At 71.0% G+C, this 56,305-nt stretch carries 54 protein-coding genes, 2 pseudogenes and 1 riboswitch (3 of these 57 cut by a window edge); of the genes and pseudogenes, 38 read left to right on the forward strand and 18 right to left on the reverse strand.

Annotated features, from left to right (window positions below; translation table 11 throughout):
• Positions 1-5: the final stretch of a proteasome assembly chaperone family protein gene (locus tag FCN22_RS03390; protein ID WP_137120122.1), read on the forward strand. The gene continues 934 nt to the left of window position 1, outside the view; only the last 5 of its 939 coding nucleotides appear in the window; the start codon falls outside the window, past its left edge; its stop codon occupies positions 3-5.
• Here FCN22_RS03390 and FCN22_RS03395 read toward each other — a convergent pair.
• The 6 genes and pseudogenes from FCN22_RS03395 to FCN22_RS03420 form a co-directional block, all read right to left on the reverse strand.
• Positions 1-372, reverse strand: a pseudogene (locus FCN22_RS03395) (maleylpyruvate isomerase N-terminal domain-containing protein) (its annotated part extends 99 nt beyond the left edge of the window); the annotation flags it as partial. The gene FCN22_RS03390 and the pseudogene FCN22_RS03395 sit on opposite strands and share 104 nt — an antisense overlap.
• A gap of 104 nt (positions 373-476) precedes the next feature.
• Positions 477-692 (reverse strand): hypothetical protein, encoded by a 216-nt coding sequence (locus FCN22_RS03400; protein WP_137120123.1) that lies wholly within the window; start codon positions 690-692, stop codon positions 477-479.
• A gap of 155 nt (positions 693-847) precedes the next feature.
• Positions 848-2,566, reverse strand: coding sequence for a DNA polymerase (locus tag FCN22_RS03405; RefSeq protein ID WP_238384487.1), 1,719 nt, complete (start codon positions 2,564-2,566; stop codon positions 848-850).
• 66 nt (positions 2,567-2,632) lie between these two features.
• Positions 2,633-3,613: a hypothetical protein gene (locus tag FCN22_RS22480; protein WP_202911374.1), complete on the reverse strand. Its 981-nt coding sequence runs from the start codon at positions 3,611-3,613 to the stop codon at positions 2,633-2,635.
• Positions 3,614-3,661: 48 nt separating this feature from the next.
• Positions 3,662-4,099 carry a SufE family protein gene (locus tag FCN22_RS03415; protein ID WP_137120274.1) on the reverse strand — a complete coding sequence of 146 codons (438 nt, stop codon included), beginning with the start codon at positions 4,097-4,099 and terminating at the stop codon, positions 3,662-3,664.
• 103 nt (positions 4,100-4,202) lie between these two features.
• The gene (locus tag FCN22_RS03420) at positions 4,203-5,081 is read right to left on the reverse strand and encodes a sulfurtransferase (RefSeq protein WP_137120124.1); all 879 of its coding nucleotides are present in this window, start codon (positions 5,079-5,081) and stop codon (positions 4,203-4,205) included.
• Between the two features lie 254 nt (positions 5,082-5,335).
• On the opposite strand from FCN22_RS03420, the gene FCN22_RS03425 reads away from it, so the two are divergent.
• The gene (locus FCN22_RS03425; protein WP_238384488.1) at positions 5,336-6,022 is read left to right on the forward strand and encodes an EcsC family protein; all 687 of its coding nucleotides are present in this window, start codon (positions 5,336-5,338) and stop codon (positions 6,020-6,022) included.
• An 84-nt stretch (positions 6,023-6,106) separates the two neighbouring features.
• Complete coding sequence (locus FCN22_RS03430) at positions 6,107-6,490, forward strand: YkvA family protein (RefSeq protein ID WP_137120125.1); 384 nt, start codon at positions 6,107-6,109, stop codon at positions 6,488-6,490.
• 59 nt (positions 6,491-6,549) lie between these two features.
• Here the strand turns inward: FCN22_RS03430 and FCN22_RS03435 are convergent, their stop codons facing one another.
• Positions 6,550-6,921, reverse strand: coding sequence for an antitoxin (locus tag FCN22_RS03435; protein WP_162308120.1), 372 nt, complete (start codon positions 6,919-6,921; stop codon positions 6,550-6,552).
• Between the two features lie 139 nt (positions 6,922-7,060).
• On the opposite strand from FCN22_RS03435, the gene FCN22_RS03440 reads away from it, so the two are divergent.
• The 4 genes from FCN22_RS03440 to FCN22_RS03455 all read left to right on the forward strand — a co-directional run bounded on the left by FCN22_RS03440 (position 7,061) and on the right by FCN22_RS03455 (position 11,860).
• The gene (locus tag FCN22_RS03440; RefSeq protein WP_162308121.1) at positions 7,061-8,131 is read left to right on the forward strand and encodes a DUF4192 domain-containing protein; all 1,071 of its coding nucleotides are present in this window, start codon (positions 7,061-7,063) and stop codon (positions 8,129-8,131) included.
• Positions 8,132-8,222: 91 nt separating this feature from the next.
• Positions 8,223-8,334, forward strand: a riboswitch (SAM riboswitch).
• 34 nt (positions 8,335-8,368) lie between these two features.
• Positions 8,369-9,514, forward strand: coding sequence for a homoserine O-acetyltransferase MetX (gene metX, locus FCN22_RS03445; RefSeq protein ID WP_202911375.1), 1,146 nt, complete (start codon positions 8,369-8,371; stop codon positions 9,512-9,514).
• Positions 9,515-9,613: 99 nt separating this feature from the next.
• A complete protein-coding gene (locus tag FCN22_RS03450; RefSeq protein WP_137120128.1) occupies positions 9,614-10,015 on the forward strand; it encodes a universal stress protein in 402 nt (133 codons plus the stop codon).
• Positions 10,016-10,231: 216 nt separating this feature from the next.
• Positions 10,232-11,860 (forward strand): RNA polymerase sigma factor, encoded by a 1,629-nt coding sequence (locus FCN22_RS03455; protein WP_137120129.1) that lies wholly within the window; start codon positions 10,232-10,234, stop codon positions 11,858-11,860.
• An 87-nt stretch (positions 11,861-11,947) separates the two neighbouring features.
• Here FCN22_RS03455 and FCN22_RS03460 read toward each other — a convergent pair whose 3' ends face one another.
• From FCN22_RS03460 to FCN22_RS03470, 3 genes are read right to left on the reverse strand one after another with little or no spacing between them, the layout of a single operon-like run.
• Positions 11,948-14,350, reverse strand: coding sequence for a transglutaminase TgpA family protein (locus tag FCN22_RS03460; RefSeq protein ID WP_137120130.1), 2,403 nt, complete (start codon positions 14,348-14,350; stop codon positions 11,948-11,950).
• The gene (locus FCN22_RS03465; RefSeq protein ID WP_137120131.1) at positions 14,347-15,621 is read right to left on the reverse strand and encodes a DUF58 domain-containing protein; all 1,275 of its coding nucleotides are present in this window, start codon (positions 15,619-15,621) and stop codon (positions 14,347-14,349) included. The genes FCN22_RS03460 and FCN22_RS03465 overlap by 4 nt, the downstream gene beginning before the upstream one ends.
• A 6-nt stretch (positions 15,622-15,627) precedes the next feature.
• A complete protein-coding gene (locus FCN22_RS03470; protein ID WP_137120277.1) occupies positions 15,628-16,647 on the reverse strand; it encodes an AAA family ATPase in 1,020 nt (339 codons plus the stop codon).
• Positions 16,648-17,065: 418 nt separating this feature from the next.
• Here FCN22_RS03470 and mraZ point away from each other — a divergent pair, with 418 nt between their 5' ends.
• The 22 genes from mraZ (at position 17,066) to FCN22_RS03580 (ending at position 42,686) form a co-directional block, all read left to right on the forward strand.
• The gene (gene mraZ, locus FCN22_RS03475) at positions 17,066-17,497 is read left to right on the forward strand and encodes a division/cell wall cluster transcriptional repressor MraZ (protein WP_137120132.1); all 432 of its coding nucleotides are present in this window, start codon (positions 17,066-17,068) and stop codon (positions 17,495-17,497) included.
• Positions 17,498-17,722: 225 nt separating this feature from the next.
• Complete coding sequence (gene rsmH / locus FCN22_RS03480; protein WP_137120133.1) at positions 17,723-18,703, forward strand: 16S rRNA (cytosine(1402)-N(4))-methyltransferase RsmH; 981 nt, start codon at positions 17,723-17,725, stop codon at positions 18,701-18,703.
• A complete protein-coding gene (gene ftsL, locus FCN22_RS03485; protein WP_137120134.1) occupies positions 18,700-19,359 on the forward strand; it encodes a cell division protein FtsL in 660 nt (219 codons plus the stop codon). The genes rsmH and ftsL overlap by 4 nt, the downstream gene beginning before the upstream one ends.
• Positions 19,360-19,714: 355 nt before the next feature.
• Complete coding sequence (locus tag FCN22_RS03490; protein ID WP_137120278.1) at positions 19,715-21,469, forward strand: peptidoglycan D,D-transpeptidase FtsI family protein; 1,755 nt, start codon at positions 19,715-19,717, stop codon at positions 21,467-21,469.
• Positions 21,466-22,890, forward strand: a complete 1,425-nt coding sequence (locus FCN22_RS03495) for a UDP-N-acetylmuramoyl-tripeptide--D-alanyl-D-alanine ligase (protein ID WP_137120135.1) — start codon at positions 21,466-21,468, stop codon at positions 22,888-22,890. Before FCN22_RS03490 ends, FCN22_RS03495 begins: the two co-directional genes overlap by 4 nt.
• Positions 22,887-23,969 carry a phospho-N-acetylmuramoyl-pentapeptide-transferase gene (mraY, locus tag FCN22_RS03500; protein ID WP_137120136.1) on the forward strand — a complete coding sequence of 361 codons (1,083 nt, stop codon included), beginning with the start codon at positions 22,887-22,889 and terminating at the stop codon, positions 23,967-23,969. Before FCN22_RS03495 ends, mraY begins: the two co-directional genes overlap by 4 nt.
• Entirely contained in the window at positions 23,966-25,480 is a 1,515-nt protein-coding gene (gene murD, locus FCN22_RS03505) for a UDP-N-acetylmuramoyl-L-alanine--D-glutamate ligase (RefSeq protein ID WP_137120137.1), read from the forward strand. Before mraY ends, murD begins: the two co-directional genes overlap by 4 nt.
• On the forward strand, positions 25,477-26,742 hold the full coding sequence (gene ftsW, locus FCN22_RS03510; RefSeq protein WP_238384490.1) for a putative lipid II flippase FtsW: 1,266 nt from the start codon (positions 25,477-25,479) through the stop codon (positions 26,740-26,742). The genes murD and ftsW overlap by 4 nt, the downstream gene beginning before the upstream one ends.
• Entirely contained in the window at positions 26,739-27,860 is a 1,122-nt protein-coding gene (gene murG / locus FCN22_RS03515; protein ID WP_238384491.1) for an undecaprenyldiphospho-muramoylpentapeptide beta-N-acetylglucosaminyltransferase, read from the forward strand. Before ftsW ends, murG begins: the two co-directional genes overlap by 4 nt.
• Positions 27,857-29,368 carry a UDP-N-acetylmuramate--L-alanine ligase gene (murC, locus tag FCN22_RS03520; protein ID WP_137120138.1) on the forward strand — a complete coding sequence of 504 codons (1,512 nt, stop codon included), beginning with the start codon at positions 27,857-27,859 and terminating at the stop codon, positions 29,366-29,368. Before murG ends, murC begins: the two co-directional genes overlap by 4 nt.
• Entirely contained in the window at positions 29,359-30,153 is a 795-nt protein-coding gene (locus FCN22_RS03525) for a cell division protein FtsQ/DivIB (protein ID WP_137120139.1), read from the forward strand. The genes murC and FCN22_RS03525 overlap by 10 nt, the downstream gene beginning before the upstream one ends.
• Before the next feature lie 180 nt (positions 30,154-30,333).
• A complete protein-coding gene (gene ftsZ, locus FCN22_RS03530) occupies positions 30,334-31,632 on the forward strand; it encodes a cell division protein FtsZ (protein ID WP_137120140.1) in 1,299 nt (432 codons plus the stop codon).
• A gap of 103 nt (positions 31,633-31,735) precedes the next feature.
• The gene (gene pgeF / locus FCN22_RS03535; RefSeq protein WP_137120141.1) at positions 31,736-32,524 is read left to right on the forward strand and encodes a peptidoglycan editing factor PgeF; all 789 of its coding nucleotides are present in this window, start codon (positions 31,736-31,738) and stop codon (positions 32,522-32,524) included.
• A complete protein-coding gene (locus FCN22_RS03540) occupies positions 32,521-33,282 on the forward strand; it encodes a YggS family pyridoxal phosphate-dependent enzyme (protein WP_137120142.1) in 762 nt (253 codons plus the stop codon). Before pgeF ends, FCN22_RS03540 begins: the two co-directional genes overlap by 4 nt.
• Before the next feature lie 47 nt (positions 33,283-33,329).
• Positions 33,330-33,830 (forward strand): cell division protein SepF, encoded by a 501-nt coding sequence (locus FCN22_RS03545; RefSeq protein ID WP_137120143.1) that lies wholly within the window; start codon positions 33,330-33,332, stop codon positions 33,828-33,830.
• A 136-nt stretch (positions 33,831-33,966) separates the two neighbouring features.
• Entirely contained in the window at positions 33,967-34,245 is a 279-nt protein-coding gene (locus tag FCN22_RS03550; protein ID WP_137120144.1) for a YggT family protein, read from the forward strand.
• 101 nt (positions 34,246-34,346) lie between these two features.
• Complete coding sequence (locus tag FCN22_RS03555; protein ID WP_202911376.1) at positions 34,347-35,471, forward strand: DivIVA domain-containing protein; 1,125 nt, start codon at positions 34,347-34,349, stop codon at positions 35,469-35,471.
• 215 nt (positions 35,472-35,686) lie between these two features.
• Entirely contained in the window at positions 35,687-36,694 is a 1,008-nt protein-coding gene (locus FCN22_RS03560) for a TraR/DksA family transcriptional regulator (RefSeq protein ID WP_238384492.1), read from the forward strand.
• A 74-nt stretch (positions 36,695-36,768) separates the two neighbouring features.
• On the forward strand, positions 36,769-37,407 hold the full coding sequence (lspA, locus tag FCN22_RS03565; protein ID WP_202911385.1) for a signal peptidase II: 639 nt from the start codon (positions 36,769-36,771) through the stop codon (positions 37,405-37,407).
• Complete coding sequence (locus tag FCN22_RS03570) at positions 37,400-38,329, forward strand: RluA family pseudouridine synthase (RefSeq protein ID WP_137120146.1); 930 nt, start codon at positions 37,400-37,402, stop codon at positions 38,327-38,329. Before lspA ends, FCN22_RS03570 begins: the two co-directional genes overlap by 8 nt.
• A gap of 105 nt (positions 38,330-38,434) precedes the next feature.
• On the forward strand, positions 38,435-42,022 hold the full coding sequence (dnaE, locus tag FCN22_RS03575) for a DNA polymerase III subunit alpha (protein WP_137120147.1): 3,588 nt from the start codon (positions 38,435-38,437) through the stop codon (positions 42,020-42,022).
• Positions 42,023-42,086: 64 nt separating this feature from the next.
• Entirely contained in the window at positions 42,087-42,686 is a 600-nt protein-coding gene (locus FCN22_RS03580; RefSeq protein WP_162308122.1) for a maleylpyruvate isomerase family mycothiol-dependent enzyme, read from the forward strand.
• A gap of 31 nt (positions 42,687-42,717) precedes the next feature.
• Here the strand turns inward: FCN22_RS03580 and FCN22_RS21800 are convergent, their stop codons facing one another.
• The 4 genes and pseudogenes from FCN22_RS21800 to FCN22_RS22765 form a co-directional block, all read right to left on the reverse strand.
• Positions 42,718-43,347 (reverse strand): thiamine pyrophosphate-dependent enzyme, encoded by a 630-nt coding sequence (locus FCN22_RS21800; protein ID WP_202911377.1) that lies wholly within the window; start codon positions 43,345-43,347, stop codon positions 42,718-42,720.
• A complete protein-coding gene (locus FCN22_RS22485) occupies positions 43,344-43,466 on the reverse strand; it encodes a thiamine pyrophosphate-dependent enzyme (protein ID WP_274381535.1) in 123 nt (40 codons plus the stop codon). The genes FCN22_RS21800 and FCN22_RS22485 overlap by 4 nt, the downstream gene beginning before the upstream one ends.
• A 42-nt stretch (positions 43,467-43,508) precedes the next feature.
• Positions 43,509-44,156 (reverse strand): hypothetical protein, encoded by a 648-nt coding sequence (locus FCN22_RS22760; protein ID WP_373681276.1) that lies wholly within the window; start codon positions 44,154-44,156, stop codon positions 43,509-43,511.
• Positions 44,078-44,314, reverse strand: a pseudogene (locus FCN22_RS22765) (thiamine pyrophosphate-binding protein); the annotation flags it as partial. The pseudogene FCN22_RS22765 and the gene FCN22_RS22760, both read right to left, overlap by 79 nt.
• A 210-nt stretch (positions 44,315-44,524) precedes the next feature.
• Between FCN22_RS22765 and FCN22_RS03590 the strand changes: the two are divergent.
• Positions 44,525-46,645, forward strand: a complete 2,121-nt coding sequence (locus tag FCN22_RS03590; protein WP_137120149.1) for a S9 family peptidase — start codon at positions 44,525-44,527, stop codon at positions 46,643-46,645.
• 35 nt (positions 46,646-46,680) lie between these two features.
• Here the strand turns inward: FCN22_RS03590 and FCN22_RS03595 are convergent, their stop codons facing one another.
• A complete protein-coding gene (locus FCN22_RS03595; protein ID WP_137120150.1) occupies positions 46,681-47,568 on the reverse strand; it encodes a universal stress protein in 888 nt (295 codons plus the stop codon).
• Positions 47,569-47,736: 168 nt separating this feature from the next.
• Here FCN22_RS03595 and FCN22_RS03600 point away from each other — a divergent pair, with 168 nt between their 5' ends.
• The 5 genes from FCN22_RS03600 to FCN22_RS03620 all read left to right on the forward strand — a co-directional run bounded on the left by FCN22_RS03600 (position 47,737) and on the right by FCN22_RS03620 (position 51,488).
• Entirely contained in the window at positions 47,737-48,174 is a 438-nt protein-coding gene (locus FCN22_RS03600; RefSeq protein ID WP_137120151.1) for a mycothiol transferase, read from the forward strand.
• Between the two features lie 29 nt (positions 48,175-48,203).
• Positions 48,204-49,415, forward strand: a complete 1,212-nt coding sequence (locus FCN22_RS03605) for an ISAs1 family transposase (protein WP_137120152.1) — start codon at positions 48,204-48,206, stop codon at positions 49,413-49,415.
• Positions 49,416-49,433: 18 nt separating this feature from the next.
• Positions 49,434-49,625, forward strand: a complete 192-nt coding sequence (locus FCN22_RS03610; RefSeq protein WP_137120153.1) for a mycothiol transferase — start codon at positions 49,434-49,436, stop codon at positions 49,623-49,625.
• Between the two features lie 72 nt (positions 49,626-49,697).
• On the forward strand, positions 49,698-50,669 hold the full coding sequence (locus tag FCN22_RS03615) for a TIGR03557 family F420-dependent LLM class oxidoreductase (protein WP_137120154.1): 972 nt from the start codon (positions 49,698-49,700) through the stop codon (positions 50,667-50,669).
• 213 nt (positions 50,670-50,882) lie between these two features.
• Positions 50,883-51,488, forward strand: a complete 606-nt coding sequence (locus tag FCN22_RS03620; RefSeq protein WP_274381536.1) for a YoaK family protein — start codon at positions 50,883-50,885, stop codon at positions 51,486-51,488.
• A 37-nt stretch (positions 51,489-51,525) separates the two neighbouring features.
• Here FCN22_RS03620 and FCN22_RS03625 read toward each other — a convergent pair whose 3' ends face one another.
• Positions 51,526-52,245, reverse strand: coding sequence for a polysaccharide deacetylase family protein (locus tag FCN22_RS03625; RefSeq protein WP_137120156.1), 720 nt, complete (start codon positions 52,243-52,245; stop codon positions 51,526-51,528).
• A gap of 30 nt (positions 52,246-52,275) precedes the next feature.
• On the opposite strand from FCN22_RS03625, the gene FCN22_RS03630 reads away from it, so the two are divergent.
• Positions 52,276-53,397: an MGDG synthase family glycosyltransferase gene (locus FCN22_RS03630; RefSeq protein WP_137120157.1), complete on the forward strand. Its 1,122-nt coding sequence runs from the start codon at positions 52,276-52,278 to the stop codon at positions 53,395-53,397.
• Positions 53,398-53,566: 169 nt separating this feature from the next.
• A complete protein-coding gene (locus FCN22_RS03635; RefSeq protein ID WP_162308123.1) occupies positions 53,567-53,917 on the forward strand; it encodes an STAS domain-containing protein in 351 nt (116 codons plus the stop codon).
• A gap of 85 nt (positions 53,918-54,002) precedes the next feature.
• Here FCN22_RS03635 and FCN22_RS03640 read toward each other — a convergent pair whose 3' ends face one another.
• On the reverse strand, positions 54,003-55,004 hold the full coding sequence (locus tag FCN22_RS03640; protein ID WP_137120159.1) for an SDR family NAD(P)-dependent oxidoreductase: 1,002 nt from the start codon (positions 55,002-55,004) through the stop codon (positions 54,003-54,005).
• A 150-nt stretch (positions 55,005-55,154) separates the two neighbouring features.
• Positions 55,155-55,715 (reverse strand): TetR/AcrR family transcriptional regulator, encoded by a 561-nt coding sequence (locus FCN22_RS03645; protein ID WP_137120160.1) that lies wholly within the window; start codon positions 55,713-55,715, stop codon positions 55,155-55,157.
• A gap of 62 nt (positions 55,716-55,777) precedes the next feature.
• Here FCN22_RS03645 and FCN22_RS03650 point away from each other — a divergent pair, with 62 nt between their 5' ends.
• Positions 55,778-56,305 carry the 5' end (the start) of an FAD-dependent monooxygenase gene (locus tag FCN22_RS03650; RefSeq protein ID WP_137120161.1) on the forward strand. 621 nt of this gene lie beyond the right edge of the window, so the window shows 528 of its 1,149 coding nt (coding positions 1-528); it begins with the start codon at positions 55,778-55,780; its stop codon lies beyond the right edge, outside the window.

The following is a 56,305-nucleotide window of genomic DNA, read 5'->3' on the forward strand; positions in this document are numbered from 1 at the left end:
ACTGAGTCGGCCGCGACTTGGGCGCCTTCGGCGCTGCGGCACGGCCACGGGGCGCTCCTCGCCGGGGCGCGGCGCCATGACCACGATGCACTGCTCCGCCGGCTGCGGCTCGACGTCGTAGGCCTGTCCTGTGGCTCGGGCGATGTCCCAGCCGTGCACCAGTGTCTCGTTCAGCGCGACCAGGCCGGCGATCTCGCCGGGCAGCTCGACGCTGCCTGCGGCGGTGGTGCCCTCCCAGGCTGCTGGGTCACGCCAGGCCTGCGCCATGGCGAGCAGCTGCTGGGGAACCCGGGTGCGCCAGCCCTCCTCGAGCCGGTGGGCGTCCCCAGGGCGCGGCTTGCCTGCTCTCGGTTCCCCGCTGTCTGGCTTGGCTGTCTGGCTTGGGTCGCACCTTCTGCCACCTCTTTCCTCGAGTGTCGTCGGGAACGAGGAGCAGACCCGGAGAACCCAGGAAACTCATCGGGCCGGACGAGGGGTCACCCGGAAGGGTTGACGGCGTTCCTGAGTGCTGCACCCCCGCACGGCCAGGCGCACGCGCGCTCGCTGTAGGGCACGCGGCAACGGGAGCAGTAGACCTCGAGCACCTCGATCCGCGTCCCCACCGGCAGGACGTGACGGCCGGTCCTCGCGGCGTGCTCGGCGCGGCGGGTGTCGCCCTGTCCCATGCCGACCAGGGCCGCGCCGACCCACACGTGAGCGGCGTCGTCAGGGACTGCCGCAGACCTTTCGTCCGACGTGGTTCTCCTCAGATCTCCTTGTGACCGCAGCTTTTTCACGGCAATAATCTGTAAAATTCCATGGTCGGGCCAATAGTCCGTTCGGACGATCCGCCGTTTCGGTCCCTCGGTCAGGGCTTGGCGTCGGACCAGCGCTCGATGATGCTGGTGTCCGCCACGAACCGGACGTCACGGGACCCGGTCCAGCGGCGTGCCGCGTCGTCCAGGCAGGAGGTCACGAGGGCGGCGACCTCTGCCGAGTGCTCCAGCGGCACGTGGAGCAGGAGCTCGTCGTGCAGGCACAGGACGATCTGCGCTCCCAGCGGCGCCACGGCGAGCCGCACCGTCGCGGCCCAGGCCTTGAACAGCTCTGCCGCCGCACCCTGGACCACGGCATTGCGCGCGAACCTGCCGTGGGCGGCTCGTCCCGCAGGAGTGTCGCTGGTGGGCACGGGGACGCGGCGGCCGCCGTAGGTCTGCACGGCGCGGCCTGCCGCACCGGCATCGGCCGCCGACCGCAGGTAGGCCAACGCGACCGGGTAGGAGCGCTCCATCCCGCGCAGCGCCTCGCCGGCGGGTCCGCTGGTCTGGCCGTACATCGCGGCCAGCACCGCCACCTTGGCCACCGGCCGGTCCACGCCGAGATCGGCGGCCACGGGGGCGTAGAGATCGTCCGACTGGGCGGCGGCCGCGAACCGTCGATCACCCGAGACGGCCGCGAGCACCCGGGGTTCGATCTGGCCCAGATCGGCACGGACGAAGACGTGTCCGGGATGGGCGGCCACGGCGGGACGCAGCGGCGCGGGCAGGTTGTGCAGGCCGTTCTGAGCCGTCATCCGGCCCGCGGCCCCGTCGCACGCGGTCCACCCGCCACGCAACCGGTCGTCCGGCCCCACGTGCGCGGTCAGCCAGGAATATCCATAGGTGGTGGCGATGCGTTCGGCCTTTCGCCACTGCAGCAGGGCCTCCACCAAGGGATGCGTTGCGCGGAACGGCTCGAGTCGCCACGCCCGGGTGTCCGGCACGACCACGCCCACGGCGCGCAGCAGCTCACGCACGTGGACCGGGTTGCGCAGATCCGTCGACTCCCGCCCGGGGACGTGCCGCAGCACCTGCAGGTCGCGTTCGCGGCGGATCTCCATGGCGTGCCGCTCCGACTCCGGACGCGGACCCGCCGCCGCCGCGATCAGCGACTCGAGGGTCTGGCGGTGCACCGGGAGGCCGTCGCGGGACAGTTCCAGACACAAGAGCGCGGCCGCCGACTCCGAGTATGCCGTTGAGACGGCTCGGGTGTGTTGCTGCGCCAACAGGATTCGCTGGGCGACAGCAGCGCGTAGGGCCAGGTCGGCCACCGTCGACACCCCATCGGGCGTGCGCAGGAAGTCCGGGGAGAGGACCTCGCGGCGCAAGTGCCCGTCGGCCCTCGTCGGCCCCGCTGCGGCAGCCGACGACGTGAGGCCGGGTTCGGTCGGTGAGGTGAAGTCGAACAGGTCACCGGCCGTTGGTCGGGGAGCGGCCGCAGGATCGAGACCGTGCGCCCGTGCCCACACGTGACCGGGGTCGGCCTCCCACCCGCCGGCGAGGATGCGGTGGGCCTCCGCGAGGTCCCAGCATCGCCCGAGAACCAGGCCCGCCGAGACCAGCGGGACCGCGTGCGGGTCAGCGGCCCACCAGACCCACCGCGGCCGGTGGGAGGCCTCCAGCTCACCGACGAAGGAGACGATCTGCTCGACGCTGCCGGTCCGCGCACCGTCCGACCAGCGCACCGCCGCATGGTGCGGGCCGAACGCGACGGACGCGAGGTCGGCGCCGAGAGGCGCCTGCACTCCCTCGACGGCCATGTCATTCATCCAACCGCACCGGGGCGACACGACCGGCTCGAAGCGGCGTCGGCGGCCTCGGGGCTCCGTCGCGGTTCAGCGCGCGGGCGGGGCGGGAGGCTCCTCGCCGCTCTGCTCGTCGGCGTGGGTGCCGATGGTTTCGTCCCACTCGGCGGGCTCACCCCGGACGGGGGACCGCGTCGTGCGGTGGTCGAAGGGATCGGCCTGGTCTGGGGCATTGCCCGCCCGCTCGCTGCCGGGCCGACCGTAGCCCTGCTGCCCGTAGCCCTGCTGGCTCCCCTGACCGTACGGGGGCGGGCCGTAGCCTTGGTGCCCGTAGGTCGACTGCCCCTCACCGCGTTGGCCCTGCCCGCCATACGGTTGCTGCGGGGGCTGGCCGTACGGTTGCCCACCCTGCTGGCCATAGGGCTGCCCGCCATACGGCGACTGTCCGTACGGTTGCCCGACCTGGCCGTACCCATGCTGGCCGTACCCCTGCTGGCCGTAACCCTGCTGGGGGTAACCGCCGTACCCGGCCGGCGCCTGCGCCGGGGCCGCGGAGGCAGTGCGGCGCAGGAAGAACAGGACTGCGGCGGCCATGAGGCCGAGGAGGATGAGGATCGGCCCGACATAGGTGCCGAACGACAGCGGACCGCCCACGGCGTGGTTCGCGCGTGGGCCGATGAACAGGTCGCTGACCGCGCCCTGGTTGTCGGCGCAGATGACTGTGTAGGTCCCGGCGGCGAGGGCCTCGTTGCTGCGCGCCACCTCGTAGTAGGAGGTGCCGCCCGTCTCGACCTTGAACTCGCCGGTCGGACGCAGCAACACCTGGTCGATCCCGCCGTCACCCTTGGCGCGGCAGACACTCTCGGCGCGGACGCCCTGATCCTGGGAGTAGACCGAGAAGCCCTGGCTCCTGGAGTGCACCTGCGCACGGGGCTGGTAGGCCGACATGGTCGGCGACCCGGAGGTGACCAGCGCGAGGACGAGCCACACGATTCCCACCACCACGAGGACGGCCGGCAGCGTGAACCACGCACCACCGGACCGGGCGTCCTGCGTCGCTGAGTTCCCCATGCGATTCCCCATGCGCGAAACCTACTGCATGCCGAAACCGCCGAAGCCTCACAACATCGACTTGTGCCGCACCTGCCGTTTGATCCGGCTGAGCATGGCCGCCATGCCCCGCATCCGCAGCGGTGAGACGGCGTCGGCGAGGCCGAAACGCAGCGGCGCGTCGTCCGGCACCGCGAGCACCTCGGCCACGCTGCGACCGTCGAGACCCTCGTGGAGGATGCCGGCGAAGCCACGGGTCGTGGGCGCCTCCTTGGGTGCGTCGAAGAAGAGCCGGACGGTGCGGTCCTCGGCGTTTCCACCGTCAGTGGCGGGCTCGACCTCGACCAGGAGGAACAGTGGCGACTGGCACTCGTGCACCTGTTCCAGCTGGTCGAGGTGGCCGGCATACCGCTCGGGCAGGCTCGGGAGCTCGTCGCTCAGCTCGAGCAGCAGCTGCAGCCGGTCCTTGGGCTCCACCGCGTGGAAGTCCTCCACGAGCTGGGCCATCGGCTCGGGCAGGTCAGTGGTGTTGAGCTGGGTCACAGCCGATCAACCGCCTTCTCTTGCCATCGTTTCCGTCCTCAACTCGTGGGCAACGCGTAAGCCCTTCTCAGTTGACGTCCCGCTCCACCGGCACCCGCACCGCGTTGCCCCACTCGGTCCACGACCCGTCATAGTTGCGCACCGAGCCGAACCCCAGCAGGTGGGTCAGCACGAACCACGTGTGCGACGAGCGCTCACCGATGCGGCAGTAGGCAATGACGTCGTCGTCGGCCGACAGACCGATCTCGCCCTGGTAGATGGCCTCGAGCTCCTCGCGGTCCTTGAAGGTGCCGTCCTCGGCCGCGGCACGACTCCACGGCACCGACTTCGCACCCGGGATGTGCCCTCCGCGCATGGCACCCTCCTGCGGGTAGTCGGGCATGTGCAACAGCGCCCCGGAGAACTCGCCCGGGGAGCGCACGTCGACCATCGGCTTGCCGATGTGCTCGAGCACCTCGTCCTTGAACGCGCGGATCGGCGCGTCCTCGCGCTCGACGACCGGGTAGTCGACCGGCGTCGGGGTGGGGACCTCGCGGGTCAGCTCGCGTCCCTCCTCGATCCACTTGGCGCGACCTCCGTCGAGCAGCCGCACGTCCTCGTGCCCGAACAGGCTGAAGACCCACAGCGCGTAGGCCGCCCACCAGTTGCTCTTGTCCCCGTAGACGACGATGGTCGTGTCCCGACCGATGCCCCGCGATCCCATGACCTGCGCGAACCGCGTCGCGTCGACGTAGTCGCGGGCCACCGGGTCGTTGAGGTCGGTGTGCCAGTCCACCTTGACGGCGCCGGGGATGTGCCCGGAGTCGTAGAGCAGGACGTCCTCGTCGGACTCGACGACCACCAGGCCCTGTTCGCCCAGATGCTTGGCGAGCCAGTCGGTGGACACGAGACGCTCGGGGTGGGCGTATGCCGTGAACTTCGCGGAATCGTCGGCTACAACGGGCATGTCAGGCAACCTTCCATGAGGGATCAGTCGTGAGGACGCGACTGCTTGCATCGTCCCACGCAAGGAATACTCACCCATCACAACCCCCGAGCAGGCCGGGGTATGCCGTCCGGCCCGTTAGTGCCCATCAGCTCCCGTCAGTGCCCATACGCGCCCGCCGGCGAGGACGGCATACCGGTGCTCCCGCGTGTCGCCCTCCCGGCCCGGCGGCGGGTTGCTGGCAGGATGGGGCGACGGCGACAGGGAGGGCACACGTGGGAATCTTCGGCTCGGACCAGGACGAAGCAGACGCCGACGAGAGCAACGAGCGCATGGCTCCGGCGGCGACCGGACTGGTGGAGAAGCTGCTGCACGTCGGGATCGAGGGGGCCGGCCGCTTCGACTCGGCCGAGAAGATCGCGTCGGTGGCGACCGGGGAACACCCCGAGCCGGACCGCGCGATCGACGCGATCGTCAACTCGCACCTCAAGCTGGCCGCGGCGGGCGGATTCCTCACCGGCATCGGAGGACTGGTCACCATGCCGGTGGCGCTGCCCGCGAACGTGCTCGAGTTCTACCTCGTGGCCACCAGGATGGTCGCCGCCGTGGCGTCCGTCCGTGGCTACGACATCCGCCGACCGGAGGTGCGCTCGGCGATCCTGCTCGCCCTCGTCGGCGCGGACGCCGACGACCTGCTCCAGAAGGTGGGTGTCGTGCCCGCGGGCCGACTGTCCAGCCTGGCAGCCGAGCGGCTCCCCGGGCCGGTGATGCTCGCGATCAACAAGGGCGTCGGCTTCCGGCTGGTCAGCCAGGTGGGCAAGAAGGCCCTCACCCGGTTCGGCAAGGCCGTGCCGCTGGTCGGGGGTGTGGTGGGCGCCGGGCTCGACACCTACCTGTTGCACCGGATAGCCGATCACACCAAGCACGAGTTCCCGCCGAAGTCGCGGCCGCTCCACCGCTGAGCACAGGAATGGTCCGTTCCGCCCGGACGTTGGAGTGAGGCGACGGGCGCGGCACGTGCCCGACGAGAACCCTGGAGGGCCGCGATGGCTTCGAGCACCTGGCTGCGATGGGACGCCCTGCGCTCGCTGGTGACCGCCGTGCGTGCGAGCACCCGGGCCGGCTCACCGGGGTTGCTGACCCGCGTGGCCGCGCTGCCGAGACTCACCCTCGCGACCGTGCGCGGCGACTACCGCGGTGCCACGGTGCGAGAGCTGCTCATCCTGTTGGGGGCAGTGGCGTATGTCGTGTCACCGGTCGATCTGATGCCCGAGGCGGTGCTGGGCGTGTTCGGGCTCGGCGACGACGCGGTCGTGGTCGGCTGGGTCGCGGTCACCGTCGTCAACCTCACCGAGGACTTCCTCGCCTGGGAGGGCACGCGACCACATCGCCGGGCACCGGACGTGGTGCCCGGCGACGTGATCGGCTGACCCCGCGTCGCACGCTCCTGGGCGGCTGCCCCGAAGGCCCGGCAGGGGGCGGCCCGCCGCTACAGACCGGGCGTGCCCGGGTCCTTCGGCCGGATCGGCTCCGGCGGGTCGACCGGCTCCGGGGCGGGGATGGGACCAGCGGCCTGCGACGGGTCCGCCGCGGCGCGCGGCGCCTCGGGGTCGGGCCGCGCCTCGGGCGTCTCCCGGTCCGCGCCCGCCTCGCTCTGGGCCGCGAGCTTGTCGGCCGCGTTCTTGGCCGTCGACCCCGCCTTGGCGACCTTGTCGGCGTACTTGCCGTGGGTCTTCTGGTCGATGAAGCTGCCGCCCTTGTCGATGGCGGAATCGATCTTGTCTCCGTGTTCCGTGGCCAGCTCGCCGGCCTTGTCCTTCGCGGTCCCGAACGCCTGCTTGGCCTTGTCCAAGAAACTCATGGTCACTCCTGTCCATGTGCCGAGGTGCCCGATCGTCGGGCGGGGACGTGGTCGTCCCCTTCCCCCCGACTGTATGCGCACCATCCACAGATTCGTCACGGACCTTTCCGGTGAATCCGGCGCCGACCAGTGTCGGGGGATGACCACAACACTTCACGTCAAGGGGCCCGCCGACGTCATCGCGGTGCTGCCCTACGAACTCGGCTACCACCCGGTGAACAGCCTCGTCGTGGTGGCCCTGCACGGCAACCGGTTGGGGCTGCGGGCGCGGGTCGACCTGCCGCCGCCGGCGGAGGCGGGGCCGACGGTCGCGCAGCTGCTCGGGCCGCTGCTGGACTCGGGAGCGCAGGACGTCCTGCTGATCGGGTACGAGAAGATCGACGGAGCCTCGCGCCCGGCGCTCGACGCCATGAGCACCGCCTGCGTCGACGCGGGGCTCGGGGTCCGCGACCGGCTCGTGGTGAGGGACGGGCGGTGGTACGACCTGGACTGCACCAGCGCCGACTGCTGCCCGCCGCAGGGTCGTCCCGTCCCCGGTGCCGACGAGGTCGCCGCCGTGGCCGAGTTCGTGGCCCGCGAGAAGCAACCGGTGGCGGATCGCGCCGCGCTGGCCGCGTGGCTGCGCCCGGCGCGCCCGTTGCTTGCCGGGGCCGTGGATGCCGCGGCCAGCCGATGGCTGGACCGGCGCCTGGACTCGATCGACCGGCCGGCAGAGCAGCACGACGACGACCTCGCGGAGCTGCGCGCCTGGGGTCACCTGCTCGATCACTCCGACGAGGCTGTGCCGGTCGCCGAGCTGACACCGGAGGAGCTGGCGATGGCGGCCGTGTCCCTGGTCGACATCGACCTGCGCGACGGGTTGATCGCCTGGTTGTGTCCCGGCACCCTCGGCTTCGACCGGGCCGCTCCAGAGGTCGTCGCGCAGCTCCGGGCCGTACTGCCACCGGTCCCGACCGGAGACGACCTCACGCAGGCGGTCTCGCGGCAGCGGATCGAGGCCAGGCTGATCGAGCTGTGCCGCTGCCTGTCACCCGAGTGGGCGGTGGCACCGCTCACCGTGCTCGCCAGCTTCACCTGGTGGCGCGGCGACGGCGCCTTGACCAGGCTCGCCCTCGAGCAGGCCCTCGAGTCGGATCCGAGCTACCGACTGGCGCTGCTGCTGCTGCGCATGGTCGATCTGTCCATCCGTCCCGAGACGGCGACCGCCTGATCCGCAGCCGCGGCCCCAGCCGCGCGAGCGGGGCGTCCACGTTGCGGACACGGGGTCCCCGCGGGACCGGGTCGTCGTTAGAGTCGGGGGAGGTCATGAGCGCCAGCGCGAAGCCCCGGCTCGCTGGCCGGCAACCCTCCTCCGCGGTGGGGTGCCCCGGGTGATGACCTGGCCGACTCGGACCGAGTCGGCAAGCGCGGGCCCGGACGGGCCCCTCGGACCCCGGGAGCTGCCGCCGTGACCGTCACCATTCGCCCACGAACGCGGGTCTCGCCGAGCGCACCGCCCCTGCCGGCCAGCGGTGCCAGGGAGCCGGCCGGCCGGCATACGGTGCACGTCGGGCGACTGGCCCTCGAGGCCGGAGGGGTGCTGCCCGACGTCCGGATCGCCTACGAGACGTGGGGCAGCCTGGACGCCGACGGCACCAACGCTGTGCTGGTGGAGCATGCCCTGACCGGTGACAGCCACGTCGTGGGTCCGGCCGGACCGGGCCAGCCGACGCCCGGGTGGTGGGAGGGCATCATCGGCCCCGGCCGCCCACTGGACACCGACCGCTTCTTCATCGTCGCGAGCAACGTCCTGGGCGGGTGCTCTGGCACCACCGGACCCGGGTCGGTGGGCCCGGACGGCCGGTCCTGGGGCGGGCGCTTCCCGTTCCTGACCATCCGTGACCAGGTCGGCGCCGAGGCGGCGCTGGCGCGCTCCCTCGGGGTCACCCGGTGGGCCGGGGTGGTCGGTGGCTCGATGGGTGGGATGCGCGCGCTGGAGTGGGCGGTGAGCCATCCCGAGATGGTGGCTCGAGCGATCGTGCTCGCCAGCACCGGCTACGCCACCGCCGAGCAGATCGCCTGGTGCCAGCCGCAGCTGCTGGCCATCCGGCAGGACCCGAACTTCCGGGGCGGCGACTACTACGGCCACGACGGCCCCGACAGCGGGCTCGCGCTCGCGCGGCGCATCGCCCACGTCACCTACCGCAGCGAGGTGGAGCTGGCCGATCGGTTCGGCCGCGAGGCGCAACGGGGAGAACAGCCGCTCGGTGGTGGGGGTCGCTACGCGGTCGAGAGCTACCTCGACCACCACGGCCGCAAGCTGGCGTCCCGGTTCGACGCCAACTCGTATCTCGTGCTCACCGAGGCGATGAACTCCCACGACGTCGGACGTGGTCGCGGCGGCCTGCGACGGGCCCTGCGCCGCTTCGACGGCGAGCTGACCGTCGCGGCCGTCGACTCCGACCGCCTCTACCCGGCGCGGCTCTCGCGCGAGATCGTCGAGGCCGGCGACCGGGGCACCTACCGACTGATCACGTCGCCGCACGGCCACGACGGCTTCCTCATCGAGACCGCACAGGTCGGGGCCGTCGTGCGGGAGGCCCTGACCGGCTGAGTCGGCCAGCCTTCGGCCAAGCCCGACGCGCCGACCCGTGCCATCCGGTAGCGTCTGCGGCGTGGCAGGAGCCGCGCGTCTCGACCAAGGAGGGTTCCAGTGGCTGTCGTCGTGGGATATGTGCCGACCAAGGAGGGACGTGCAGCGCTTCGCCGTGCCGCGGAGGAGTCCCAGTTGCGCCGCACCAAGCTGATCGTCATCAACTCCCATCGCGGCGGACGAGATTTCGACAGCCAGGAGGCCCAGCGGTTCGAGCAGGAGCTCGGCCAGGTGCAGGCCCAGCTGGATGAGGTCGGAGTCGAGCACGAGGTGCGTCAGCTGGTGCGCGGCAACGAGCCGGCCGAGGACCTCATCGCAGTGGCCGAGGAGGTGGATGCCGAGTTCATCGTCATCGGGCTGCGGCGGCGCACCCCGGTGGGCAAGCTGATCCTGGGTTCCAACGCTCAGCGGATCCTGCTCGATGCCCCGTGTCCCGTCCTGGCCGTCAAGGCCGACGCCTGACCGCAGGCGCGTCACCGTCTTCCATCGGGGTCCGTGGAGACAGCACACCCTCCAAGGTTTTATAATGGTAGGGAACCTGCGGCCGAACGGTCGGAACCGAAGGCCGCTGGGACCATCCACCCCCCATCATCTGATCGTGTCTGGCGCGTAGCCGGCACGGTGATGTCGCACGCGCTCCGCGCCGCGCAGTGCGACGAAAGGTAGTCGGTGTCGCCTGTGTCGAAGTCCCCCTCATCCTCCGCCGCTGCGGCTGAGTCCCTGCCCGCCGAGTTCGGCCACCCCGCACTGCAGGACCTGCTTCGTCTCGGCACGACCCGCGGATCGGTCGACAGTGAGCAGCTGCGTGAGGGGCTCGTGGCCGCGGAGGTGACGCCGAAGCGGATGAAGGTGGTGCTGCGCGCGCTCGAGCAGCAGGGGATCGCGGTGACCCTCGACCCCGCGACCGCCCACCGGGCCGTCGCCGCGACCAGCACGCGCAAGACCACGACGGCCTCCACCAAGACGGCCGCGACGACCAAGAAGGCCGCGGCCAAGGCCAGCGCGAGCCCCGCCAAGAAGGCATCGGGACCGAAGGCGGCCGAGACGGCGGTGGAGGACAAGGCGGACAAGAAGGAGACGGCCAGGAAGGGCCCGGCCAAGAAGACCCCGACCAAGAACGCCGCGACGACCAAGCAGGCGGCGGCTGCCGCGGCGGAGCCCGCGACGACCACGGGCAAGAAGCAAACGGCCAAGAAGACGACCAAGGCCGCCTCCAAGCGAGCGGCGAAGAAGGCCGCGGAGTCCGCCGACGACGTGCCCAACGAGGACCTCGAGGACGACGAGGACGAGGCCGACGCGCCTGCCAAGCCGGTCGAGGAGGAGTCCGAGACCGGCGGGTTCGTGCTGCGGCAGGACGACGAGGACGACGCCCCGGCCCAGCAGGTCGTCACGGCCGGCGCCACGGCCGACCCGGTCAAGGACTACCTGAAGCAGATCGGCAAGGTGGCGCTGCTCAACGCCGAGCAGGAGGTCGACCTGGCCAAGCGGATCGAGGCTGGCCTGTTCGCCGAGGAGCAGCTGAACTCCGGCGAGAAGATCGAGATGAAGCTCAAGCGTGAGCTGTGGTGGATCGCGCAGGACGGCAAGAAGGCCAAGAACCACCTGCTCGAGGCCAACCTGCGGCTCGTGGTCTCGCTGGCCAAGCGCTACACCGGCCGCGGGATGCTCTTCCTCGACCTGATCCAGGAGGGCAACCTCGGTCTGATCCGCGCGGTCGAGAAGTTCGACTACACCAAGGGTTACAAGTTCTCCACCTACGCGACGTGGTGGATCCGGCAGGCGATCACCCGGGCCATGGCCGACCAGGCCCGCACGATCCGCATCCCGGTGCACATGGTGGAGGTCATCAACAAGCTCGCCCGCGTGCAGCGGCAGATGCTGCAGGACCTCGGCCGGGAGCCCACGCCGGAGGAGCTGGCCAAGGAACTCGACATGACGCCCGAGAAGGTCGTCGAGGTCCAGAAGTACGGCCGTGAGCCAATCTCCCTGGCGACGCCGCTGGGTGAGGACGGCGACAGCGAGTTCGGTGACCTGATCGAGGACTCCGAAGCGGTCGTCCCGGCGGACGCTGTCTCCTTCACGCTGCTGCAGGAGCAGCTGCACTCGGTGCTCGACACGTTGTCCGAGCGCGAGGCGGGTGTGGTCTCGATGCGGTTCGGCCTCACCGACGGTCAGCCCAAGACGCTGGACGAGATCGGCAAGGTCTACGGCGTCACGCGTGAGCGGATCCGGCAGATCGAGTCCAAGACGATGAGCAAGCTGCGGCACCCGAGCCGTTCGCAGGTCCTGCGCGACTACCTCGACTGATCGCGCGGCCGGGTAAACCGGGGTTGGCGTGAGGAATCATCGCGAGGTTTGGTGCCCTCCTGGGGGGCGGAACCTCACGAAGATTCCTCACTGGGGTCGGGTGCGTGCGGAGCGACGGCGGCGCCGCGTCGTCCAGCTGTCCACCCGGTCGCCGAGCTCCTGGCCCGGTCGTGCGAGGAGCTCAGCGGCGGCCCTCGCCCAGATCCGCAACTGCTCGCGCCCGCTGCCGGGCCAGAGCATGACTTCCAGGCGCGTGCTCCACGATCGCGTCCTCGTGACGTCGCGCAGCACCTGCTTGGTGTCGCTCCCGATGGACAACGGCTGGGCGGTGGGCACGGCATACCGGGATTGCTCGAGGGTCTGCAGGACCCTGCCCATGGCTGCCGCGGACTCTTTGTCGAGCCCGGTGTGCTGTTGGTAGTGGCGCTGCAGCTGCCGCGGTGTGCGCCCTCGGGGCTCGGCGAAGCCGAAGTCGGACATCCTGCTGGAGAACGCGGCCCACTGCGCTTCGACCCCGTCGCGTCCGGGGAACCGGGCCAGGTGCCGGCGCCGGTAGCGGCCGGCGAGGGGCACGACCAGGCCGGCGAGGATCGCGAGCACCAGGACGCCCACGCCGTAGGGGAGCCGGTCCCACCATGGTGAGGCAGACGGAGCGGGGGCGGTAGTGGTGTCGGTGTCGTTCGGTAGCGAGGTGATGTCTCGTTTCGGGGCGCCGGGCTGCACGACCGGGGGCGCTGCCTCGCTCTGGTTCAACGGGCGGCCTCCGGGTGTCGCCTCGGCCGGTGCCTGTTCGGCGTAGACCGGGGGCTCACCGGACCGGACGGCTGGTGTCGGCTCGAACCGGGCCCAGCCCAGGTCCGGAACGTAGAGCTCGGGCCACGCGTGCGCGTTGGACTGGGTGACGGTGTAGAGGTCGTTGCCGTCCTCCACTCCGGGCAGGAATCCCACGGCCATCCGCGCCGGGATGCCTTCCGCGCGGGCCATCATGACCATCGCCGTGGCGAATTGGGTGCAGTAGCCCTGCTTGGTCACGAGGAAATGGCTGATCGGGTCGAGGCGGTTGCCGTCCGCGTCCCGTCGCGGCGGAGCCAACGTCAGTGAGTAGCTGAAGCGAGTCGGGTCGCGCAGCCAGTCCTGGATCCTGATCGCCTTGCCGAGCGGGGTCCTGGCGCTGCCGGAGACGCGGTTGGCGAGCGTGCGCACGAGGTCAGCGGAGTGAGGATCGAGGGCGAGGTCCTCGGGCGCCACACCGGCAAGCTTCGTTGGGCTCACCGCGAAGGTCCGCGCCTCGACGTCGCGCCCGATCTCCAGGAAGGTGGCCTGGTAGTGACCCGGCCGGCGGCTCACGATCACGGAGCGGTCGTCGGGGTCGATGCCCCAGTCCACCCCGTCGAGGTCTGCGCCGACGACGGGCGACGGCGCCGCGAGCCGCGGGGCGTTGAGCCGGTTGGTCTGCACCTTGATCCGGTACCTCTTGCGGCCGACGTCATGCTGCAGCCCGACCGGTGCCGTGATCTTCGGTGAGTTCGAGGTCGCGACCTGCTTGGGCGACACCTGCTCGGGCAGCCACCGGCCGTCGTCGTAGTGCGAGGTGGTGCTCACGCGCAGCGGGGGAGGCGTGGGGTCGTTGGTGCGGTAGGTGATCACCGGTGTGGTGTCACGGCTCGCCAGGTCTGCGGTGAGGTCGAGGGTCTGGGTGAAGCCGACCGTCCCCGTGCCACCGGAGCCGCTGACGCTGCGACCGAGTCCGTCTGCGAAGTAGTGGGGCGGCAGGTGTGGCAGGACGGTCGGGAGAGCGATCGCCAGCACCAGGGTGGACACACCGAGAGCACGGGCCACCGAGGCGTGGCCCGCGATGCCGCGGACGTCGTCGAGGTCCCGCGTCGGGGTGGCCGGCGTGGCGTCGGTGGACGACCACCTCCTCAGGACGGAGCTGCCCTGGCGAGCCAGGAGCAGCAGCCACATGCAGGCCAGGGCCAGGAAATAGACGGGATTGAGCGAGGACCCGCTGTTGGCGGCCGAGACCAGGAACACGGCGAGCAGCACCAGCCCGGCCACTGCGGGCGCCCTGCGGGTGACCGCCAGGTAGTCGACGACGGTGGCGATGAGCGCCAGCGAGGCGGCGACCACGAAGATGATCGCCGGTGAGGTCGGTGCCGGAGCAGCGAAGTTGGTGACCGTCGTGACGGTCTCCTCGACCAGGACGCGAGCATCATCGAGGGTCTGGTCGGTGGGCAGGCCGTACCAGAGGTGGCCGCCGAGGAACACCCAGATCACCGTGAAGCCGGTGAGGACCAGCTGGGCCACCAGCACCGCCACGCCGCGCAGTCCGGCGGCCCTGCCGAGCATCCCGAGGACCGCCACCAGCAGCACGAGCAGCAGCGCCGGCTGGATCCAGGTCGAGGGCTGCAGGAGGGTGGTGAGCGGCCAGCTGGCCACCGCGAGGGCCAGCGCCGCGAGGAGGCCGTCGGAGGCGCGGACGCGATTCATCGGGCCCCCACCTGCTGCAGCGAGCCGGTGACCGTGGCCCGTTCCCAGACGGCCCGGACCGAGTCGCCGGAGCCGACCACCTGGGTGGTCCAGCCGGCAGTTCCCGGGATGCTGGACATCGCCGTGGTGGACTCGGGACACTCGTACTCCTCGGCGCGGTTGTCGAAGGACCGGGTGTCGAGCAGCAGCAGCAGGCCGACGGTGCCCGGCTGCCGGACCGCGGTGAGCCGGCGCAGGGCGTCCTCGTCGTGGTCCGCCACGACGGCGACCACCACGCCCCCGGTGGCTGCCAGGGTCTGCCCCTCGCGGACGGCGGCGTCGAAGGCCTCCGCCGGTCCCGGCTGGGCCAGCGCGAGCGCCGAGAGGATGGCGTCGAGGTCCACGAGCTGGCCGCTGGCGCCGTCGGCCAGCGTTCCGTCGCTGACGAGGTGGACGGCATACCCCTCGGAGACGAGCCGGACCGCGATGGAGGCCAGCGCACTGACGGCCCACTCGAACGAGCTGGTGCTCCCCGAGCCCCGGTGGGCGGCCGAGCGCGAGTCGAGCAGCAGCACGGCACGACGACGGGCCGGCCGGTCCTCCTGGCGCACCATGATCTCGCCGCGGTGCGCGGTCGCCGGCCAGTGCACCCGCCGCAGCTCGTCGCCCTCGCGGTAGGTGCGGATGCTCACGTCGTCCTCGCCGTGGGAGGCGACCATGTGGGGGATCTCGCCCTCGCTGCCCAGGCCCTCGCCGCGCGGCCGGGCCGCCCCCAGGGGCTCGATCCGTGGCAGCACCAGCACCTCGGTGGTCGAGCGCAGGACCAGGCCGACGTGGGTGAGCCCGAACGGGTCACGCTGTCGCAGCGCGATGGGACCGAGCAGGTGCCGCCCCCGCACGTGGCTGCTCACGCGGTAGGTCAGCCGTCGGCGGGCGCCGGGGTCCATCCGCGGCAACACGAAGCGCGGCCGGTCGCCGAGGGCATAGTCGAGCCGTTCCTCCGCGAGGAAGAGCGGGCTGCGGCGGCCGCCTCGGTTCTGGAAGGTCACCCGCACCTCGGCACGTTGGTCCAGGCCCAGCCGGGCGGGCTGCACCTCGCGCGAGATGGCGATCGCGGGCGGTCGCCTCCGGGTCAGCAGCAGCGCGGCGAGCGGCAGGACGACCAGCAGCACACCGACCCGCGTCAGGTCCGAGAAGCCGAGCAGCATCCCGCCGAGGGTGAGGGTGGTTCCCGCCGCGACGAAGCAGCGCCCACGCGTGGTGAGGGTGTGTCGTCGTCTGCCGGAGGCCATGGCGGGCTAGGTCGTCGGGGCGGGCACCGGTACGCGGTGGACCAGATCACGCAGGACGTCCACCGCGGACCGGTGGGCCAGCTGGGTCTCACCGGTCAGGATCACCCGATGAGCCAGGACCGGTAGGACCAGGGCCTGCACGTCATCGGGCAGCACGTGGTCGCGACCGGCGAGGGCGGCATGTGCGCGGGCAGCGCGCAACAGCTGCAGGCTGGCTCGAGGGCTCGCACCCAGCCGCAGGGCACTGCTCTTGCGGGTCGCGACGGACAGGTCGACGACATACTGACGCACCGCGGGGCTGGCGTAGATGCCGTGGACCTGCTGGATCAGCGACTCCACCGTGGCGGCGTCGGTGACCGGCTCCAGCTTCTCGAGGGGTGACTCGGCGCCGTGGGTCTCGAGCATGGTGAGCTCGGACTCCGCGGCGGGATAGCCCATCGAGATCCGGGCCATGAACCGGTCCCGTTGCGCCTCGGGCAGCGGGTAGGTGCCCTCCATCTCGATCGGGTTCTGGGTGGCCATCACCATGAACGGCCTGGCCAGCAGGTAGGTCTCGCCGTCGACCGTGACCTGCCCCTCCTCCATGCACTCCAACAGCGCCGACTGCGTCTTGGGTGAGGCGCGGTTGATCTCGTCGCCGACCACGACATTGGCGAAGATCGCTCCGCGCCGGAACTCGAAGACCCGGGCGTCCTGGTTGAAGACGCTGACTCCCGTGATGTCGCTCGGCAGCAGGTCGGGGGTGAACTGGACCCGACGCACGGTGCAGTCGATCGAGCGCGCCAGCGCCTTGGCGAGCATCGTCTTCCCGACGCCTGGGACGTCCTCGATGAGCAGGTGCCCCTCCGCCAGCAGCACCGTGACGGCGGTGCTGATCACGTCGGACTTGCCCTCGATCACCGAGCTGATCGCCTCGTGGATGTCGCGGGCCACCCGGATGACCGAGGGGTGCGCCGCGTGGTCGTCGACGTGGTCGCCGACCGGGCCGATCGGCCCACCGGGCTGGTCCTGCGACGCGTTGTGCATCCGTTGATCCTGCCCGATGAGGTCGGTCTGGCTGTCAGCGGCACTCACCAATGAACTCCTTCGGCGGGCGGATCGCTCCCGGGCGAGCGGCCCCGCCCTGTGGTCCCATCATCACCCACTTCCCCCCACAACGTCACGAACATTGCTCCGGTTCAGCCCTCCTGCACCGCAAACCTTGCGGGGGAGCGCCGCCACGGTGCTCGCGACGACCCGAGGGCGCAGCTCGGGGCCTCCCTCTTGGGATCTCCTGCTCGCTTTCCCTCCACCCGCCGTGGATGTCTTTTGACCTGCGCAAACGCGGGGAACACGGCGTCGGAAACACGCACCGGAAGGTTGACCGTGGGGTGAAGTGGAGTAAGGTGGAGGACTACGGAGGCAGGTGGGTCGTCGGGACCCGCGCTGGAGGGAGGGTCGGCTCGTGTTTCTCGGCACCCACACCCCCCGGCTCGACGACAAGGGCCGCCTGTTCCTCCCCGCCAAGTTCCGCGACCGGATGGCCGGTGGCCTGGTGGTCACCCGCGGTCAGGAGCGGTGTCTCTACGTCTTCCCGATGGACGAGTTCACCCGGATGGCCGAGACGATGCGGACCACACCGGTCACGAGCAAGGCGGTCCGTGACTACCAGCGCGTCTTCCTCTCCGGCGCCTCCGACGAGATCCCCGACAAGCAGGGCCGGGTCACCATCCCGGCCGCCCTGCGCGCCTACGCCGGGCTGAGCCGCGAGTGCACCGTGATCGGCGCCGGGTCGCGCGTGGAGGTCTGGGACACCGCCGCGTGGGACGCCTACCTGAGCAGCACCGAGGACGCCTTCGCCGAGCAGGCGGAGGAGGTGATCCCCGGACTGCTCTGACCCGCCCTCCCGACCCTCCCGACCCAGGCCGAGCGCACCTCGACCGCCACGAACCACGAAACCCACCAGCACGGCGCCCCTGGCGCCAGGTCTCCACCCGCTTCCCCGTCCCGACGCACCTTCCCCGGTGTCGGGCCGAGGTCCTCCAGAAGCGGTTGGAGACCTGACGACAGGGCTCGCCACCCCAGACCACCAGTGACCACGCCACCCAGGAGGACAGCGCAGATGAACCCACACGGGGCCGCCGACCAGCGGCACGTCCCCGTGCTGCGCGACCGCATCGTGGAGCTGCTGGCGCCCGCCCTGACCGGCCCCGGCGCGGTGTTCGTGGACGGCACGCTCGGCATGGGCGGGCACACCGAGGCGGTGCTGCGGGCCTGCCCGGAGGCGCGCGCCGTCGGCATCGACCGCGATCGCGATGCCCTGGCGCTGGCGCGCGAGCGGCTCGCCCCCTTCAAGGGACGCTTCACCGCCGTCCACGCCGTGTATGACGAGCTGGACAGCGTGCTATCCGACATCGGCATCGCGTCGGTGCAGGGAGTCCTGTTCGACCTCGGCGTCTCCTCGCTGCAGCTCGACGAGGACCAGCGCGGCTTCGCCTACCGGCAGGACGCCCCGTTGGACATGCGGATGGACCAGGGGGAGGGGCCGACGGCGGCCGACGTCCTCAACACGTATGCCGAGCCGGACCTCGAGCGCATCCTGCGCAGCTACGGCGAGGAGCGGTTCGCGCGCCGGATCGCGGCGGCGGTGGTGCGCGAGCGGACAAAAGAGCCGTTCACCACCTCGGCCCGGCTCGTCGAGCTGTTGCGCTCCGCCGTCCCAGCAGCCTCGCAGCGCAGCGGTGGCCACCCCGCCAAGCGCACGTTCCAGGCGCTGCGCATCGAGGTCAACCACGAGCTGGACGCCTGGCAGGACGCACTACCGCGGGCCGTGGGCGCGCTGGCCGTCGGCGGGCGCATCGCGGTGCTGTCCTACCACTCGCTCGAGGACCGGCTGACCAAACAGACCCTCGCCGCCGGCGCCCGGGGCAGCACCCCGGAGGGGCTGCCGGTGGAGCTTCCGGAGCACGCCCCCTACCTCATGCTGCTGACCCGCGGCGCCGAGGAGCCGGAGCGGGACGAGATCGAGACCAACCCGCGGGCGGCCTCCGCCCGCCTGCGGGCCGCTGAGCGCATCCGTGCCACGAAGGGAAGCCACTCATGAGCCAGATGACTGCGACGGCGCGCGCCGCCCTGCGCGCCCCAGCCACCGGACGCGACCGCCAGGCGCCACGGCTGCGCGTGGTCACAGGACGGCAGGCGCGCCAGAGCAGCGCCGGATTCGTGCTGTTGTGCACGGCGCTGCTGGTCGCCACCATGCTCACCCTGCTGGTGCTCAACACCTCACGGGCCGAAGCCTCCTTCCGGATCAGCGACCTCCAGGCCACCTCCGGGCTGCTCGCCGACACCGAGGGCGGCCTGCGGGCCGACCTCGCGACGGAGCGCTCGCCGCAGCACCTGGCCACCCGCGCCAAGAGCCTGGGCATGGTGCCCTCGCAGACGGCGGCCTTCATCCGGACCTCGGATGGTGCCGTCCTCGGCGTGGCGAAGAAGGCAGAGCCGCAGCCGGACTTTACAGTGGTCCACGAAGCCGCACCCCAACCTGCGGCCCCGGCAGCAGCGTCTCCGTCCGCGGCCACCCCCGCAACGGTCGTCAGTGCTGCCACCAGGGCCGCGGACGCCGCCAGCCAGGAGGAGGCCACCACGGCGAGCACCTCCGGGACGAGCAAGGCGGCAACCCAGCAGCAGGACGCCGACCGGACGAGCGCGGAGCAGGACGCCCGGACGTCGACTAAGGACAGCACGACGACGAAGAGGTAGGAACGTGGCGGACCCGCGAGGCGGTGGCAAGGGCTCCGGGCGGAGCAGTGGACCCACCCCTACGGGGCGCAGGCCGCGCTCCGGTGACCTCCGGTCGAAGCCGTCGTCGAACCGCCGCCGTGCGAGCAGTGGGGCAGGCAGACCGACGGGGCCGTCGGCCAGGTCAACCGGCAAGCCGGCCAAGGGCTCGACCGGCAAGGCGGCTGCTCGAAACGGCGCGTCCGGTCGGGCCACGTCCGGCTCGAAGAGCCGTTCGGCGCCGAGGACCACCCACGCGCGGGCGACCCCGCCGCCGCGTCGGCCTGGGCGCAAGGCCCGCGTCGGGCTCGGCTATCCGCACCGCCGGATGCGGTTCATGCTGCTCGCCGTGCTGATCGTCTTCAGCCTGTTCGCTGCCCAGTTGCTGCGTCTGCAGGCGATCGACGCCAAGACGATGGCCGAGGCGGCGCTCGGGCAGCGGCTGCAGAAGGAGTCGATCCCCGCGCTGAGAGGAGACATCACCGACGCGGACGGCGTGGTGCTGGCCAGCAGCGAGGAGCGTCGGGACATCACCGCAGACCCGACCGCGGTCGCGCAGTACACCAAGGTCGTCGACGGGACGCGGACCGAGGTGGGCATCTCCGGGGCCGCGAAGGACCTTGCGCCGTTGCTCCACAAGTCGGCGAGGAACATCGCGATCCGCCTGCGGGCCAACCCGGGGACTCGCTTCACCTACCTGGTCAAGAACGTCTCGCCGCTGACCTGGCACAAGGTGGCCGCACTCGGCATACCAGGCATCTTCAGCGAACGGACCACCCAGCGCGACTACCCGACGAACGACGTGGCAGCCTCCCTCGTCGGGTGGGTGGGCAACGACGGCAAGGCTGGCGGTGGCGTCGAGCAGATGCTCGACAAGAAGCTCACCGGCACCCCCGGGGAGATGACCTACGAACGCTCGGGTGACGGTTCGGTCATCGCGACCGGCGAGCACACCGACGTGCCGGCCGTCCCTGGCCAGAACGTCCGGCTCACGATCAACAGTGACCTGCAGTTCATGGCCCAGAACACCCTGGCCCAGGAGGTCATCAAGAGCCGGTCCGAGTCCGGGACCGTCGTGGTGAGCAATCCCAAGGGCGACCTGCTCGCCGTGGCCTCCTACCCCTCGTTCGACCCCAACCACATCGGGCAGGCCCAGGGCTTCCTGGGCAACCGGGCCTTCTCCGAGGTCTTCGAACCGGGTTCCACGGCGAAGGTGATGACCGCCGCCGCAGCGATCGAGGAGGGGGTGGCCACTCCGCGCACGCACGTGACCGTGCCCAGCGTGCTCCAGCGGGCCGACCGCGAGTTCCGGGACGCCGAGAAGCACGGCAGGCTTCACCTCACCTTCGCCGGCGTGCTGGCCCACTCCAGCAACATGGGCGCCATCCTGGTCGGCGAGAAGCTGAGCAAGCAGACGATGTACGACTACCTGCGCAAGTTCGGGATCGGCAGCCACACCGGCGTTGGCTTCCCGGGGGAGTCGCGGGGCCTGCTCGCAAGACCGCAGGACTGGGACGACGCCCAGCGCTTCACCATCCTCTACGGTCAGGGCATGTCGGTGAACGCCATCCAGGACGCCGGGGTGTTCCAGACCATCGCCAACGGCGGGGTGCGGGTGCCGCCTCGTCTCATCGCCGGCACGGAGAGCAACGGGCAGTTCAACCAGAACCCCCGCGCGAAGGGCACTCGAGTGGTCTCCGAGGCGACTGCCCAGCAGGTCACCCACATGCTCGAGGGCGTCGTGGGCAAGCACGGCACGGCTCCGGCGGCCGAGGTGAAGGGCTACCGCGTGGCGGGCAAGACCGGCACCGCGAGCCGCTACGACGCGGCGACCGGCGGCTACAACGGCTACACCGCCTCGTTCATCGGTTTCGCTCCCGCCGACAACCCCCAGCTCATCGTCTCGGTCACGCTCCAGAACCCCAAGTCGAGCATCTACGGTGGCGTCGTCGCCGCGCCGGTGTTCTCCAAGGTGATGACCTACGCTCTGCAGGCCTACAAGATCCCGCCGACGGGCACCAATCCGTCCCACATCCCCCTCACCTTCAAGACCCCCGCCGAGCAGGCACGGGCGAAAGGGAAGAACGAGTGATCCCTCTGCAGCTGCGCGAGATCGCCGCGCTCACCGGTGGCGAGCTGCACGGTGACGACGTCCTCGTCGACGGGCCCGTGGTCACCGACTCCCGGGAGGCGCAGACGGGCAGTCTGTATGTCGCCCGGGTGGGTGAGCACGCCGACGGTCACCAGTTCACCGGCGCCGCACGCGCCGCCGGTGCCGTGGCCGCGCTGACCAGCAGGGTGGTGCCCGAGCTGCCCTGTGTCGTCGTGCCGGACGTCCAGGAGGCCTTCGCGCGACTGGCCCGCGGCGTGGCCGACCGCGTGCCGGACCTCACCATCGTGGGGATCACCGGCTCGTCCGGCAAGACCAGCACCAAGGACCTGCTGGCCGGCGTGCTGGCGCCCCACGGGGAGACCGTGGCGCCGGTCGGGTCGCTCAACTCCGAGGTCGGGGTGCCGCTGACGGTGTGCCGCCTCACCGCCTCGACCCGCTACCTGGTCGCGGAGATGGGCGCCTCGGGCATCGGGCACATCGCCTACCTGACCTGGATCGCGCCCCCGCGGCTCGGCATCGTGCTCAACGTGGGCTCCGCCCACGTCGGCGAGTTCGGCTCGCGGGAGAACATCGCGACGGCCAAGGCGGAGCTGGTGCAGGCCCTGCCCGCCGACGGCGTGGCGGTCCTCAACGCCGACGACCCCGTGGTCGCGGCGATGGCGGCGAAGACCTCGGCGAGGGTGGTGTTCGTGGGCACCTCGCCCGACGCGACCGTGCGCGCTGACGACATCGAGCTCGATGCGGCGGGTCGCGCGTCCTTCACCCTGAAGACCCCACAGGGCGAGGCTCGGGTCGGACTGCAGCTGCACGGTGAGCACCAGGTCAGCAACGCGCTCGCCGTGGCTGCCGTGGCGCTCGAGCTGGGCCTGGCACCGGACGACGTGGCCGCCGCGCTGTCCTCTGCCCGACCGGGCAGCCGCTGGCGGATGGAGGTCCACGAGCGGGCCGACGGCGTGACGGTGGTCAACGACGCCTACAACGCCAACCCCGACTCGATGCGCGCCGCGCTCAAGGCACTGGCGGCCATGGGTCACGGTCGCCGGACCTGGGCGGTGCTGGGCGAGATGCTCGAGCTGGGCGACGAGTCCATTGCCGAGCACGACGCGCTGGGTCGAGTCGCGGTCCGGCTCAACATCTCTCGGCTGGTCGCGGTGGGGGAGGGTGCCAAGCCGATCGACACCGCCGCCCGGCACGAGGGTTCGTGGGGCAACGAGTCGACCTGGGTGCCGGACGTCGAGGCTGCCGAGGCGCTGCTGCGGCAGGAGCTGACCGCCGGCGACGTCGTGCTGCTCAAGTCCAGCCGAGACGCGGGACTGCGCTGGCTCGGCGACCGGCTCGTCGACGACGACCCGGACGGCCAGGATGCCGGAAACGCGAAGGGGCAGGTGGCGGGGTCGTGAAGGCGGTCCTCATCGCGGCGTTGGTCTCCCTCGTCGTCTCGCTCTTCGGCACCCCGCTCTACATCAAGTTCCTCGTCCGCCGCGGCTACGGCCAGTTCATCCGCGACGACGGTCCCACGTCCCACCACACCAAGCGCGGCACACCGACGATGGGCGGCGCGGTGATCATCGGGGCGGCACTGCTCGCGTATGCCGTGGCGCACGCGGCGACGGTCACCGACGTCACCGTCAGTGGCCTGCTCGTGCTCTTCCTGATGGCCGGCCTGGGACTCGTCGGCTTCCTCGACGACTACATCAAGATCTCGCGTCAACGCAGCCTCGGCCTGCGCTCGGGACAGAAGCTGATCGGCCAGACCCTCGTCGCAGTGGTTTTCGCGGTCCTGGCCCTGCAGTTCCCCAACCAGAGCTACCGGACGCCGGCGAGCACCTACATCTCCACCGTGCGGGACACCAACATCAACCTGGCCTTCGCGGGGACGGCCGTCGGACTGGTGCTCTTCGTGATCTGGGCCAACGTGATGATCGCGGGTACGAGCAACGGGGTGAACCTCACCGACGGCCTCGACGGCCTGGCGACCGGTGCGAGCACGATGGTCTTCGCGTCATACGTGCTGATCGCCATCTGGCAGTTCAACCAGAACTGCCAGACCAACCCGAGCGTCAAGTGCTACGAGGTGCGTGACCCGCACGACCTCGCCCTGGTCGCCGGATGCCTCATGGGCGCCTGTTTCGGGTTCCTGTGGTGGAACGCGTCGCCGGCCAAGATCTTCATGGGTGACACCGGCTCCCTCGCCCTGGGCGGGGCCCTTGCCGGTCTGGCCATCCTCACCCGCACCGAGCTGCTCATGGTGATCCTGGGTGGCCTGTTCGTCCTGATCACGCTGTCGGTCATCATCCAGGTCGGGTCGTTCAAGATGACGGGCAAACGCGTGTTCCGGATGGCGCCGCTGCAGCACCATTTCGAGCTGGTCGGGTGGGCCGAGGTGACGATCGTGATCCGCTTCTGGATCATCGCCGGCCTCTTCGTCGCGCTGGGGCTGGGGCTGTTCTATGCGGAGTGGGTGGTGGGGATCGGATGACGAGGCTGACCCGGCTGACCCACCGGGGCGGCCCGTGGCAGGGGCTGCGGGTGCTGGTGACCGGCCTCGGGCGCAGCGGCTTCGCGGCCGCGGACGCCGCCAGCGAGCTGGGGTGTCGCGTGGTGGCCGTCGACTCCGGCGAGAGCGACCAGCTGCAGGAGTCGCGACGGCTCCTGCAGCTCCTGGACGTGGACGTGCGCCTCGGACCGACCGCCGCGGCCGAGCTCAGCGATGCTGCCTGCTCGGCCGATCCGCGGACTGCCGCCGCGTTCTGGTCCGAGGTGGACGTCGTGATCACCTCACCCGGCTGGCCACCGACGGCTCCGTTGCTGGCCGCGGCGGCGCAGCACGGCACACCGGTGTGGAGCGAGGTGGAGCTGGCGTGGCGGATGCGGCCCGAGCACGGTGCGGCGCCCTGGCTGACGGTCACGGGCACCAACGGCAAGACCACCACGGTCGGCATGCTGGAGGCGATCCTGCGTGCCGCCGGGCTCCGGGCGCGCGCCTGCGGCAACATCGGCACGCCCGTCGTCGAGGTGATGCTCGACACGCAGCCGCTGGACGTCCTCGTCGTCGAGCTGTCCACCTTCCAGCTGGTCCGGTCGCCGTCGCTGCGCCCGCGTGCCTCGGCCTGCCTCAACGTGGGGGTGGACCACCTCGACTGGCACGGTTCCCTCGAGGCCTACGTGCAGGCCAAGGGCATGGTCTACCAGAACACCGAGGTGGCCTGCGTCTACAACGTGCAGGACCCGACGACCGAGCGGCTGGTGATGGAGGCCGACGTCGTCGAGGGATGTCGGGCGATCGGGTTCACCCTCGGCACACCGGAGCCCTCGATGGTCGGGCTGGTCGACGACGTCCTCGCCGACCGGGCGTTCGTCGAGGAGCGGCGCACCTCGGCCGCCGAGCTGGCCACCCTGGCAGACCTGCAGGGAGAGTCGCCGACGGTGGCGCCGCACTACGTCGCCGATGCACTGGCCGCGGCAGCCCTGGCCCGCGCCCACGGGGTCCCGCCGGTCGCGGTGCGCGACGGGTTGCGCGCCTACCGCCCGGCCGCCCACCGTATCGCCGAGGTCGCGACCGTCGACGGCGTGCGCTACGTCGACGACTCCAAGGCCACTAATCCCCAGGCCGCGGCCGCGGCGATCGCGGCGTTCGAGCACGTGGTCTGGGTCGCCGGGGGCCAGCTCAAGGGCGCGACCGTCGACGACCTCGTCCGCGGGGCCGTGGAGCGGCTGCGCGGTGTCGTGCTCCTCGGTCAGGACCGGGCCGTGATCGCCGACGCTCTCGCCCGACACGCCCCCGAGGTCCCGGTGGCCGAGGTGGACAGCACCGACACTGGGGCCATGGATGTGGTGGTGGAGCAGGCGCGTCGGCTCGCGCAGCCCGGCGACGTGGTGCTCCTCGCCCCGGCCGGGGCCTCCTGGGACATGTTCAGCGACTACGGGGCCAGGGGAGACGCGTTCGCCCTGGCCGTCCGCCGCCGGGCGTCCGGAGAGGCGGGCTCGTGACGACCTCGACGCGGGGCCGGGTGCCCGTGGCCAGCGCGTCCGAGGAGCGGGAGACCGGCTGGCACCGCCCGAGCGCCATGCTGGAGCGGCTCGAGTCGCCGGTGGCGACCTACTACCTGCTGCTCGGCGCCTCCGCGCTGCTGGTGTCGATCGGGCTGGTGATGGTGCTCTCGGCGTCCAGCGTGCAGTCCTACCAGCAGAGCGGGTCGTCCTACACCACCTTCCTCGGCCAGCTGCGCTTCTGCCTGCTCGGGCTGGTCGCTGCGGCCGTCGTCAGCAGGGTCCCCCTCTCCTTCTGGCGGTGGGCTTCGCCCTGGCTGTTCTTGGGGACGATCGGCCTGCAGGCCCTCGTGTTCAGCCCGCTCGGGGTCAGCGTGCTCGGCAACCGCAACTGGATCGAGCTGGGTGGGCAACGGCTCCAGCCGTCGGAGTTCGGCAAGCTGGCCCTCGTCCTGTTCGGTGCCACCGTCCTGGTCAAGAAGCGACGCTCGCTGGGGCGCTTCTTCCACGCGTTGGTGCCCCTCGTGCTTCCCGCCGGCGTCGTCCTGATCGGCTTGGTCCTGCTCGGCCACGACCTGGGCACGGGGCTGGTGCTGCTCGCCATCCTCGGTGGCATGTTGTTCGCTGCGGGCGTGCCGGCGCGGTTGTTCGTCTTCTCCGGGGTCGCCGTCGGGGCCCTGGCGACCGCGCTCGTGGTGACCAGTGGCAACCGCATGTCCCGGGTGTCGGACTGGCTGGGTGGGTGCAACGACGTGACCCAGTGCTTCCAGACGGTGCACGGCAAGTACGCACTCGCCGACGGCGGCTGGTGGGGTGTCGGCCTTGGCGCGAGCCGGGAGAAGTGGCAGTGGCTCCCCGAGGCGCACAACGACTTCATCTTCGCGATCATCGGTGAGGAGCTCGGACTGCCCGGCACGCTCATCGTCATCGGCCTCTTCGCGGTGATCGCCTTCGCCTGCTACCGCCTCGTGCTTCGCACCGAGGACTTCTTCGTCCGGGTGGCCACCGGCGGCATCATGGTGTGGATCCTCGTCCAGGCGATCATCAACATCGGCTCCGTGATCGGGCTGCTGCCGGTGATCGGGGTGCCCTTGCCACTCGTCTCCAGCGGCGGGTCCGCTCTGGTGGCAACGATGATCGCGCTGGGACTGTTGATCTCCTTCGCGCGCAACGAACCCGGCGCCCGCGAGGCCCTCGCCGCCCGCCCCAGCCTGGTCCGCCGGTCGCTCGCCGTCCTGGCGCGCCGAGGTGACGACTCGTGAGCGCTGGGCCCCTGCGCTCGGTGGTGCTCGCCGGTGGCGGCTCGGCGGGACACGTGTCACCGTTGCTCGCCCTGGCCGACTGCCTCCGCCGCCGGCTGCCCGAGACTGCGGTGACGGTCCTCGGCACTGCCGACGGGCTGGAGCAGCGGCTCGTGCCTGCCCGCGGCTACGACCTGCGGGAGATCCCCAAGGTCGCCTTCCCACGGCGGCCGGGCGGCGCCCTGGTGCGGCTGCCGCAGTCCCTGCGTGGCGCCCACCGGGCCGCACGGGCCGTGCTCGACGAGGTCCACGCCGACGTGGTGGTGGGGTTCGGCGGCTACGTCTCGACCCCGGCCTACCTGGCCGCTCGCGGCCGGCGCACGCCCATCGTGGTCCACGAGCAGAACGCCCGGCCGGGTCTGGCCAACCGGCTCGGCGCTCGCATGACCCGGCACGTCGCCACCACCTTCCCCTCGACCGCGCTGCCGCACGCCACCACCGTCGGTATGCCGTTGCGCCGCGAGATCGCGACGCTGGACCGAGCGGCACTGCGCGGCGAGGCGCTCGAGCACTTCGGGCTTCAGGACCGCCACCCGACCCTGCTGGTCACCGGCGGATCGCTCGGCGCACAGCGGCTCAACACCTCGTTCGCGGAACGGGCCACCGGGTTGGGGCGGGCCGGGGTGCAGGTCCTGCACCTGTCCGGCCTGGGCAAGGGGTTCGAGCCGGTGACCGCGCCCGGCGGGCCCCGCTACGTGGTGCGGGAGTATGCCGACCGGATGGACCTGGCCTACGCCGTCGCGGACCTGGTGGTGGCCCGCTCGGGGGCGGGCACCGTGTGCGAGCTCACCGCGGTCGGCCTGCCTGCCGTCTACGTGCCGCTGCCGGTCGGCAACGGCGAGCAGCGGCTCAACGCCGCCGACGTCGTGGCAGCGGGCGGTGGGCTGCTGGTCGACGACTCGGCGTTCACCCCGGAGTGGATCACCGCCGAGCTGCGGCCCCTGCTGCAGGACCGCGTCCGGCTCGAGGCCATGGGCAAAGCGGCGGCCGGTCAGGGGCACCGCGACGCGGACGAGCGGCTGGCCGACCTGGTCCTGCTCGCCGCAGCGGACGGCGAGGTCGGCGGGGACCGGGCATGACCCGCTGGAACCGGCGGTTCGACTTCGCCGCCCCGGTGCCGGCGGCCGCAGAGCTGCGGCGGGCGCACTTCATCGCGATCGGTGGCGCCGGAATGTCGGCCGTGGCGCGGCTCATGCTCGAGCGGGGCGTGGCGGTGAGCGGTTCGGACCAGAACGACTCACCGGTGCTGGAGGTCCTGCGCGCGGCGGGTGCCTCCGTGACGGTGGGGCACTCCGCCGCCACGGTCAGCGCGCTTCCCGACGGTGCGGTGGTCGTCGTCTCCTCGGCGATCCGTGACGACAACCCCGAGCTGGCGGCTGCGCGTGAGCGTGGCCTGCGGGTCCTGCACCGGGCTCAGGGTCTCGCCACCCTGCTGCCCGGCAACCGGGTGGCGGCAGTGGCCGGTGCCAACGGCAAGACGACGACCAGTGCCATGCTGGCGGCGGCACTGCGCACCGCCGGGCTCGATCCCTCCTTCGCCATCGGCGCACCGCCCGTCGGCCACGACGTGGGAGCCGGCCTCGGTGGCGGCGACGTCTTCGTGGTCGAGGCAGACGAGAGCGACTCGTCCTTCCTCGTCTACCACCCCGAGGTCGCGGTCGTCACCAACCTCATGCCAGACCACCTCGACTTCTACGGCACGTTCGAGCGGGTCACGCGCGCCTACGACGAGTTCGTCGCGACGATCGCACCGGGAGGGCTCCTGGTCACCTGTGCCGACGACGAGGGCGCCCGCGGCCTCGCCGAGCGGGCCCGCGCCGACGGGGTGCGGGTCGTCACCTACGGCGTCGCCTCCGACGCCGACGTGCGGCTCACCGGACTCGGTGGTGCCGGATTCGACTGGGGCGCAACGGTGCTGCAGGACGGTCAGCCCCCACGCCGGCTGGGCCTGCGGCTGCCGGGTGCCCACAACGTGCTCGACGCGGCCGGGGCCTACACCGCGGCCACGAGGGGGCTGGGCGCCCACCCCGACCTCGTGCTGGAGGGCCTGGCCGCGTTCCCCGGCACGAGCCGTCGCTTCGAACCGCGCGGTGAGGCGGCGGGAGTGCGCGTCGTCGACGACTATGCGCACAACCCCGGCAAGGTGGCCGCGGCCGTCCGGACCGGGCGCGGTCTGACCGGCCCAGGGCGACTGGTCCTGGTCTTCCAACCGCATCTCTACTCCCGCACCCGCGACTTCGCCGCGGAACTGGCCGCGGCACTCTCCCCCGCGGACGTGGTGGTGGTCCTCGACGTCTACCGGGCGAGGGAGGACCCGGTGCCCGGAGTCACGGGGGCGCTGGTTGCCGACCGGGTCACCGGAGCCGAGGTGCACTATCTCCCGGACCGGCCGGAAGTCGCGGCCGCGGTGCACGGGCTGGTGCGCCCGGGCGACCTGGTCCTGACCGTGGGTGCCGGTGACGTCACCGCGGTCGGTCCGCAGTTGCTGCGACTCCTGTCCGCCGAAGGGGTCCTCGCAGACCCCGCCGCACCGCCGGGCGCACCCGAGGGGCCGGCCCCGTCGGCCGGGTCGTCGTCGTGCGCCTGAGTCGTGGCCGGGCGCCCGAGGGGATGCACGCTCGGATGGCGGCGCGGGCCTCGCGGGTGCGTGCGTCGTCGCGTCGGACGACCCTGTGCGGGACCGCCGCCGTGCTGCTCGCGGCACTGGTGGTGTGGTTGCTGCTGTTCAGTCCGGTGCTGTCCGCTCGGCAGGTCAGGGTCGAGGGCGTGCCGCCGGACTCGGTGGCCGCGGTGCGCGAGCGCGCCTCGGTGCCGCTCGGGCGGCCGCTGCTGCGGGTCGACACGGGCGCGGTGCGTCGACGGGTGCTGGCCGGCGGTGGTCTGGGTGACGTCCGGGTCAGCCGTTCCTGGCCGTCCACGGTGGTGATCCGTGCGGACCGCCGCGTCCCCGTCCTGGTGCTGAGAAACCTTCAAGGTCAACTAGAGGTTGTGGACGCGTCCGGCGTGGCCTACGCCACCGTGCCGAAGGCCCCCAAGGGACTGCCGGTCGTCACCGTGCACACCGACGAAGGGGCGGGCGGAGCCGCGGCCCCGTCGAGCGGGCGGGTGACCCAGCAGGGGCGGTCGGCCGCGGTCAGCCTGGTGGCCGCCCTGCCGGAGCCGCTGGCGAACCGGGTGAGCGACCTGACCCTGAACCTGCCGGAAGACGTGTCGTTCCGGGTTGCGGGAATCACCGTCCGATGGGGCTCGGGGGGCGACGCGCAGGCGAAGTTGCAGGTGCTGCGCGGCCTGCTCGACCAGCCAGGCGTCCGGAAGCGCGGCGGGACGATCGACGTCAGTGCGCCCGACTCACCAGTCGTCCGAACGCCGTGACAAACGAACTCAGCCTCGACTGCACGTTGAGAGTAGCGCGGGGGTGGGGAGGGTGCCGTAGCATGCCACCTACACTCGCTCGCAGGACACGCGCTCCGGCCCGGTCCCGACGTGTCGTTGTACCCCGTTCGATCTGCGCACCACCGTGATCCATACCGTCATCCAGGAGAGGCCCCCGACGTGGCAGCACCGCAGAACTACTTGGCCGTTATCAAGGTCGTCGGCATCGGCGGAGGCGGTGTCAACGCGATCAACCGGATGATCGAGGTCGGACTCAAGGGCGTCGAGTTCATCGCCATCAACACCGACGCACAGGCGCTGCTGATGAGCGACGCCGACGTCAAGCTCGACGTCGGCCGGGAGCTCACCCGCGGGCTGGGCGCAGGCGCCGACCCCGAGGTGGGCAAGAAGGCCGCCGAGGACCACGCGGAGGAGATCGAGGAGGTCCTCAAGGGCGCCGACATGGTCTTCGTCACCGCGGGTGAGGGCGGCGGCACCGGCACCGGTGGCGCACCGGTCGTGGCCAAGATCGCCAAGTCGCTCGGCGCGCTGACCATCGGTGTCGTCACGCGACCGTTCACCTTCGAGGGACGCCGCCGGGCCAACCAGGCCGAGTCGGGCATCACCGACCTCCGCGAGGAGGTCGACACCCTGATCGTCATCCCCAACGACCGGCTGCTGTCGATCAGCGACCGCGCGGTCAGCATGCTCGACGCCTTCCGCAGCGCCGACCAGGTGCTGCTGTCCGGTGTCCAGGGCATCACCGACCTGATCACCACTCCCGGCCTGATCAACCTCGACTTCGCCGACGTCAAGTCGGTCATGCAGGGAGCGGGCTCCGCCCTCATGGGCATCGGCTCCGCGCGCGGCGAGGACCGGGCGGTCCAGGCCGCGGAGCTGGCCATCTCCTCGCCCCTGCTCGAGGCGAGCATCGACGGCGCGCACGGCGTTCTGCTGTCCGTGCAGGGAGGTTCCGACCTCGGCCTGTTCGAGATCAACGAGGCGGCGCGGTTGGTCCAGGAGGCCGCCCACCCCGAGGCCAACATCATCTTCGGCGCGGTCATCGACGACGCCCTCGGCGACGAGGTGCGGGTCACCGTGATCGCGGCCGGGTTCGACGGGGGCTCGCCGACGCGGCGCGGAGACGACCGGGCCCTCGGCCAGGTCCAGGGTCCTCCGCAGAGCCAGCGGCAGGCCCCGGCTGGACAGCCCCGGCAGCAGGGCGGCCAGCAGACGCCCCAGCAGCAGGGCGGCCCGCAGCCGCAGCGTCAGCAGGCCCCCGCCCAAGGGCAGCAGGGGCAGCAGCAGGGGCAGCAGGCACGCCCGCCCCAGCAGCCGGTGCAGGGTCGACCCGCTCCCCAGCAGGGCCAGCAGGGTCACCAGAGCCAGCAGGAGCAGGGCGGCGACGTCGCGCGTCCGCCGCGCTCGGTCACCTTCGACGACAGCGACGACCTGGACGTCCCGGACTTCCTGAAGTAGGCCTCACCCTCGCCGCTCGCCGATCTTCGTGGCGCTTCGGTCGCTCGGTGTGACCGGCACGCCACGAAGATCCGCGCGAGGGCGGGTGTCGTAGGTTGTGGTCGTGTTCATCTGGCGCGAGCAGCTGCCGCCGCGTCCCGGCGCGGCGGAGTTCGGCGTGGACCGCGGCTTCACCGGGCGCGGCGCCGACCCGTCCGTCGCTGGTGGAGCTGACCGAGCCGCGACCCAGCCGTATGCCGGGTTCAACCTCGGCGCCCACGTCGGGGACGACCTCGACCGGGTCGAGGCCAACCGGGCGTCCCTCGCCGAGGCCGTCGGGGTCACCCGGGACCGGCTGGTCTTCATGCACCAGTGCCACGGGATCGACGTCGAGGTCGTGGACGGCCCGTGGTCCGGTGCGGCGCCGCCCGCCGACGGTTTGGTGACCGGCCGCACCGACCTCGCCCTCGCCGTGCTCGTGGCCGACTGCACGCCCGTCCTGCTCGCCGACCCGGCCGCCGGGGTCGTGGCCGCAGTGCACGCGGGTCGCCCCGGCATGGTCGGCGGCATCATCGGCCGCGCCGTCGACGCGATGCACGACCTGGGGGCGATGAGGATCCGCGCGACCGTCGGCCCTTCGGTGTGCGGGCGGTGCTACGAGGTGCCGGAGGACATGCGAGCGCGGGCCGCCGCCACCAGCGCGGTGAGTGCCACCGTGTCCTGGCAGGGGACGCCCGCCATCGACGTCGCCGCCGGTGTCGTCGACCAGCTGCGGGCACGCGACGTCACCGTGGACTGGGTGCCGGGCTGCACCCGGGAGTCGTCGGACCTCTACTCCTACCGGCGCGATCCGGTGACCGGGCGTTTCGCCGGCGTGATCCGCCTCGTCGCACCCCAAGGAGGCCACCGATGACCCACGCGGAGCCGTCGCGTCACAGCGCCCCTCCCGACCAGCAGGCGTTCGACCGCGGGTCCGAGCTGGCCCGGCGGTTGGCCACGGTCGAGCGCCGGATCGAGGACGCGTGCGCCGCCGCCGGCCGCTCGAGGGCCGAGGTGCGCCTCATCGTCGTGACGAAGTTCTTCCCTGCCTCGGACCTGGCGCTGCTGGCCGGCCTGGGGGTCCGCGACATCGGCGAGAACCGCGACCAGGAGGCCAGCAACAAGCTGGACGAGCTGCCCGACCACGAGCGCGACCGGCTCACGGTCCACTTCATCGGGCAGCTGCAGAGCAACAAGGCCGGATCCGTCGCGCGCTACGCCGACGTCGTCCACTCGGTCGACCGGAGCAAGCTGGTGCGCGGCCTCGACCGGGCCGCCGGGTCGGCACAGCGCCAGCTCGACGTGTGCGTCCAGGTCGACCTGGACCCACCGTCACCGGGACGCGGCCGGGGCGGCGTCGCACCCGATCAGGCGGCCGCCCTCGCCGACCAGGTCGCAGGCACGGAACACCTGCGCCTGCGAGGCGTCATGGCAGTCGCCCCCCTCGGGGCCGACCCCGCGCCGGCCTTCGCCCGGCTTCGTGCGATCGCGGACGCCATACGAGCCGATCACCCCGACGCCACGTGGATCTCGGCAGGCATGAGCGCCGACCTGGAGGAGGCGGTCGCGCACGGCGCGACACACCTGCGTGTCGGCAGCGCAATCCTCGGATCACGACCGGCGTTTCGGTAGCGTCCAAGGCGACCACTCGACAGGCACCCGCATCAAGGAGCACACCAATGGCTGGGGCGCTGCGCAAGACCATGGAGTACCTCGGCCTCGCCGAGGCCGACGAGCGCTACGACGCGTATGACGACTACGAGAGCTACGACGAAGCGGACGGTCGCGAGACGGTCGACCGTGAGGCGGAGCGGGAGGAGCGCGCACCCGTGACCCACCTTCCCCAGCGGAACGCCCCGACACCGCGGGTCGTGCGTGACGGGGACGTCGGCCCCCTCACCCGGATCACCACGATCCACCCGCGGACCTACAACGAGGCCAAGAACATCGGCGAGAACTTCCGCGACGGCGTGCCGGTCATCATGAACCTCACCGACATGGACGACTCCGACGCCAAGCGGCTGGTCGACTTCGCGGCCGGCCTGGTCTTCGGGCTGCACGGTGCCATCGAGCGAGTGACCAACAAGGTCTTCCTGCTGTCCCCGTCGCACGTCGAGGTGGCCACCAGCGCTCCCACCGCGTCCGCGAAGGCCTCGCACAGCCTGTTCAACCAGAGCTGAGCGGCGACGACAGGGCCGCGGCGACGAGTGGTGACGATGCGGTCGGAGCGGTCTGCCCCGGAGGCAGCGGCAGAACGAGTCAGTGGTCGACGACCCCGCCCACTTCGCCCGGGCCCACGGGCCGCAGACTGATCCCATGAGCACGATCAAGGCAGTGGTGTCGCTGGTCCTCTACCTGTTCCTGGTCGTCCTCATCGGACGGTTGATCCTCGACTGGGTCCAGGTGCTGGCACGGGCCTGGCGACCGCGGGGCCCGGTGCTGGTCGTGGCCGAGGTGGTCTACAGCGTCACCGACCCGCCCCTGCGACTGCTGCGGCGGGTCATCCCGCCGCTCACCCTCGGCCAGGTGCGACTCGACCTGGCCTTCCTCGTGCTCCTGCTGGCTGTCTCTTTGGCCCTCAATCTCCTAGGCTGAGGGACGCTCCTGACACTCTCGTCGTGGCGAGCTCTCGCGTCCTGCCCCCAGCGGCACTGCGCGAGCCCCCACCACGGCCCCGATCCGACCGAGGTGACTACATGGCGCTGACGCCAGAGGACGTTGTCAACAAGATCTTCACGGCCAAGACGCTCCGTCGCGGCTACGACGAGAACGAGGTTGACGACTTCCTCGACGAGGTCGTCGCCGAGCTGCGTCGGCTGGGCGCCGAGAACGAGGAGCTGCGTACGCAGCTCGAGGAGTGCCAGAAGGCGCGCGGCATCACGCCGACGACCTCGCACCGCGCCCCGTCCTCGGCGGGCACCAGCACCCGGGCGTCGGTGAAGGCAGCCGGCGGCACGGCCGCCGAGGAAGCGACCGCGTCCGAGTCCGGCGCGGCCGCCGCCTCGTCCGAGAACGCCCCTGCGTCGGCGGAGGCCACGACCAGTGAGGCGGTCGAGCGAGCCGAGCGTGAGGCGCAGGAGCGGATCGCCAAGGCCAACGAGGCGGCCGAGCAGGCCGAGCGTGAGGCGCAGGAGCGGGTCGCCAGGGCCAACGAGGCGGCCGGTGCAGCTGCCGACCACTCGTCCGAAGGGGAGACCGGGGCCGCGAGCGGGACGGACCGCGGCCACGCGGCCGAGCTCGCCGGCGCCGGCGCCGTGGGCGCAGGCAGCGCGGCCGGCGTCATCGCCCTGGCCCAGAAGTTGCACGACGAGCACGTCAGCGAGGGTCAGGCCACGCGCGACCGCCTCATCAGCGAGGGGCAGGAGCAGCACGCGAAGTTCCTCAGCGACGGCCAGGCCAAGCACGACGACCTCGTCTCCACCGCACAGGCACGCCACGACGAGCTGATCTCCACCGCGGAGGCGCGTCACGAGGAGCTGATCGCCGACGCCACCCAGCGATCGGAGGCCATGGTCAGCGAGGCCGAGGAACACAAGAGGTCGGTGCTCGAGGCGCTCGCGCACGAGAAGGACGTGCTCAGCGGGCAGATCGAGGCGCTGCGGACCTTCGAGCGCGACTACCGCGCCCGGCTCAAGTCCTACATCGAGGGCCAGCTCGAGGAGCTGGACCGGACCGGCGTGGACGAGGGGTCGAGTCTGCCCGGCGAGGGCGACGGCGAAGCACGGGCCGTCGGGGCCGGACAGCAGCCCGGCGAGGCCCCGTCGGGCGACCAGGCACAGCCGGCTCCGGGGGAGGGCGACACCCCGGCGGACCGCCCCTAGCACCCGAGAACCACGTGAGGGCGTCGACCGAGCTCGGTCGGCGCCCTCGCTGCGTGCTCACGGGGCAACGGCTGCGCTCGCCCGCGGGAAACTGTTCCCTGCGTCCCGTGTTTCCTCATTGAGGGATCTGGGTTCCTGCCCTATCCTCAGCGCCACGGACCGCCAAGAGCTCCTCGCCGGGGGACCGCGAGGCGACGAAACCCGGAAAGGGTGCGATGGCAGAGAAGACGATGGCGTCCCAGACCAAGCTTGCGGGGGCAGCCGACGCCGCGCCGAGCGCTTCCGCACACAAGGCGACCCGGGCGAAGTCCACGCGCAGTGGCCGCACGGCCGCCACCACGAAGGGTGGTACGGCAGTGACGCCAGCACAGGGCAAGTCCACCGGCAAGTCCACCGGCAAGGCGACGACGAGGGCGACCGGCAGAGGAGCGAGCACGAAGGGCGCCGGTGGCCAGAAGGCCGCGAAGGCACCAGCGACGCGGTCAGCAGCGAAGAAGGCCACGGACGGCAGTGCTGCGACGACGGCCGGTAAGGCCACGGCGAAGGGGATCACCGGCAAGGCGACCGGCGGGAGGTCGGTCGCGAAGCAGGCGAGCCCGAAGAAGGTGGACGCGACGCGCCCGGCGACGAAGGCCGGGGCGAAGAAGACCGACGTGAAGCCCCCGCCGAAAAAGGAGAGCACCAAGAAGCAGGCGGCCACCACGGAGCAGGCGGGCACGAAGAAGGCGGCGCCGGCCGGTAGGCCCACGGCGAAGCAGACGCCCCGGAGGGCGACCAGCAAGGCGGCGGCGCGGCGGCCCCGCAAGGTCGCGGTGACGGCTGCCACTGCCCGCAGCCTGCCGGTCCTCGAGGAGGAGTCGGCGTGGACCAGCGGCGAGCTGGCAGAGGTCAAGGAAGAGCTCGAGTCGGACGTGCGAAGGCTGGAGTCGGAGATCGACCTGGCCGAGGTCGGCCTTGCGGGGCTGATGCAGGACGCCGGGGACCAGTCGGGTGACGACGAGGCCGACGCGGGGGCCAAGACCTTCGAGCGCGAGCAGGAGATCTCGCTGGCCAACAACTCGCGCGACATGCTCGAACAGAGCCTGCACGCGCTCGAACGGATCGCCGCCGGCACCTACGGCGGGTGCGAGTCGTGCGGCAACCCGGTGGGCAAACTTCGCCTTCAGGCGTTCCCTCGTGCGACCCTATGCATGACATGCAAACGCAAGCAGGAGCGCCGCTGAGCGCCACACCAAGAGGCGACGACCCGACCCCCACCCCACCGGAGCCACGGCGCCCCCGGCGAGCGCTGTTCGTGATGGTGGTCGTGGCCGCGGCCATCGTCCTGACCCTCGACCAGGTGAGCAAGTCGTGGGTCGTCGCCAACCTCGACCCGACGCAGCCGCGCGACCTGGTCGGTTCGGTGCTGAGGCTGCACCTGACCTTCAACCCCGGTGCCGCGTTCAACCTGGCGACGGGAGCGACGTGGGTGCTGACGCTGATCGCGGCCGGCGTGGTCGTGGTGACCATCGTCACGGCCCGTCGCCTCGGTAGCCGGGTCTGGGCGCTGGCCCTCGGCCTGTTGCTCGGTGGGGCCCTCGGCAACCTCAGTGACCGCATCTTCCGCTACCCCGGCGGTGGTCGCGGTCACGTCGTCGACTTCCTGGAGCTGCCCCGGTGGCCGATCTTCAACGTCGCCGACATGGCGGTGGTGTCCGCCGCGGTGCTGATCGCGCTGCTCGCCTTCTCCGGCATCGGGATCGACGGGAAGCGCGCCAGTTCCGGGGCAGGGCGGCACGAGGCACCCCGCGACGGCCGCTCCGGGGAAGAGCGCGAAGAGCCCTCGGACGAGCCCCCGGCTGACCCGCCGTCGGACGAGCAGCGCTCTGGGGAGCAGCCGGCGGACGGGGCGAGGGAGGACAGCGCGTCACCCGACCGCAAGGACGGCCATGACTGACACCCGGACGATCCCGGTGCCCGACGGCCTGGAGGGCGAGCGGGTCGACGCCGCCCTGGCGCGACTCTTCGGGCTCTCGCGGACCAAGGCGGCCGACCTCGCCACCTCGGGCGCCGTGCTGCTCGGACGCAAGGTCGCCGGCAAGTCCGACCGGGTCCGTGCCGGCGACTGGCTCGAGGTGACCCTCCCCGACCGGCAGGACGACACGGCACCGGAAGTGGTCGCCGAGCCGGTGCCCGGCATGACGATCGTCCACGACGACCCCGAGATCGTCGTCGTCGACAAGCCGATCGGGGTCGCCGCACACCCCAGCGTGGGCTGGTCCGGACCGACCGTGGTCGGCGGCCTGGCCGCGGCGGGCTACCGCATCTCCACCTCGGGCGCGCCCGAGCGGCAGGGCATCGTCCAGCGGCTCGACGTCGGCACCAGCGGGCTGATGGTGGTCGCCAAGAGCGAGCGGGCCTACACGCTGCTCAAGCGCTCCTTCCGCGACCGCACGGTCGACAAGACCTATCACGCCCTGGTCCAGGGGCTGCCCGATCCGGTGGAGGGCACCGTCGACGCCCCGATCGGACGCCATCCCGGCCACGACTACCGGTTCGCGGTCCGCCGGGACGGCAAGCCCAGTGTCACCCACTACCACGTCATCGAGGCGTTCCGGTCGGCCTCGCTGCTCGAGATCCACCTCGAGACCGGCCGCACCCACCAGATCCGGGTGCACTTCTCCGCGTTGCGGCACCCCTGCGTGGGCGACCTGACCTACGGCGCCGACCCGGTGCTGGCCAGGAGGCTGGGTCTGGACCGACAGTGGCTGCATGCGGTGTCGCTCTCCTTCGACCACCCCGGCAGTGGTGAGCGGGTGACCTTCGAGAGCTCCTACCCGGACGACCTGCAACAGGCACTGGAGCACGTCGCGGCGTGACCCTCGGCCGGTGTGGCGGGCGGCCGTCATACCAGCCCCTGGCACCCCGGCGGAGGGCGAGGCGCTGCCCGGCGATGTCGGCCGTCAGGCTTAGACTTCCCTGCGATGGCCACCCACTCCACACCCTCCGGCGCAGGGGACAACTTCGTCCACCTGCACGTGCACACCGAGTACTCCATGCTCGACGGCGCGGCCCGCATCGACGAGCTGTGCGAGAACGCCGCACGGATGGGGATGCCGGCGATTGCCACGACCGACCACGGCTACGTCTTCGGGGCCTACGAGTTCTGGAAGAAGGCCACCAAGCACGGCATCAAGCCGATCATCGGGGTCGAGGCCTACCTCACGCCGGGCACCCACCGCACCGACAAGACCAGGGTCAAGTTTGGCGACGGGGTGGACGACGTCGGTGGGTCGGGCGCCTACACCCACATGACGCTGCTCGCGCGCAACAACAACGGGATGCACAACCTGTTCCGTATGTCGTCGCTGGCCTCGCTGGAGGGCTACTACTTCAAGCCGCGCATCGACCGCGAGCTGCTCTCGACCTACGGCCAGGGGCTGATCGGCACGACCGGGTGCGCCGGCGGCGAGATCAACACCCGGCTGCGGATGGGGCAGTACGACCAGGCGCGCGAGGCCGCTGGCGAGCTGCGCGACATCCTCGGCAAGGAGAACTTCTACTGCGAGATCATGGACCACGGCATCGAGATCGAGCGCCGCACCATGAAGGAGCTGCTGCGCCTCGCCAAGGACCTCGACCTGCCGTTGCTGGCCACCAACGACCTGCACTACACCAATGCCGAGGACGCCAAGGCGCACGCGGCGCTGCTGTGTGTGCAGTCCGGCTCGACGCTGATGGACCCGAACCGGTTCAAGTTCGACGCCGAGGAGTTCTACCTCAAGACGCCCCAGCAGATGCGCCACCTGTGGCGCGAGCTGCCGGAGGCCTGCGACAACACGCTGCGGGTCGCCGAGCGCTGCGAGGTCTCCTTCACCGAGGGCGAGGGGCGCTACATGCCCCGGTTCGAGGTGCCCGAGGGCGAGGACGAGACCAGCTGGTTCGTCAAGGAGGTCGAGCGCGGGCTGCACGAGCGCTTTCCCGAGGGTGTGCCCGACTACGCCCGCAAGCAGGCCGCCTACGAGACTGAGGTCATCGTCGGCAAGGGCTATCCGAGCTACTTCCTGGTCGTCGCCGACTTCATCAACTGGGCCAAGGACAACGGCATCCGGGTCGGCCCCGGGCGCGGTTCGGGTGCCGGGTCGATGTGCGCCTACGCGATGAAGATCACCGACCTCGACCCGGTGCCGCACGGGCTGATCTTCGAGCGCTTCCTCAACCCGGAGCGCATGTCGATGCCGGACTTCGACGTCGACTTCGACGAGCGGCGCCGCGGCGAGGTGATCAGGTACGTCACCGAGAAGTACGGCGAGGAACGCGTCGCGCAGATCGTCACCTACGGCACGATCAAGGCCAAGCAGGCGGTCAAGGACGCGTCCCGAGTCATGGGTTTCCCCTTCTCGATGGGGGAGAAGCTCACCAAGGCCATGCCGCCGGACGTGATGGGCAAGGGCGTCCCGCTCTCGGGAATCTACGACCCCCAGCACAAGAGGTATGCCGAGGGGGCGGAGTTCCGGGCGCTGGTCGAACAGGACCCGCAGGCCAGGGAGATCGTGGACACCGCGCTCGGCCTCGAGGGTCTGAAGCGGCAGTGGGGAGTGCACGCAGCCGGCGTGATCATGTCGAGCGAGCCGCTGATCGACCTGATCCCGATCATGCGCCGCGAGCAGGACGGCCAGATCATCACCCAGTTCGACTACCCGAGCTGCGAGACGCTCGGACTGGTCAAGATGGACTTCCTGGGCCTGCGCAACCTGACCATCCTCGACGACGCGCTGGTCAACGTGAAGTCGAACCGCGACGTCGACCTCGACCTCGAGGCGCTGTCGAAGGACATGACCGACCAGAAGACCTACGAGCTGCTGGCCCGGGGCGACACCCTGGGCGTCTTCCAGCTCGACGGCGGCGGGATGCGCACCCTGCTGCGGCAGATGCAGCCGGACAACTTCGAGGACATCTCCGCGGCCCTCGCGCTCTACCGTCCGGGGCCGATGGGCGTCAACGCCCACACCAACTTCGCGCTGCGCAAGAACGGCAAGCAGGAAGTCATCCCGCTCGACCCGCAGCTGAAGGGCAAGCTCCAGCCCGAGATGGTCGAGGCCCTAGACCCGATCCTCTCCACGACCCACGGCCTGGTGATCTACCAGGAGCAGGTGATGGAGATCGCCCAGAAGCTTGCCGGTTACACCCTCGGCAACGCGGACCTGCTGCGACGCGCCATGGGCAAGAAGAAGAAGGAGGTGCTGGACGCCGAGTACGTCCCCTTCAGCGAGGGGATGAAGGCCAACGGCTTCTCCGAGGGGTCGGTCGCCGCACTGTGGGGCGTGTTGGTGCCGTTCTCGGACTACGCGTTCAACAAGGCGCACACCGCGGCATACGGGCTCGTGTCCTACTGGACCGCCTACCTCAAGGCCAACTACCCGGCCGAGTACATGGCGGCACTGCTCACCAGCGTGCGCGACGACAAGGACAAGTCGGCGCTCTACCTCAACGAGTGCCGGCACATGGGCATCAAGGTGCTGCCGCCGGACGTCAACGAGTCGGTCGCGAACTTCGCGGCCGTCGGCACCGACATCCGGTTCGGCCTCGCAGCGATCCGCAACGTCGGGCGCAACGTGGTCGACGCGATCATCACCGCGCGCGAGGAGAAGGGCCGGTTCACCTCCTTCGAGGACTTCCTGCGCAAGAGCCCGGCCGTGGTGTGCAACAAGCGCACCATCGAGTCGCTCATCAAGGCGGGGGCCTTCGACGACCTGCAGCACACCCGACAGGGCCTGGTGCACGTGCACGAGGCGTATGTCGACGCGCTGGTCGACGAGAAGAGGCAGGAGGCCATCGGTCAGGACTCCCTCTTCGGCGGCGGTTTCGGCGACGCCGGCGGCGAGGATGCCGGGGCGTCGCTGATCGCCATGCCGACGATCCCGTCGATCGAGTGGGACAAGCAGACGCTGCTCGCCTTCGAGCGGGAGATGCTCGGCCTCTACGTCTCCGACCACCCGCTCTTCGGGATCGAGCACGTCCTCGCCCAGCACGCCGACTGCTCGATCGCCTCGCTCATGGCCGAGGACGGCAAACCTGACGGTGCGAGCGTCACGATCGCCGGCCTGATCACCGGGCTTCAGGTCAAGCGCACCAAGAAGGGCGACCTGTGGGCGATCGCGACGGTCGAGGACCTCGACGGCGCGATCGAGTGCCTCTTCTTTCCGTCCACCTACATGACCGTCTCGACGATGCTCAGCCACGACGTGGTCTGTGTCGTCAGGGGCAGGGTCAGCCGCCGTGACGACTCGCCGTCGATCTTCGCGCAGGAGCTGACCCTGCCGGACATCAAGGAGGGGCCACGCGGACCGGTCGTCGTGACGATGCCCCTGGCCCGCGCGACCAACGGACTGGCCGAGCGGCTGAAGGGCGTGCTGTCCGACCACCCCGGTGTCACCGAGGTGCACGTCCGGCTCACCCAGCCCGGCCGTTCCGTGTTGATGCGCCTCGATGACCAGTTGCGGGTCACTGCCTCGCCGGCGCTGTTCGGTGACCTCAAGGCGCTGCTCGGGCCGGCCTGCCTCAGCAGCTGACGGCGGGCTACGCCAGACGCAAATCCACAAGCCGTCCCTGGCCGGCCTGCGCCATGCTGGGCCCATGAGCGATACGTCTTCAGCCACCTCCCAGCCCCCAGAGTCCTCCGAACCCGTCGGCGTGATGGCGCGCGCGATCGACCAGCTCGCCGCACTGGTCGATCGGGTCGATCCCAGCCAGACCGCGTCGCCGACGCCGTGCGCCTCGTGGGACGTGGCGACCCTGCTCGACCATGTGGTGGCCGACCTGCCGAATTTCCTCGCCGCTGCCAAGGGCGAAGAGGTCGACTGGTCCGAGCAGCCCCCGAGCGTGGCACCCGACTGGGCATCGGCCTTCCGCGAGGGCGGGGACCGGCTCCTGTCCGCCTGGCAGGTGGCGGGATCCAGCGAGCCCGGGATCCCTCCGGACCTGGTGACCGCCGAGTTCGCCGTCCACGCGTGGGATCTGGCCACGGCGCTGGGGGGACGCTCCGGCCTCGACCCGGGCCCGGCCGAGCGCGGCCTAGCCATGATGCAGGGGATGCTCCAGCCGTCGATGCGCGGAAGCGAGGCCGAGGGCAAGGCGTTCGGGACGGAGGTGTCACCGCCCGCTGATGCCTCGACCTACGACCGCTTGGTGGCCTTCGCCGGTCGCGACCCTCGCTGGTCGCCGCCCACCCGCTAGGAGCTGGGCCCGGCGAGGGCGCGCGGGCCGGTCACTGGTCGTCGTCCGACCCCTTGACCTTGTCCACGACCGCCTTCGCACCCCTGCCGACGGCATCCGGGATGACGTGGCCGGGGCTGGCGTCGAAGGTGGACTCGTCGAGCATGTCCTTGACCATCTGCAGGGCGATCCGGTTGCGGTTCGGAGTCCCGGCCTTCATCGCACTGAACAGCTTGGTCATCTGGGCCTTCTTGACCTTCGCGGGAATAGGCGGTTCGTGCGGGTCGACGACCATCGCCACGATGGCGGGCCCGTCGTGCGCGAAGGCAGCGCGCAGGGTCGCCACGCAGTCGGCCGGGTCCTCCACGCGAGCGCCGTAGGCGCCGCAGGCCCCGGCATACTTCACGAAGTCCAGGGGAGCCATGATGACGCCGTACTCCGGGTTGCCGAGGAAGACCATCTGCTCCCACTTGATCAGCCCGAGGGTGTTGTTCTTGATCACGACGATCTTCACCGGGAGCCGGTGCTGCACCAGGGTGAGCATGTCGCCGAGCTGCATGGTCATCGAGCCGTCGCCGGTGAAGACGACCGCCTGACGTCCCGGGTATGCCGTCTGGGCGCCGATCGCGCAGGGCAGGCCGGCCGCCATCGAGCAGTTCGTCCCGCTGAAGCTGAACTTCATTCCCCGCGGATCTTGATCAGCCTGGCCGCCCACGTGGTCACCGTGCCGGAGTCGCCACAGACGATCGCGTCGGGCGCGAGGACCTCGTTGAGTGCCCACGCCGGCACCTGCGGCTTCATCGGGACGTCGTCGCGGGTGCCGCGCTCCTCCAACAGCGCCCATCAGTCCTCCATGCCGGCCTGGGCCTGTTCCAGGAACGCGCGGTCCTCGTTGCGCTCGAGCAGCGGCAGCAGCTCGGTGAGCGTCGCTCCAGCGTCACCGCACAGGGCGACATCCACCGGGTAGCGCAGCCCCATCCGGTCCGGCTTGTCGTCGATCTGCACGCAGACGGCCTGGCCCGGCGCGGGGAGGAACTCGATGTAGGGCAGCGAGCTGCCGACGACCACCAGCGCATCGCACTGCTCCAGTGCCTCCTCGCTGGGCCGTGAGCCGACCAGGGCGATCGGCCCGGTCGTGTAGGGGGAGTCGTCCCGCACGCAGTCCTTGCCCAGCTGGGCCTTGATGATCGGCGCGCCGAGCTTTTCGGCAGCTGCTCGAGCTCGGTGCCGGCGCCCCGGGCACCCGCGCTCAGCGCGGTCCGGCCGGCGTAGTCCACGACGTTGAGCACGTGCTGCGGACCCATGATCCGCTGGTTGTAGAGCGCCACGTCGTTGAACATGTCGTCGACGTTCACGTCCTGCAGGTAGCTCGTGCCGATCAGGTCGTGGTAGGTCATGCCTGTGATGGCGAGGATCGGCGCCTGCTCGACGCGGGCGTCCAGCATGCCGTTGAGCAGATGCGCGGCGCCCGGGCCGCAGGTGGAGAAGCAGACGCCGAGCTTGCCGGTGAACGTGGCGTACCCGACCGCCGCCATCGAGGCGACCTCCTCGTGTCGGACATGGATGTAGCGGATCTGGTCCTGCCGCTTGCGCAGCGCGTCCATCAGGCCGTTGATGCTGTCCCCGGGCAGGCCGAAGACGGTGTCCACGCCCCACTCGATGAGGCGGCCACCAAGACGTCCGATGCGGTGGTCGAGTCGGCCACGGGCGAGGGGCAACGCGCGGACTGTGATCGCTCAGCCGCGTTTGGGATCGTCGCCGCACGGGTAAACGGCAAGGGGCGCTGCGCGCCCGGTCGCGGTGACCGTGGTGACGATGGCCGCCGTGTGCCGGGGAGCCGCGTCGGTTAGCGTGGTCCGGTGAGCACACCCAAGCCCCCCGTGGCCGCACAGGTCGACCACGTCCGCGAGCACCACGGCGACCGCTTCGTCGACCCCTACGAGTGGTTGAGGGACAAGAGCGCCCCCGAGGTCATCGCCCACCTGGAGGCCGAGAACGCCTACGCCGACGCCGTTACGGAGCACCTCGAGCCACTGCGCCAGCGGATCTTCGAGGAGATCCGCTCGCGGACGCTCGAGACCGACCTGTCCGTCCCGGCGCGGCTGGGCGGTTGGTGGTACTACGCGCGCACCTTCGAGGGTCGTCAGTATGCCGCGCACTGCCGCCTCCCGGTCGTCGCCGGCGCCGACCGCCCGCGTCCCGAGCCGGGTGTCGCGATCGACGGTGAGCAGGTGCTGCTCGACGGCAACGTCGAGTCGGAGGGGCACGAGTTCTTCTCGCTGGGAGCCTTCGAGGTCTGCCAGGACGGCACGCGACTCGCCTACGCCGTGGATCTCGAGGGCGACGAGCGCTTCACCTTGCGGGTCAAGGAGTTCGGCGAGGACGGGCAGGGCACCCTCATCGACGAGGCCGTGACCGACACCGGCTACGGCGTCGCGTGGTCCGAGGACGGCCGACACCTGTTCTACACCCGGGTCAACGAGGCCTGGCGGCCCTTCCAGGTGTGGCGCCACGAGGTCGGCACCGACGCCGCCGGAGACTCGCTCGTCTTCGAGGACCCGGACGAGCGGTTCTGGGTCGGCGTGGGCGCCTCCCGCGACGACCGGTGGGTGGTCATCCAGTGCGGCTCGACCACGACGTCGGAGGTCCGGCTCATCGATGCGTCCCGCCCGCTCGACGAACCTCGAGTGGTGGCGCCTCGGACGCACGGCGTGGAGTACGACGTGGAGCCTGCTGGTGACCGGCTGCTCATCGTGCACAACGCCGGTGACCCGGACTTCGAGCTGGCGAGTGCACCGCTCGAGGCGACCAGCCGCGAGGACTGGACCCCACTGGTGCCCCCGACTCCCGGTGAGAGGGTGGTGGCCGTCGAGGCGTTTGCCGACCACGCTGTCGTCTCGCTGCGCCGCGACGGTCTCACGGCGCTGCGGGTCCTGCCTCGAGACGCCGCGAGTGAGAACGGATTCGGGACGGGCCATGATCTGGGGTTCGACGAGCCGGTCTACACGGTCTCGACGGGCAACAACCCGGCATACGACAGCGGCGTGGTGCAGGTGACCTTCGAGTCGCTCGTGACGCCCACGGCGGTGTACGACTACGACATGAGCGCGCGCACGCTCAGCCTGCTCAAGCAGCAGCCGGTGCTCGGCGACTACGACGCGACACGCTATGTGCAGCGCCGGGAGTGGGCCACCGCCGATGACGGCACGCGGGTGCCGATCTCGTTGGTTGCCAGGGCGGATGTGGCTGCGGACGGCACGGCCCCGGGACTGCTCTACGGCTACGGCTCCTACGAGATCTCGATCGACCCGAGCTTCTCCATCGCGCGGTTGTCGCTCCTCGACCGGGGCGTGGTCTTCGCCATCGCCCATCCGCGCGGCGGCGGTGAGATGGGCCGCCGGTGGTACGAGGGCGGCAAGCTGCAGGCCAAGAAGAACACGTTCACCGACTTTGTTGCGTGCGCGGACCACCTGGTTTCTTCGGGCTGGGTCGCGCCGGACCGCCTTGCCGCAGAGGGCCGTTCGGCTGGTGGCCTGCTGATGGGAGCCATCACGAACCTGGCGCCGGACCGGTTCCGGGTCGTGCACGCCGGCGTGCCGTTCGTCGACGCGCTGACCACGATCCTCGACCCGTCACTGCCCCTGACCGTCGGGGAGTGGGAGGAGTGGGGCGACCCTCTGCACGACGCCTCGGTCTACGCCTACATGAAGTCCTACACGCCCTACGAGAACATCGCCGTGAAGGACTACCCGGCCATCCTGGCGACGACGAGCCTCAACGACACGAGGGTCTACTTCGTCGAGCCGGCCAAGTGGGTCGCCCGACTGCGGGAGACGGTGACGTCCGACCCGGTCGAGCGGCCCATCCTGTTGCGCACCGAGATGGTCGCCGGGCACGGCGGCAAGAGCGGCCGGTATGACGCGTGGCACCAGCGGGCGTTCGAGCTCGCCTTCCTGCTGGACCAGCTCGGCGCCGCCTGAGCGGCGACTGCCGCACAGCAGCCGCGACGAAGGACTCAGCGGTTCACGAGCCGCTTGCGGACGATCGCGACGGGGCAGGCCGCTCTGCGCAGCACGTCGTTGCTGACCGAGCCCAGCAGTAGCCCGGTGAATCCACCGGTGCCGCGCGCCCCGACGACGACCAGATCTGCGTCGGACGACTTCTCGACCAGCAGCTTGAGCGGGTTGCCGCGCACGATCTCCTGCCTGACCTTGACGTCGGGATAGCGGGCTGCCGCGCCGGCGAGGGACTGCGCCACCGCAGCCTGCTGCTCGGACTCGTAACTGGGCCAGTCGGAGGTGGCGACGTCCGTGACGTCCTGACGCCGCTCGGGCCACCAGGCGTGCAGGACCAGCAGCTCGGCGCCACGCTGGTCGGCCTGCAGGTAGGCGTAGTCGACGGCCCTCAGGGAGTCGGGCGAGCCGTCGACCCCGACGACGACGCGGCGGTGGCTGAGGTGGTCGGCCTCGGCGTGGCGCACGACGGTCACGGGGGAGTGGGCGTGCTCGGCGACCTGCAGGGCCACCGAGCCCAGCGCGCTCGGCATGAGAGTGCTCTGGCCGCGCGCGCCGACCACGACGAGCTCGGCCTCGTGCGAGGCGCGGATGAGTGCTGCGGAGGCGAAGCCCGAGGCGCTCACGCCGGTCACGGGCACATCCGGTGCGATGGTGTGGATCCGGGCCCTGGCGTCCTCGAGGATGCGTTCGCTCGCGGTGACCAGCGTGTCGTGGTCGGCGCCGCCCCCGAAGATGGCCGAGGGCTCGTCCGGAGCGAAGGCGTGGACGAGGTGGATCGGCAGGTGGCGGCGTCCGGCCTGGGCGGCCGCCCACTCGAGTGACATCTTGCCGAGGGCGGAGCCGTCGACCCCGACCACGATGCTCCCCTTGCGCGGTGTCTTGTCCATGGTGGACTCCCTTCGACCAGTGGGCGTCAGCCCGTCTCCTTCGACTGTAGCCCGATTGCGGGTCGGGTTCAGGTACCCCGCGGTGCGTCGGCGGAAAGGGCCGGCCCGCAGCGGGACGCGGCCGCCACCGCGTGATCCGCGCCCGAGTTCGCTGCGAGACTGACGGGTATGAGTCTGCCGCTGCCCAGCCCGCACGATTCCGTCTCTGACACCGCCAGTCGCTTTCTCGACTACCTGGACTTCTACCGGTCAGTCGTCTCCACGAAGGTGTCCGGTCTAGGCGACCACCAGTTGAGACAGAGCCGTCTGCCGTCCGGATGGAGTCCCATCGAGCTGGTGAAGCACCTGGCTTTCATGGAGCGCCGCTGGCTGGTCTGGGGCTTCCGCGGGGAGCAGGTCGAGTCCCCATGGGGTGACCAGGGCGAGGCGGAGGTCTGGGCAGTCGGCCCGGACGAGTCGGTGGCGGATCTGCTGCTCGCCCTGCACCGGGGCGGCATCAGGGCCAGTTCAAAGTCGTCGGTTCGGCGTGGCGCCGTGGTGACACGCCGGTGCGGGTGTACAAGCCGGGCGGGCACGGCCAGTACCGGGATCGTTGTGGGTGCTTGAAATCCATTCCGATCGATCGGAGACCCGCCGTGCCCGCACCGGTATCGTCCCTCATCCCTGTCGCTGATGCACTGCTGGACCATGACGTGCGTGCCGGCCAGGCGGCGCCGGTGCAGGTGTGGCAGGTGCTGACGACGCTGACCGATCCGCGGCACCGGCAGGGGCGCCGGCACGAGTTGGCCACGGTGCTGGTCGTGTCGTTGGCTGCGGTGATGGCCGGGGCGCGCAGTCTGGCCGGGATCGCCGGCTGGGCGTCCGATCTGCCTCGGTGGTGCTGGCCCAGGTTGGGGATCGGGCGCTACCCGCCCAGTGTGTCCACGGTCCGGCGGGTGCTGCTGGCGGTGGACCCCGACGTGCTGGACGCGGTCCTGCACGCCTGGCTCGCCGCGCTGAGCACGCCGCCACCGCGCGTGCCGGACGCCTTCCGGGTGGTCGCGGTCGATGGCAAGACGTGCCGTGGTGCGCGCGGCGCCGGCGGTTCCCGGGTGCACCTGTTCTCCCTGGTCGACCACGCCACGGGCCAGCCCTTGGGGCAGGTCAACGCCGGCGACAAGGACCACGAGATCGCCGCGTTCGCAGCGGTACTGGACCGGATCGACCTGCGGGATGTGATCGTCACGGCGGACGCGCTGCACACCCAGCGCTGCCATGCCCGCTACCTGCACCGGCACGGCGGCAAGTACGTGTTCATCGTCAAGGGCAACCAGCCCCGGCTGCACGCCCAACTGCACAAGCTGGCCTGGGACCAGGTGCCGGTGGCCGACCACACCGAGGACAAGGGGCACGGACGCCGTGAGTCGCGCACCCTGCAGGTCCTCGGCGTCGGCTCGGGCATCGGGTTCCCGCACGCGAAGCTGGCCGTCCGGATCATCCGGACCCGTACCCAGGTGAGCACCGGCGCGACCGGTCAGGAGACGGTGTACGCGGTCACCAACCTCACCTGGGAGCAGGTCAGCGCGGCACAGTTGGCCGACATCATCCGTGGCCACTGGTCCATCGAGAACAGGGTGCACTGGGTGCGCGACATGTCCTTCGGCGAGGACGCCTCCCAGGTCCGCACCGGCACCGGTCCGCGCGCCATGGCGACCCTGCGCAACATCGCGATCGGGCTCCTCCGGACCCGGCACGGCGCGGCGAACATCGCCGCGGCAACCCGCACCCTGGGCCGCAGAATCGAGCAGCTCCTGGCGCTCATCGACCACCGAACGGCGCCCCATCCGTCACAGCGGTATCAACTTTGAACGAGCCCTGGGGGCGGCATGGCCACACGCGAGATCGTCGAGGGCAACGAGCTCGCGACCCGGGCACAGGTCGGCGGCCGGTTCCCGACCGCCGCCGACGCACCGACGCTGGAGTGGATCCTCTTCCACGTGCTCCAGGAGTACGCCCGCCATGCCGGCCACCTCGACATCGCCCGAGAGCTCATCGACGGAAGCGTGGGCGAGGACTGAGCTGTCGCAGTGGTGTTTGGCGACTCGCGGGCCGGGTAGGGCAACGTCCGGGCGCTGAGCAGGAGGTGGACCGTGCAGATCGGCTACAAACTCGCCGCCGAGGCGTTCGGACCCGGCGACCTGGTCCGCCAGGCAGTGGCCGCAGAACAGGCCGGGTTCGACTTCGTCGAGATCAGCGACCACTTCCACCCGTGGCTCGACGTGCAGGGACACTCGCCGTTCGCCTGGAGCGTCCTGTCCGCGATCGCGGCCAGGACCAACCGGATCGGGCTCGCGACCGGGGTCACGTGCCCGACGGTGCGATACCACCCCGCGATCATCGCGCAGGCCGCGGCCACGGTGCAGCTCCTGTCCGACGGGCGCTTCACACTGGGGGTAGGAGCAGGTGAGCGGCTCAACGAGCACGTCGTGGGGCGCGGGTTCCCGGCGGTTCGAGACCGGCACGCGATGCTGCGCGAGGCGCTCGAGATCATCCGGTTGTTGTGGTCGGGCGGATACCAGTCGTATGACGGCACGCACCTGAGGCTGGAAGATGCCCGGGTGTTCGACCTGCCGGACGAGCTGCCCCCCATCGCCGTGGCGGCAGGCGGGCCGGAAGCAGCCCGGTTGGCGGCCGAGCTGGGCGACGGCCTGTTCGCCACGAGCCCCGATGCGCAGCTGGTGGAGACCTGGCGCCGTGACGGCGGCCAGGGACCGCGGTATGCCGAGGTGCCACTGGCGTGGGCGGCCGACGAGGACACAGCGGCCCGCGCCGTCCACGAGACGAGTCGCTGGGCCCTGACCGGTTGGCCGGTGATGGCGGAGCTGCCCAACCCGTCGAACTTCGAGGCGGCCACCACCATGGTGACGGTCGACGACATACGGGCTCAGTTTGCGTGCGGACCGGAGGTGGAGCGTCACCTGCAGGTGGCGCAACCGTTCGTCGATGCCGGGTTCGACCACCTCGTGGCCCAGAACGCCGGTCCTGACCCCGAGGGTTTCATGGACTTCTTCGCACACGAGCTTGCCGAACCGTTGCGGGCGCTGGTGCCGTCTCCCTCCTAGGCCGATCGGCTTGGCGAGCACCGATCCACACGAGACTCGCGCCGGACGAAGCGACCAGCGCGGGAGGAGGCCGCGCGACGGAATGGGACAGCAACCAGGGCCCTGCGACGACGGCGGACGTCCGGCCCACCTGCGTCGTGGCATTCCTCCGTTGCTGCTGCTCACCGGGGCGGCGGCGGCCACCGACTCCGTGTGCTATCTCGGTCTGGGAAAGTGTTTCCGGCCAACATGACCGGCAACACCGTGCTCCTGGCCACGGGCATCGCAGGCGGTCAGGGTGCAGCGGCCTGGCGGTCGGCGGTTGCCCTGGGTGGTTTCGTGGTCGGTGCGGCGGTGGCTGCCCTCTTTCCGAGGTCCGACGAACCATTCCGGCTCTCACGCCTGGTGCCCCTGGCGGCGGAGCTGGGAATGCTGCTCGGCGCCGTCTTCTGGTGGTCGGTCGGAGCACCGGGCACGAGCGCCCGGTTGGTCCTGATCGCGTTGTTCGGCACGGCGATGGGGATGCAGAGCGCGGTGGTCTCGCGTCTCGGCGTCGGCGTCAGCACGACCTACATCACCGGCACCTGGACTGCGGTCAGTGGGTGGCTGGCTCGAACGATCCGTCCGGCCACCAGTGGTGCGGAGGGGACCGCACAAGGTGATCGGTGGCGTCAGGTGATGGTCGTGCTGACGTACTTCGGCGCGGCGCTGCTCACCGGCTACCTCTTCCTCCGGTTCGGCGTGGTGGCCGCCTGGGTTCCCCCCGGGCTGCTGGGCATCGGTCTCCTGGCGAGTCTGTTCCCGCGACGGTCGGTGACGGCCTCCGGGGGAAAGGGGTGAGACCGGCGCCTGCTTCGTGGTCGGCGGATACGCTCCCTCAGAAGTGGTCACAGAGGCGGCCGACGACCAAACCGTCCCGTCGGCAGGCCTGCACCACCAGGCCGACCGCCACCCGGATCGAGCCGTCGACGCCGGGGGAGCCACCGACGGGGGCCTCGTGGAGCAGGACCGTCCCGCCCGGCCGGAGCTGCTCGAGCACGCGCGCGGCGATCTGTCGCCCTGGCTGCGGCTCCCAGTCGCGGCCCCAGGCGGACCACAACACGGGCCGCAGGCCGGCTCGGTGACAGGCCCACAGCGCGGACCCTGACAACACCCCGTAGGGCGGCCTGTACCACGTGGGGCGCTGACCCCCCAGGTCCTCGATCAACGCGGTCGTGCGCCGCAACTGGCGCAGCAGCGGGCGGGGACCGTGCCCGAGAGTGTATTCGTGGGACCACCCGTGGACCCCGAGCTCGTGGCCCCGCGCTGCGATCTCCCGGACGAGGTCCGGTGCCCGCGTTGCGCGTTCGCCGAGCAGGAAGAAGGTCGCGCGCACCCCGCAACGCGACAGCACGTCCAGCAGGGGCCGGGTCGTGTCCGGGTGCGGACCGTCGTCGAGCGTCAAAGCGACATGGCCTGGGCGGCCGCTTCCTTGCAGGCCGGGAAGGAAGCGGCGGACCGACGGAATCCAGGTGGCGGCCGGAAGGACCTGGCCCGCCGCGGCCGCGCCGAGACCGACGGCTGCCCAGCGGGATGCGGACGCGCAACGGTCCTGCATGTTCCCTCCGTCTTTGGGAACAAGCATCATATGGCTCGCGTCCTCGTCCTCACCGCCAGCATGGGTTCCGGGCACGACGGTGTGGCACGGGAACTGGGCAGACGCCTACGCCAGCGAGGCTGTGACGTCATGATCGTCGACCTGCTCGGACAGTATCCGTTCGGGCTCGGTCGCCTGCTCCGTGGAGGGTACGCCGCGATGTTGCACGGTGCTCCGTGGCTCTACGAGCTCATCTTCCGCATCTTCTTCGTCGTCCGGCGGCACCGCGGCGCGGAGGTGTCACCTGTGGTTTCGCTCGTGGCGCCGAGTCTGCGACGGTTGGTGGACGCCACGTCGCCGGACGCCGTGGTGAGCACGTTCCACCTCGCCGGGCTGGTCGCGGGGCGGCTGCGTCGCCAGGGACGCCTGAGCGCGCCGAGCATGGTCCTGGTGACCGACCCCGCCGCCCACCACCTCTGGCGGGATCGTTCCACGGACCTCTACCTGTGCGCCTACCCCGGACAGGCGGGCGAGCTGTCCCACGACCTCGGCGTGCCGTCGATGTCCATCCGGCCCGTCGTCCGCCCGCAGTTTCGTTCCCCGAGCGTCGGGCTCGGCTTCACCGACTGGCTTCCCGACGGCGAGGACCGGAAGGTCGTGATGGTCTCGACGGGGTCGTGGGGGATCGGCCGCCCGGCGCGGGTCGCCGCTGCGCTCTACTCGACCGGTCGGTATCTGCCCGTGGTGCTCTGCGGGCACAACCGCGACCTGGAGACACGGTTGCGGGCCCGGCAAGACTGCATCGCGCTCGGCTGGGTCGAGTCACCCGAGCACATCATGGCGACCGCCTCGGCCCTGGTGGAGAACTCCGGCGGCGGCCTGACCTGTTGGGAGGCGTTCGCCGCTGGGCTTCCGGTGGTGACGTTCAAACCCATCCCGGGCCATGGTCGAGCCGGCGCCCGCTGCCTCGCCCGCGCCGGCCTGACCCTGCTCGCCACCGATGACGAAGAGCTCGTCGCGGCGCTCGACGACGTGACCGCCGGATCGAGCTCGACGCGCGAGAGGCTCCGGTCCGCCGAGGGCGCGTTGTTCGGCGCCGGGCGCGTCGAGGCCGACGCTGCGATCTCGGCTCGACTGCTCGCCAGGCCCGGGACCCACGGGGTGGCAAGTTGACCGCATCGGATGTCCGGCGAGTTCAGTACCGAATCGCCCTCCACCGGAAGAGGACACAACGCCAACGGCCACCGCGCCGGCGTCAGGATGCAGTGGTCGCGAATTGGCGTAGGCTGAAGTGGTTTGTCGAGCAGCTGGCCAGCGTCCGCCTCGCCCCTGGAGGCCGCACGTGAACTGCGAACTGACCATCAACGTGGACGTGGACGGCCGCGAGACCCAGGTGTCCGTCGCCGGGATCCTCGACGCGTCCAGCGCCAACGCCTGCCTGAAGCAACTGCTGCAAGCCATGCACCTGGAGTTTCCTCGTCTCGTCGTCGACCTGTCCCAGGCCGAGTTGGTCGACTCCGCGGGACTGGGCATCCTGCAGGCGGCGCGCGCACAGGCGGTCACCCTGGGTGGACACCTGCGCCTGGTGGGCGTCCCGGAGTACCTCTGGCCGATGATTGCCGAAGAACGGTTGGCGCTCGCCGCGGACACCCCCTCCTTCCCTGGAGGCCACGGCTCGGCCGTCGAGGGCTGAGAGTGTGTCGCCGAGCAGCGCTGGTGTGAAAGGAATTTCGACCGGCACTAGCCCGTCTACGGGCTGTGGGGCTGGGCCCAGGGCTCTAGTCGCGTCGACCTCTCTTTTCGACGCGGCCGTCCCCTTCCCGGGTGTTCACTTCGTTGAAACGCTGTGCCGCGCGGGTTCCCAACGTCGTGAGTCGGTCCACCACGACGGAGCCGAGGCGTCGGCGCGCCGTGCTTCCCTCGACGACCGCGCCGGGACCGGATCCGGTCGGCAGGGCCCGGGACGCCAGCCTGAGCAGACGCGTGGTCGTGCTGGGTGCGAGGGCCGCGAACCTCGTCGCGACCTTGGCCAGGGGAGTGAGGATGACCATGGGCCTGCCGCCGAGGACGGCGTCCACCATGAGGCGAGCGGCCCTCTCGGCGTCCATGGACAACAGCGGCAGGGACGCGGCGACGGAGAACCACGCATACTCCTTTGCCGGGTCTCCCGTGAACAGGGCGTGCCGGTCCGAGCCCGTGCGCATGAGACCCGGCACGATGGTCGTCGCCGTCACGTCGGTGCCCGCCAGGTCGGCGTGCAGGCCCTGGCTGAAACCGACTGCACCGAACTTTGCCGTGGCATAGGGCAGCAGGTGCGGCGGGCTCACGACGCCGCCGATCGAGGTCACCGTGCCGAGGCGGCCGAACCCTCGGTCGCGCATGCCGGGCAGCACCGCGAGGGCGAGGTGAATCGGGCCCCAGACCATGATGTCGATCGCCTCTCGGAAGAGGTCCTCGGTCACCGCTGTCAACGGTCCCGCCTGGATCACCCCGGCGACATGGATCGCGACGTCGATACCCCCGTGCTCGCGCTCCACCTCCCGGACCATCTGGCGCACGGCTGCACCGTCGGCGACGTCGCACACGAGGCCCTGCAGCTCGAGGCCATGATCCTGGCGCAGCTGCCGAACCGCGCGCTCGACCTCCTCCGGATCACGGGCACAGATCGTGGTCCGCAACCCGCGGCCGGCGAGCTCGCGGGCGACCAGCAACCCGAGGCCACGCGAGCCACCAGCGACGAGAGCGGTGCGCGGGCGCTCCAGCGCTGAGGTGGGAGACATGCGCACCCCCTACCCATTCCTTCGTGCGACACCCCTGCCGTCAAGCGTGTCCGGTCGGGCCGGGAGCGAAGCCGGCTACCTCTTGCTCCAATCGGCACGGGGCAACCGCTCGGCTCGCCACGCCGGTTCAGTGCCGCCCGGCGCACGAGCTCACGCAGGCACCTCGACCATGGCGGCTGTCACGGCGCGGATGACCATCGTGAGCTGGGGGAGTGAGAGCGTCCGGTCGCCGGCACCGGCCACCTGGTCGAAGACGAGGCCGTCCAGGAGCGCAGCCAGGTGGTGCGCCTTGGCGTCGGGAGAAGGGACCCCGACCGCGGCGAGCAATGAGGCAAGGGCGGCACGGACCTTCTCGCCGCTACGCACGAGGACCTGCCGAAGCTCCGGTCGACGCGTCGCCTCCAGGGTGAGTTCGTAGCGGGCGAGCTGGCGTTGCCGGTCGCGGGTCACCCACGTGTGCAGCAACTGCGCGATCGCCGCCGCGAAGCTGTCGAGGTCGGGGGTGGGCAGGATCGGTACCTCGGTCTCGTCCAGCTCCACCAGTCGTTGGACGGTGGCTTCGAGCAGGGCGAGCCGGCTGCGGAAGTAGTAGGACGTGGAGCCCTCGGGCAGTCCCGCCGCGTGGTCGACGGCGCGATGGGTCAGACCGCGCATACCGTCGCTGGCCAAGGTCGCGATCGCCGCGTCCGTGATCGTGGTCCGGCGAGACATCAGCGTTGCCGCCTTCCCTCTACGGATGTAATGTCACACTCTACGAGTGTAGAGGAGGGTGCATGAGGGTCCTGATCGTGGGCGGCGGCATTGCTGGCCTTGCGGCGGCCATCGGACTCGCACGAGTGGGGGCGCAGGTGACGGTGATGGAGCAGGCCCGGCAGTTCGGCGAGGTCGGAGCGGGCCTGTCGGTGTGGCCGAACGCGTTGCGCGCTCTCGATGAGCTCGGAGTCGCCGAACAGGTGCGGGCACGGGCACGGATGGCGCGGAGGCCGGTCATCCGGGACGTCAGCGGGCGGGCGTTGTCGACGACCGACCTTGCCGAGATGGAGCGACTCTTCGGACCGCTGTTGATGATTCACCGCGCCGAGCTGCTCGATGTCCTGGTGGGCGCGCTGCCGGCGCCGGTCACGCTGCGACGCGGCGTTGTCGTGAAGGCGGTGCAGTCGGACGGGTCCGTCGCGCACTCGGCGGGCACGACCGGGGCCGACCTGGTTGTCGGGGCGGACGGCATCAACAGCACCGTGCGGACGGGGTTGTGGCGGCAGGCGCGACGCCCACGCTACCTCGGCTACAGCACCTACCGGATG

Origin of the sequence: Segeticoccus rhizosphaerae, assembly GCF_005222685.1 — a bacterium.
Taxonomy (GTDB): domain Bacteria; phylum Actinomycetota; class Actinomycetes; order Actinomycetales; family Dermatophilaceae; genus Segeticoccus; species Segeticoccus rhizosphaerae.

What these genes read in the sequence shown, in the direction of transcription:
- FCN22_RS03555 (WP_202911376.1), top strand. Translation starts at nt 34,347, where the DNA reads ATGGCGCTGACGCCAGAGGACGTTGTCAACAAGATCTTCACGGCCAAG.
- FCN22_RS03440 (WP_162308121.1), top strand. Translation starts at nt 7,061, where the DNA reads ATGACCACAACACTTCACGTCAAGGGGCCCGCCGACGTCATCGCGGTG.
- FCN22_RS22480 (WP_202911374.1), bottom strand. Translation starts at nt 3,613, where the DNA reads ATGGGGAACTCAGCGACGCAGGACGCCCGGTCCGGTGGTGCGTGGTTC.
- FCN22_RS22485 (WP_274381535.1), bottom strand. Translation starts at nt 43,466, where the DNA reads ATGAAGCCGCAGGTGCCGGCGTGGGCACTCAACGAGGTCCTCGCGCCC.
- FCN22_RS03420 (WP_137120124.1), bottom strand. Translation starts at nt 5,081, where the DNA reads ATGCCCGTTGTAGCCGACGATTCCGCGAAGTTCACGGCATACGCCCAC.
- murD (WP_137120137.1), top strand. Translation starts at nt 23,966, where the DNA reads ATGACGAGGCTGACCCGGCTGACCCACCGGGGCGGCCCGTGGCAGGGG.
- FCN22_RS03540 (WP_137120142.1), top strand. Translation starts at nt 32,521, where the DNA reads ATGACCCACGCGGAGCCGTCGCGTCACAGCGCCCCTCCCGACCAGCAG.
- FCN22_RS03430 (WP_137120125.1), top strand. Translation starts at nt 6,107, where the DNA reads ATGGCTTCGAGCACCTGGCTGCGATGGGACGCCCTGCGCTCGCTGGTG.
- FCN22_RS03625 (WP_137120156.1), bottom strand. Translation starts at nt 52,245, where the DNA reads ATGCAGGACCGTTGCGCGTCCGCATCCCGCTGGGCAGCCGTCGGTCTC.
- FCN22_RS03415 (WP_137120274.1), bottom strand. Translation starts at nt 4,099, where the DNA reads ATGGCCCAGCTCGTGGAGGACTTCCACGCGGTGGAGCCCAAGGACCGG.
- FCN22_RS03545 (WP_137120143.1), top strand. Translation starts at nt 33,330, where the DNA reads ATGGCTGGGGCGCTGCGCAAGACCATGGAGTACCTCGGCCTCGCCGAG.
- FCN22_RS03630 (WP_137120157.1), top strand. Translation starts at nt 52,276, where the DNA reads ATGGCTCGCGTCCTCGTCCTCACCGCCAGCATGGGTTCCGGGCACGAC.
- murC (WP_137120138.1), top strand. Translation starts at nt 27,857, where the DNA reads ATGACCCGCTGGAACCGGCGGTTCGACTTCGCCGCCCCGGTGCCGGCG.
- FCN22_RS03645 (WP_137120160.1), bottom strand. Translation starts at nt 55,715, where the DNA reads ATGTCTCGCCGGACCACGATCACGGACGCGGCGATCGCGACCTTGGCC.
- FCN22_RS03610 (WP_137120153.1), top strand. Translation starts at nt 49,434, where the DNA reads ATGGCCACACGCGAGATCGTCGAGGGCAACGAGCTCGCGACCCGGGCA.
- FCN22_RS03405 (WP_238384487.1), bottom strand. Translation starts at nt 2,566, where the DNA reads ATGAATGACATGGCCGTCGAGGGAGTGCAGGCGCCTCTCGGCGCCGAC.
- FCN22_RS21800 (WP_202911377.1), bottom strand. Translation starts at nt 43,347, where the DNA reads ATGAAGTTCAGCTTCAGCGGGACGAACTGCTCGATGGCGGCCGGCCTG.
- FCN22_RS03465 (WP_137120131.1), bottom strand. Translation starts at nt 15,621, where the DNA reads ATGGCCTCCGGCAGACGACGACACACCCTCACCACGCGTGGGCGCTGC.
- FCN22_RS03570 (WP_137120146.1), top strand. Translation starts at nt 37,400, where the DNA reads ATGACTGACACCCGGACGATCCCGGTGCCCGACGGCCTGGAGGGCGAG.
- FCN22_RS03595 (WP_137120150.1), bottom strand. Translation starts at nt 47,568, where the DNA reads ATGGACAAGACACCGCGCAAGGGGAGCATCGTGGTCGGGGTCGACGGC.
- ftsL (WP_137120134.1), top strand. Translation starts at nt 18,700, where the DNA reads ATGAGCCAGATGACTGCGACGGCGCGCGCCGCCCTGCGCGCCCCAGCC.
- FCN22_RS03580 (WP_162308122.1), top strand. Translation starts at nt 42,087, where the DNA reads ATGAGCGATACGTCTTCAGCCACCTCCCAGCCCCCAGAGTCCTCCGAA.
- dnaE (WP_137120147.1), top strand. Translation starts at nt 38,435, where the DNA reads ATGGCCACCCACTCCACACCCTCCGGCGCAGGGGACAACTTCGTCCAC.
- FCN22_RS03640 (WP_137120159.1), bottom strand. Translation starts at nt 55,004, where the DNA reads ATGTCTCCCACCTCAGCGCTGGAGCGCCCGCGCACCGCTCTCGTCGCT.
- lspA (WP_202911385.1), top strand. Translation starts at nt 36,769, where the DNA reads ATGGTGGTCGTGGCCGCGGCCATCGTCCTGACCCTCGACCAGGTGAGC.
- FCN22_RS03600 (WP_137120151.1), top strand. Translation starts at nt 47,737, where the DNA reads ATGAGTCTGCCGCTGCCCAGCCCGCACGATTCCGTCTCTGACACCGCC.
- FCN22_RS03460 (WP_137120130.1), bottom strand. Translation starts at nt 14,350, where the DNA reads ATGAATCGCGTCCGCGCCTCCGACGGCCTCCTCGCGGCGCTGGCCCTC.
- FCN22_RS03435 (WP_162308120.1), bottom strand. Translation starts at nt 6,921, where the DNA reads ATGAGTTTCTTGGACAAGGCCAAGCAGGCGTTCGGGACCGCGAAGGAC.
- FCN22_RS03470 (WP_137120277.1), bottom strand. Translation starts at nt 16,647, where the DNA reads ATGCACAACGCGTCGCAGGACCAGCCCGGTGGGCCGATCGGCCCGGTC.
- FCN22_RS03560 (WP_238384492.1), top strand. Translation starts at nt 35,687, where the DNA reads ATGGCAGAGAAGACGATGGCGTCCCAGACCAAGCTTGCGGGGGCAGCC.
- FCN22_RS03490 (WP_137120278.1), top strand. Translation starts at nt 19,715, where the DNA reads ATGCTGCTCGCCGTGCTGATCGTCTTCAGCCTGTTCGCTGCCCAGTTG.
- FCN22_RS03550 (WP_137120144.1), top strand. Translation starts at nt 33,967, where the DNA reads ATGAGCACGATCAAGGCAGTGGTGTCGCTGGTCCTCTACCTGTTCCTG.
- rsmH (WP_137120133.1), top strand. Translation starts at nt 17,723, where the DNA reads ATGAACCCACACGGGGCCGCCGACCAGCGGCACGTCCCCGTGCTGCGC.